Origin of the sequence: Snodgrassella sp. M0351 (assembly GCF_016100575.1) — a bacterium.
Taxonomy (GTDB): Bacteria; Pseudomonadota; Gammaproteobacteria; order Burkholderiales; family Neisseriaceae; genus Snodgrassella; species Snodgrassella alvi.
The window spans coordinates 1,597,489-1,655,159 of the sequence record NZ_JACFSG010000001.1 but is presented as its reverse complement, the minus strand read 5'-3'; the positions used below and the strand labels follow the sequence as shown (position 1 = coordinate 1,655,159).

Annotated in this window: 50 protein-coding genes, 2 tRNA genes and 1 pseudogene (2 of these 53 only partly in view); 31 read left to right on the top strand and 22 right to left on the bottom strand. The window is 41.9% G+C overall.

Annotated features, from left to right (window positions below; genetic code table 11):
* Nucleotides 1–336, top strand: the final stretch of a protein-coding gene (gene tet(B) / locus H3V01_RS07375; RefSeq protein ID WP_001089068.1) for a tetracycline efflux MFS transporter Tet(B). The gene continues 870 nt to the left of window position 1, outside the view; the window shows 336 of its 1,206 coding nt (coding positions 871–1,206); its start codon lies off the left edge, out of view; it ends in the stop codon at nucleotides 334–336.
* 112 nt (nucleotides 337–448) lie between these two features.
* Here the strand turns inward: tet(B) and tetC are convergent, their stop codons facing one another.
* Entirely contained in the window at nucleotides 449–1,042 is a 594-nt protein-coding gene (gene tetC / locus H3V01_RS07370; RefSeq protein ID WP_000428546.1) for a tetracyline resistance-associated transcriptional repressor TetC, read from the bottom strand.
* A gap of 87 nt (nucleotides 1,043–1,129) precedes the next feature.
* On the opposite strand from tetC, the gene H3V01_RS07365 reads away from it, so the two are divergent.
* Nucleotides 1,130–1,546, top strand: coding sequence for a helix-turn-helix domain-containing protein (locus tag H3V01_RS07365; RefSeq protein WP_000275180.1), 417 nt, complete (start codon nucleotides 1,130–1,132; stop codon nucleotides 1,544–1,546).
* 9 nt (nucleotides 1,547–1,555) lie between these two features.
* Here H3V01_RS07365 and H3V01_RS07360 read toward each other — a convergent pair.
* A pseudogene (locus H3V01_RS07360) lies at nucleotides 1,556–2,023 on the bottom strand (IS4 family transposase); the annotation flags it as partial.
* A gap of 197 nt (nucleotides 2,024–2,220) precedes the next feature.
* Nucleotides 2,221–2,724 carry a phenolic acid decarboxylase gene (locus tag H3V01_RS07355; protein ID WP_084548358.1) on the bottom strand — a complete coding sequence of 168 codons (504 nt, stop codon included), beginning with the start codon at nucleotides 2,722–2,724 and terminating at the stop codon, nucleotides 2,221–2,223.
* 121 nt (nucleotides 2,725–2,845) lie between these two features.
* Here H3V01_RS07355 and H3V01_RS07350 point away from each other — a divergent pair, with 121 nt between their 5' ends.
* Nucleotides 2,846–3,727: a LysR family transcriptional regulator gene (locus tag H3V01_RS07350; RefSeq protein WP_100117211.1), complete on the top strand. Its 882-nt coding sequence runs from the start codon at nucleotides 2,846–2,848 to the stop codon at nucleotides 3,725–3,727.
* A gap of 1,560 nt (nucleotides 3,728–5,287) precedes the next feature.
* Here the strand turns inward: H3V01_RS07350 and H3V01_RS07345 are convergent.
* Nucleotides 5,288–5,752: an Lrp/AsnC ligand binding domain-containing protein gene (locus H3V01_RS07345; RefSeq protein WP_025331357.1), complete on the bottom strand. Its 465-nt coding sequence runs from the start codon at nucleotides 5,750–5,752 to the stop codon at nucleotides 5,288–5,290.
* Between the two features lie 177 nt (nucleotides 5,753–5,929).
* On the opposite strand from H3V01_RS07345, the gene H3V01_RS07340 reads away from it, so the two are divergent.
* From H3V01_RS07340 to metG, 9 genes are all read left to right on the top strand, one after another.
* Entirely contained in the window at nucleotides 5,930–7,186 is a 1,257-nt protein-coding gene (locus H3V01_RS07340) for a D-amino acid dehydrogenase (RefSeq protein WP_198186379.1), read from the top strand.
* A gap of 256 nt (nucleotides 7,187–7,442) precedes the next feature.
* Nucleotides 7,443–8,501, top strand: coding sequence for an alanine racemase (gene alr / locus H3V01_RS07335; RefSeq protein ID WP_198186459.1), 1,059 nt, complete (start codon nucleotides 7,443–7,445; stop codon nucleotides 8,499–8,501).
* Between the two features lie 119 nt (nucleotides 8,502–8,620).
* Entirely contained in the window at nucleotides 8,621–9,778 is a 1,158-nt protein-coding gene (gene dapE, locus H3V01_RS07330; RefSeq protein ID WP_198186378.1) for a succinyl-diaminopimelate desuccinylase, read from the top strand.
* 10 nt (nucleotides 9,779–9,788) lie between these two features.
* On the top strand, nucleotides 9,789–10,787 hold the full coding sequence (argF, locus tag H3V01_RS07325; RefSeq protein ID WP_216353325.1) for an ornithine carbamoyltransferase: 999 nt from the start codon (nucleotides 9,789–9,791) through the stop codon (nucleotides 10,785–10,787).
* A 35-nt stretch (nucleotides 10,788–10,822) separates the two neighbouring features.
* Nucleotides 10,823–12,046: a multidrug effflux MFS transporter gene (locus H3V01_RS07320; protein ID WP_198186377.1), complete on the top strand. Its 1,224-nt coding sequence runs from the start codon at nucleotides 10,823–10,825 to the stop codon at nucleotides 12,044–12,046.
* 70 nt (nucleotides 12,047–12,116) lie between these two features.
* Nucleotides 12,117–13,193 (top strand): prephenate dehydratase, encoded by a 1,077-nt coding sequence (pheA, locus tag H3V01_RS07315; protein ID WP_198186376.1) that lies wholly within the window; start codon nucleotides 12,117–12,119, stop codon nucleotides 13,191–13,193.
* A 63-nt stretch (nucleotides 13,194–13,256) separates the two neighbouring features.
* The gene (locus H3V01_RS07310; RefSeq protein ID WP_025331350.1) at nucleotides 13,257–13,862 is read left to right on the top strand and encodes a TIGR00730 family Rossman fold protein; all 606 of its coding nucleotides are present in this window, start codon (nucleotides 13,257–13,259) and stop codon (nucleotides 13,860–13,862) included.
* Nucleotides 13,856–14,419 (top strand): ubiquinone biosynthesis accessory factor UbiJ, encoded by a 564-nt coding sequence (locus H3V01_RS07305; RefSeq protein WP_025331349.1) that lies wholly within the window; start codon nucleotides 13,856–13,858, stop codon nucleotides 14,417–14,419. The genes H3V01_RS07310 and H3V01_RS07305 overlap by 7 nt, the downstream gene beginning before the upstream one ends.
* A 100-nt stretch (nucleotides 14,420–14,519) precedes the next feature.
* Nucleotides 14,520–16,577, top strand: coding sequence for a methionine--tRNA ligase (metG, locus tag H3V01_RS07300; protein WP_198186375.1), 2,058 nt, complete (start codon nucleotides 14,520–14,522; stop codon nucleotides 16,575–16,577).
* Between the two features lie 145 nt (nucleotides 16,578–16,722).
* On the opposite strand, the gene H3V01_RS07295 is transcribed toward metG, so the two are convergent.
* The 4 genes from H3V01_RS07295 to H3V01_RS07280 form a co-directional block, all read right to left on the bottom strand.
* Nucleotides 16,723–18,009 carry a dicarboxylate/amino acid:cation symporter gene (locus tag H3V01_RS07295; RefSeq protein ID WP_198186374.1) on the bottom strand — a complete coding sequence of 429 codons (1,287 nt, stop codon included), beginning with the start codon at nucleotides 18,007–18,009 and terminating at the stop codon, nucleotides 16,723–16,725.
* A gap of 333 nt (nucleotides 18,010–18,342) precedes the next feature.
* Nucleotides 18,343–18,419: transfer RNA gene (locus H3V01_RS07290), tRNA-Pro, on the bottom strand.
* Between the two features lie 82 nt (nucleotides 18,420–18,501).
* The gene (locus H3V01_RS07285; protein ID WP_198186373.1) at nucleotides 18,502–19,215 is read right to left on the bottom strand and encodes an SAM-dependent methyltransferase; all 714 of its coding nucleotides are present in this window, start codon (nucleotides 19,213–19,215) and stop codon (nucleotides 18,502–18,504) included.
* Complete coding sequence (locus H3V01_RS07280) at nucleotides 19,212–19,802, bottom strand: Maf family protein (RefSeq protein ID WP_198186372.1); 591 nt, start codon at nucleotides 19,800–19,802, stop codon at nucleotides 19,212–19,214. The genes H3V01_RS07285 and H3V01_RS07280 overlap by 4 nt, the downstream gene beginning before the upstream one ends.
* A gap of 51 nt (nucleotides 19,803–19,853) precedes the next feature.
* Between H3V01_RS07280 and H3V01_RS07275 the strand changes: the two genes are divergently transcribed.
* The 8 genes from H3V01_RS07275 (at nucleotide 19,854) to fabG (ending at nucleotide 25,956) form a co-directional block, all read left to right on the top strand.
* A complete protein-coding gene (locus H3V01_RS07275; RefSeq protein ID WP_084553719.1) occupies nucleotides 19,854–20,357 on the top strand; it encodes a YceD family protein in 504 nt (167 codons plus the stop codon).
* A gap of 32 nt (nucleotides 20,358–20,389) precedes the next feature.
* Nucleotides 20,390–20,569 (top strand): 50S ribosomal protein L32, encoded by a 180-nt coding sequence (rpmF, locus tag H3V01_RS07270; RefSeq protein ID WP_025331343.1) that lies wholly within the window; start codon nucleotides 20,390–20,392, stop codon nucleotides 20,567–20,569.
* 163 nt (nucleotides 20,570–20,732) lie between these two features.
* Nucleotides 20,733–21,260, top strand: coding sequence for a phosphoribosyltransferase (locus H3V01_RS07265; protein WP_025331342.1), 528 nt, complete (start codon nucleotides 20,733–20,735; stop codon nucleotides 21,258–21,260).
* A 9-nt stretch (nucleotides 21,261–21,269) separates the two neighbouring features.
* Nucleotides 21,270–22,289 carry a phosphate acyltransferase PlsX gene (plsX, locus tag H3V01_RS07260; RefSeq protein ID WP_198186458.1) on the top strand — a complete coding sequence of 340 codons (1,020 nt, stop codon included), beginning with the start codon at nucleotides 21,270–21,272 and terminating at the stop codon, nucleotides 22,287–22,289.
* A 78-nt stretch (nucleotides 22,290–22,367) separates the two neighbouring features.
* Complete coding sequence (locus H3V01_RS07255) at nucleotides 22,368–23,330, top strand: beta-ketoacyl-ACP synthase III (protein ID WP_084563492.1); 963 nt, start codon at nucleotides 22,368–22,370, stop codon at nucleotides 23,328–23,330.
* 24 nt (nucleotides 23,331–23,354) lie between these two features.
* Nucleotides 23,355–24,218, top strand: a complete 864-nt coding sequence (locus H3V01_RS07250; protein WP_198186371.1) for a hypothetical protein — start codon at nucleotides 23,355–23,357, stop codon at nucleotides 24,216–24,218.
* 38 nt (nucleotides 24,219–24,256) lie between these two features.
* Nucleotides 24,257–25,201 carry an ACP S-malonyltransferase gene (gene fabD, locus H3V01_RS07245; RefSeq protein ID WP_198186370.1) on the top strand — a complete coding sequence of 315 codons (945 nt, stop codon included), beginning with the start codon at nucleotides 24,257–24,259 and terminating at the stop codon, nucleotides 25,199–25,201.
* A gap of 11 nt (nucleotides 25,202–25,212) precedes the next feature.
* On the top strand, nucleotides 25,213–25,956 hold the full coding sequence (fabG, locus tag H3V01_RS07240) for a 3-oxoacyl-ACP reductase FabG (RefSeq protein WP_041879020.1): 744 nt from the start codon (nucleotides 25,213–25,215) through the stop codon (nucleotides 25,954–25,956).
* Between the two features lie 77 nt (nucleotides 25,957–26,033).
* Here fabG and H3V01_RS07235 read toward each other — a convergent pair whose 3' ends face one another.
* Nucleotides 26,034–26,984 carry a CysB family HTH-type transcriptional regulator gene (locus H3V01_RS07235; RefSeq protein WP_198186369.1) on the bottom strand — a complete coding sequence of 317 codons (951 nt, stop codon included), beginning with the start codon at nucleotides 26,982–26,984 and terminating at the stop codon, nucleotides 26,034–26,036.
* A 466-nt stretch (nucleotides 26,985–27,450) separates the two neighbouring features.
* Here H3V01_RS07235 and H3V01_RS07230 point away from each other — a divergent pair, with 466 nt between their 5' ends.
* Entirely contained in the window at nucleotides 27,451–28,179 is a 729-nt protein-coding gene (locus H3V01_RS07230) for an OmpA family protein (protein WP_025331335.1), read from the top strand.
* Nucleotides 28,180–28,587: 408 nt separating this feature from the next.
* A complete protein-coding gene (locus tag H3V01_RS07225; RefSeq protein ID WP_037393062.1) occupies nucleotides 28,588–29,385 on the top strand; it encodes a hypothetical protein in 798 nt (265 codons plus the stop codon).
* Between the two features lie 217 nt (nucleotides 29,386–29,602).
* Here H3V01_RS07225 and H3V01_RS07220 read toward each other — a convergent pair whose 3' ends face one another.
* A complete protein-coding gene (locus H3V01_RS07220; protein ID WP_110414563.1) occupies nucleotides 29,603–30,280 on the bottom strand; it encodes a phytanoyl-CoA dioxygenase family protein in 678 nt (225 codons plus the stop codon).
* 572 nt (nucleotides 30,281–30,852) lie between these two features.
* On the opposite strand from H3V01_RS07220, the gene H3V01_RS07215 reads away from it, so the two are divergent.
* Both H3V01_RS07215 and H3V01_RS07210 read left to right on the top strand, forming a co-directional pair.
* Entirely contained in the window at nucleotides 30,853–31,101 is a 249-nt protein-coding gene (locus tag H3V01_RS07215) for a hypothetical protein (RefSeq protein ID WP_198186368.1), read from the top strand.
* 38 nt (nucleotides 31,102–31,139) lie between these two features.
* A complete protein-coding gene (locus H3V01_RS07210) occupies nucleotides 31,140–31,949 on the top strand; it encodes a hypothetical protein (protein WP_198186367.1) in 810 nt (269 codons plus the stop codon).
* Nucleotides 31,950–32,375: 426 nt separating this feature from the next.
* Here the strand turns inward: H3V01_RS07210 and argG are convergent, their stop codons facing one another.
* From argG to ychF, 3 genes are all read right to left on the bottom strand, one after another.
* Complete coding sequence (gene argG / locus H3V01_RS07205) at nucleotides 32,376–33,728, bottom strand: argininosuccinate synthase (protein ID WP_198186366.1); 1,353 nt, start codon at nucleotides 33,726–33,728, stop codon at nucleotides 32,376–32,378.
* 40 nt (nucleotides 33,729–33,768) lie between these two features.
* Nucleotides 33,769–35,034, bottom strand: a complete 1,266-nt coding sequence (gene tyrS, locus H3V01_RS07200) for a tyrosine--tRNA ligase (RefSeq protein ID WP_198186365.1) — start codon at nucleotides 35,032–35,034, stop codon at nucleotides 33,769–33,771.
* A gap of 438 nt (nucleotides 35,035–35,472) precedes the next feature.
* Nucleotides 35,473–36,564, bottom strand: a complete 1,092-nt coding sequence (gene ychF, locus H3V01_RS07195; protein WP_084551757.1) for a redox-regulated ATPase YchF — start codon at nucleotides 36,562–36,564, stop codon at nucleotides 35,473–35,475.
* 262 nt (nucleotides 36,565–36,826) lie between these two features.
* Between ychF and H3V01_RS07190 the strand changes: the two genes are divergently transcribed.
* A tRNA-Met gene (locus H3V01_RS07190) sits at nucleotides 36,827–36,903 on the top strand.
* Between the two features lie 230 nt (nucleotides 36,904–37,133).
* On the opposite strand, the gene cysE is transcribed toward H3V01_RS07190, so the two are convergent.
* The 4 genes from cysE to sppA form a co-directional block, all read right to left on the bottom strand.
* Nucleotides 37,134–37,928, bottom strand: coding sequence for a serine O-acetyltransferase (cysE, locus tag H3V01_RS07185; protein WP_025331328.1), 795 nt, complete (start codon nucleotides 37,926–37,928; stop codon nucleotides 37,134–37,136).
* A gap of 29 nt (nucleotides 37,929–37,957) precedes the next feature.
* Nucleotides 37,958–39,454 (bottom strand): ribonuclease G, encoded by a 1,497-nt coding sequence (rng, locus tag H3V01_RS07180; protein WP_198186364.1) that lies wholly within the window; start codon nucleotides 39,452–39,454, stop codon nucleotides 37,958–37,960.
* 217 nt (nucleotides 39,455–39,671) lie between these two features.
* Nucleotides 39,672–40,742 carry a quinone-dependent dihydroorotate dehydrogenase gene (locus tag H3V01_RS07175; protein ID WP_198186363.1) on the bottom strand — a complete coding sequence of 357 codons (1,071 nt, stop codon included), beginning with the start codon at nucleotides 40,740–40,742 and terminating at the stop codon, nucleotides 39,672–39,674.
* 259 nt (nucleotides 40,743–41,001) lie between these two features.
* Nucleotides 41,002–41,961 (bottom strand): signal peptide peptidase SppA, encoded by a 960-nt coding sequence (sppA, locus tag H3V01_RS07170; protein ID WP_174830607.1) that lies wholly within the window; start codon nucleotides 41,959–41,961, stop codon nucleotides 41,002–41,004.
* Nucleotides 41,962–42,405: 444 nt separating this feature from the next.
* Here sppA and H3V01_RS07165 point away from each other — a divergent pair, with 444 nt between their 5' ends.
* Both H3V01_RS07165 and galU read left to right on the top strand, forming a co-directional pair.
* The gene (locus tag H3V01_RS07165; protein WP_198186362.1) at nucleotides 42,406–44,055 is read left to right on the top strand and encodes a dihydroxyacetone kinase subunit DhaK; all 1,650 of its coding nucleotides are present in this window, start codon (nucleotides 42,406–42,408) and stop codon (nucleotides 44,053–44,055) included.
* A gap of 169 nt (nucleotides 44,056–44,224) precedes the next feature.
* Nucleotides 44,225–45,106 (top strand): UTP--glucose-1-phosphate uridylyltransferase GalU, encoded by an 882-nt coding sequence (gene galU, locus H3V01_RS07160; protein ID WP_198186361.1) that lies wholly within the window; start codon nucleotides 44,225–44,227, stop codon nucleotides 45,104–45,106.
* A gap of 32 nt (nucleotides 45,107–45,138) precedes the next feature.
* On the opposite strand, the gene H3V01_RS07155 is transcribed toward galU, so the two are convergent.
* A complete protein-coding gene (locus H3V01_RS07155; RefSeq protein WP_198186360.1) occupies nucleotides 45,139–46,134 on the bottom strand; it encodes an RluA family pseudouridine synthase in 996 nt (331 codons plus the stop codon).
* Nucleotides 46,135–46,699: 565 nt separating this feature from the next.
* Between H3V01_RS07155 and H3V01_RS07150 the strand changes: the two genes are divergently transcribed.
* The 3 genes from H3V01_RS07150 to H3V01_RS07140 all read left to right on the top strand — a co-directional run bounded on the left by H3V01_RS07150 (nucleotide 46,700) and on the right by H3V01_RS07140 (nucleotide 53,103).
* A complete protein-coding gene (locus tag H3V01_RS07150; RefSeq protein WP_198186359.1) occupies nucleotides 46,700–49,462 on the top strand; it encodes an Rne/Rng family ribonuclease in 2,763 nt (920 codons plus the stop codon).
* Between the two features lie 518 nt (nucleotides 49,463–49,980).
* Nucleotides 49,981–51,078: a porin gene (locus tag H3V01_RS07145; protein ID WP_198186358.1), complete on the top strand. Its 1,098-nt coding sequence runs from the start codon at nucleotides 49,981–49,983 to the stop codon at nucleotides 51,076–51,078.
* Nucleotides 51,079–51,954: 876 nt separating this feature from the next.
* Entirely contained in the window at nucleotides 51,955–53,103 is a 1,149-nt protein-coding gene (locus H3V01_RS07140; RefSeq protein ID WP_198186357.1) for a porin, read from the top strand.
* A gap of 178 nt (nucleotides 53,104–53,281) precedes the next feature.
* Here the strand turns inward: H3V01_RS07140 and H3V01_RS07135 are convergent, their stop codons facing one another.
* Together H3V01_RS07135 and pyrE are read right to left on the bottom strand one after the other, a co-directional pair.
* Complete coding sequence (locus tag H3V01_RS07135; RefSeq protein WP_198186356.1) at nucleotides 53,282–53,845, bottom strand: DedA family protein; 564 nt, start codon at nucleotides 53,843–53,845, stop codon at nucleotides 53,282–53,284.
* Nucleotides 53,846–53,943: 98 nt separating this feature from the next.
* Entirely contained in the window at nucleotides 53,944–54,582 is a 639-nt protein-coding gene (gene pyrE / locus H3V01_RS07130; protein WP_100116478.1) for an orotate phosphoribosyltransferase, read from the bottom strand.
* Between the two features lie 76 nt (nucleotides 54,583–54,658).
* On the opposite strand from pyrE, the gene H3V01_RS07125 reads away from it, so the two are divergent.
* Nucleotides 54,659–55,444, top strand: a complete 786-nt coding sequence (locus H3V01_RS07125; protein ID WP_198186355.1) for an exodeoxyribonuclease III — start codon at nucleotides 54,659–54,661, stop codon at nucleotides 55,442–55,444.
* A 225-nt stretch (nucleotides 55,445–55,669) separates the two neighbouring features.
* Here H3V01_RS07125 and H3V01_RS07120 read toward each other — a convergent pair whose 3' ends face one another.
* Together H3V01_RS07120 and atoS are read right to left on the bottom strand one after the other, a co-directional pair.
* Entirely contained in the window at nucleotides 55,670–57,064 is a 1,395-nt protein-coding gene (locus H3V01_RS07120) for a sigma 54-interacting transcriptional regulator (protein ID WP_198186354.1), read from the bottom strand.
* Between the two features lie 20 nt (nucleotides 57,065–57,084).
* Nucleotides 57,085–57,671, bottom strand: the final stretch of a protein-coding gene (gene atoS / locus H3V01_RS07115) for a two-component system sensor histidine kinase AtoS (RefSeq protein ID WP_198186353.1). The gene runs 1,234 nt beyond the window's last position; the window shows 587 of its 1,821 coding nt (coding positions 1,235–1,821); its start codon lies off the right edge, out of view; it ends in the stop codon at nucleotides 57,085–57,087.

Here is a 57,671-nt window from a genome sequence, read left to right as displayed (position 1 = left end):
TTTTTAGCGTTTATATCTGAAGGTTGGTTAGTTTTCCCTGTTTTAATTTTATTGGCTGGTGGTGGGATCGCTTTACCTGCATTACAGGGAGTGATGTCTATCCAAACAAAGAGTCATCAGCAAGGTGCTTTACAGGGATTATTGGTGAGCCTTACCAATGCAACCGGTGTTATTGGCCCATTACTGTTTGCTGTTATTTATAATCATTCACTACCAATTTGGGATGGCTGGATTTGGATTATTGGTTTAGCGTTTTACTGTATTATTATCCTGCTATCGATGACCTTCATGTTAACCCCTCAAGCTCAGGGGAGTAAACAGGAGACAAGTGCTTAGTTATTTCGTCACCAAATGATGTTATTCCGCGAAATATAATGACCCTCTTGATAACCCAAGAGGGCATTTTTTACGATAAAGAAGATTTAGCTTCAAATAAAACCTATCTATTTTATTTATCTTTCAAGCTCAATAAAAAGCCGCGGTAAATAGCAATAAATTGGCCTTTTTTATCGGCAAGCTCTTTTAGGTTTTTCGCATGTATTGCGATATGCATAAACCAGCCATTGAGTAAGTTTTTAAGCACATCATCATCATAAGCTTTAAGTTGGTTCTCTTGGATCAATTTGCTGACAATGGCGTTTACCTTACCAGTAATGTATTCAAGGCTAATTTTTTCAAGTTCATTCCAACCAATGATAGGCATCACTTCTTGGATAGGGATAAGGTTTTTATTATTATCAATAATATAATCAAGATAATGTTCAAATATACTTTCTAAGGCAGACCAACCATTTGTTAAATCAGTTTTTGTTGTGATGTAGGCATCAATCATAATTAATTGCTGCTTATAACAGGCACTGAGTAATTGTTTTTTATTTTTAAAGTGATGATAAAAGGCACCTTTGGTCACCAACGCTTTTCCCGAGATCTCATCTATTGAAACAGCTTGATAGCCTTTTTCAACAAACAATATTCGTGCTGAGTTAACCAGTGATTGATAGGTACTCTTAAAATTTTCTTGTTGATGATTTTTATTTTCCATGATAGATTTAAAATAACATACCGTCAGTATGTTTATGGTATCATGATGATGTGGTCGTGACAATCTTAAGAACATTTAGGTTATTTTATGTATATTGAACAGCATTCTCGCTATCAAAATAAAGCTAATAACATCCAATTAAGATATGATGATAAGCAGTTTCATACAACGGTTATCAAAGATGTTCTATTATGGATTGAACATAATTTAGATCAGTCTTTACTGCTTGATGATGTGGCGAATAAAGCGGGTTATACCAAGTGGTATTTTCAGCGGCTGTTCAAAAAAGTAACAGGGGTCACACTGGCTAGCTATATTCGTGCTCGTCGTTTGACGAAAGCGGCTGTTGAGTTGAGGTTGACGAAAAAAACTATCCTTGAGATCGCATTAAAATATCAATTTGATTCCCAACAATCTTTTACACGTCGATTTAAGTACATTTTTAAGGTTACACCAAGTTATTATCGGCGTAATAAATTATGGGAATTGGAGGCAATGCACTGAGAGATCCCCTCATAATTTCCCCAAAGCGTAACCATGTGTGAATAAATTTTGAGCTAGTAGGGTTGCAGCCACGAGTAAGTCTTCCCTTGTTATTGTGTAGCCAGAATGCCGCAAAACTTCCATGCCTAAGCGAACTGTTGAGAGTACGTTTCGATTTCTGACTGTGTTAGCCTGGAAGTGCTTGTCCCAACCTTGTTTCTGAGCATGAACGCCCGCAAGCCAACATGTTAGTTGAAGCATCAGGGCGATTAGCAGCATGATATCAAAACGCTCTGAGCTGCTCGTTCGGCTATGGCGTAGGCCTAGTCCGTAGGCAGGACTTTTCAAGTCTCGGAAGGTTTCTTCAATCTGCATTCGCTTCGAATAGATATTAACAAGTTGTTTGGGTGTTCGAATTTCAACAGGTAAGTTAGTTGCTAGAACCCATGGCTCCTTTGCCGACGCTGAGTAGATTTTAGGTGACGGGTGGTGACAATTTAAGTGTAATTCGGGGCAGAATTGGTAAAGAGAGTCGTGTAAAATATCGAGTTCGCACATCTTGTTGTCTGATTATTGATTTTTCGCGAAACCATTTGATCATATGACAAGATGTGTATCCACCTTAACTTAATGATTTTTACCAAAATCATTAGGGGATTCATCTTATTGTCTGCCCTGTGGTTCAGGATAAGTAATTAATGGTGATGCGGAAAATCTGCCGGTAATTCGCTGGCCGGACAGTTAATAACATTTTCATCATTTTCGCCGCAATCTTCAATAAAAGTAATGGTAGCAAATTCGTCAATAACTTCTGTCGGATAAACCGGGCCCGCTTCACGATAAGCTTCCATTTGTGCAATATGCTCGTTCTGGAAACAAACAGTATGTTCGGGATTATTCATTACCCAGCGCGGGAAGAAGATGGTGCCGTGAAATAATTTGTCTTCCAGATTGATAATCAGGCTGACATCTGTACCGGTAGGTTCTGTCCATGAAATTTTATATACGCCGGCTGCTACGCGTACCAGATAAACTTTCTGATCTTTTACCCAGCGGTTACCCACCAGACCGCTATGAATACGATAATCGATGGTAGTGGCATTTTTAACATAAACTTCGTAGTTCCAGCCATTGTCGTAGGTATAAACCAGATGTTTACCAAGAATGTTACTTAAATCGGCAGTATCAAATGCAGGCATTTTTTCACCTTTTGAATTGAAATTAATCTGAATAAAAACAAATAAAGTGTAAACCTGTATTTATCTGATGAATAACGCTAATATTGGTTTAAACCGTTCCAAAATTTCGATTGATTAAGTAATGAAAACAACGCTGGAGCAATGGCAGTTATTGCAGGCCGTAGTCAGTTACGGCAGTTTTGCCCGTGCTGCTGAAGCTTTTAATCGCAGCCAGTCTTCGCTAAGTTATCAGCTGACGCTGATGCAGGAGCGTCTGGGGGTAACGCTATTAACTATTGTCGGCCGGCGTGCAGAACTGACAGCATCCGGACAGCAGTTGCTGGCACAGGCATTACCACTGTTGCAGGGATTTGAAGCACTGGAAAATCGTTCACGGGCTCTGAAACGCGGAGAGCGGGCAAGGTTAGACTTGGTAGTAGACAGTATTTTTCCTAAAGATCGCCTGTTTTCAGCATTGCGCTGTTTTCAGCAGGCTTATCCGTCTACTCAGATACATCTCACAGAGGTATTGCGCAGTGAAAGTTGTACTGTTTTACAACAGCGGCAGGCGGATGTTTATATTATCACCCCAAGTGCTGAGATGATGAGGCAGGGTAAGTTATTGCTGGAGGTGAATTTTGTAGCAGTTGTGCGGCATTCGCACCCTTTACTGGATTTACCGGCACCATTGAGTCAGGATGTTCTGATGCGTTATCCGCTGATTGAAATTGTTAGTCGTGAACAACAGCAACTGCCTTACAGGCAGATTACTGCATCAGAAAACTGGACATTCACCACGATTGAAACAGCTATTGAGGCAGTCAGTCAGGGGGTGGGTTATGGCTGGCTGCCGGAAGAACGGATTAAAAATCAACTGGCCTGCGGAGAATTAAAATTATTGCCATTGCGCCAGGGTATGCGCCGTGCAACACCGGTTTATTTATTTCTCAATCAAGATGAAGAACAGCTGGATGATGAAACTGCATTGCTGGTAAAGTATATTCAGGATGCTGAATTAGTATAAGCATCAAATATTAATGAAATTATGATCTTCTTTGCAGTTTATTAGAATCGCTAAATTGCCAAAAAATGACTGAATTTGCTTTGTAGTGAAAGACATATATTTGGCTGAAATTGATTACAAATAATTTTTGTTACTATAAATCAAGTTTTTCTCAATTAGCCATAGGTAATAACGAAAGGTAGAGTTAGCAATGGATGAAACATTGCTTTTATTTTTCGACGTGATGAAGATTACAATTTGAAAAAAACTTATTGGCAAAATCCAAAAATTCGAAAATAAAGTTTAATGATGATGACTAATTAGCAAAAAGGTAACACTAAGTATTACCTTTCAAAGTTACAACATAAAATTATTAATGCTATTTTTTTAGTTAGTAGGATAAGGATCATTTAAATGAATCACCTCGACCACTAATCATATACCAACCATTCTTCCTATGCGGCTTGTTGTAACGATCAGGACAAGGGGGTAACAATTTTTTACTTTGGTCTGAATATACATAGCCACAATCAGCGCATTTATAAGTATAATCGCCTGCAGATATATTACTACCATATGAAGCAAATTTTTGTACCATCATTATAAATTCCTCCAGTAAAATGTTATAAATAATAAGCCGATTTGCTTGTTACCGTAATATATAAATGCTGATTGATGCAAAAATCAAGCCAAGATTGAATAAACTCTCAATATCTTTGCTAAAATAGCTTTAAAATATAAAAAATTTAGATTTTTAAGCTTAAATACTCGATAATAACAGCAACGTAATGCTATCTTTATTTTAACTTGATAATAATAGATTCTTATGAGCAATTTGCAAATGAAAATTGTAAAAAGAAGCGCAATCAATATGAAATAACTGGCTAATACTCAATAAAATTTAGCTGATTTTTTTAAAGATTGTCTTAATATATTTTACTTTACGGATAAAAATCATTGGCTTGTTTAACAAGGAGAAAACAACATAAACATCTTAAAATTTTAATTAAAACTAAAATAATGTAACCTAAAAAGCAACTGAGCGCAGGAATAAACATCGTAATAATAAATTCTAAATTATCAATACCATAACTAATATAACTAAAATAAAGATTTTAAATGCCAAACCAGCAAAAAAACTAATCCACAAAATAATCTTAAAAAAGAAGTTAATACATGTTTTTTAGGGATAATAAATAATTTATTAATTGTGTTAGAAAAAAATAATTTCAAATACCATTGTTATACAAAATATTATCAGAAGGATATGTGCAGCTATATGACTAATATAAAATTTGCTTTTTAATGAAAAAATATTAAAAGTAATTATAAATGCCAAATAAATAACCCCAAAAAGATAGATCTATAATTTATCCTTAGATAAATACTTAATAATTTTTGGCATAATCAATCCTGAAAAAATTTAAGTTAGTATCGCAGTTAACCTCATAAAAATCTCATCTAATTAAATATGGTTACACTCTGATTAAATTAATATTTAACTGCTTTATAATCAACTATTCATCTTCCTTAAGTATACAGCTGCGCTGTAATGGTACCGAACATAATACACCCGGAGATTTATTCCAGATGCAACATCTGCTCTTCTTTTACTTCTTCCATAACAACATAACTGCGGCTTTCGGCTGCTGCGGGCAACTGTAACAGAATGTTACCCAGCATATTGCGGTAAGCGTGCATATTCGGCAGGCGAACTTTTATCAGGTAGTCGTATTCACCGGAAATCAGATGACATTCGAGCACATGCGGAATAGTCAGAACTTCACGCCGGAAGTCTTCAAAAATATTGCCGGATTTAGAGCGCAGTTTGATTTCAACAAATACCAGCAGGCTCTGATTCAGGGCACGAGGATTGAGGCGGGCGTGATAGCCGGTAATAATATTTTCCCGCTCCAGCCGCCGTACCCGTTCGGTAACAGGTGTGGTGGAAAGACCAACCTTATCGGCCAGCTCGGTCATGGTCATCCGGGCATTTTTCTGAAGCAGGGACAAGATTTTCATGTCCACTTTATCTATAGGGTGCATGGTTTTTGATAGTATGAATGTGAGTATTTATTAAAATACTCCATTTTTTTGTTTAAATAAAGTGAAATTCACTATCAGGCTTTGTTTACACTAGGGAAAGTAACTGAATTAAGGTATTTGTGAAATTTGTGGTTAAACCAATAGGTTATTCCGGTTAATTACCAGAGAGAGGATATTATGAAAGTGCTGATTATGGGAGCCGGTATTGTGGGGGTAAGTACTGCATGGTATCTGGCTAAAGCAGGACATGAAGTCACTGTGCTGGAGCGCACTGATCAGGCAGCAATGGAAACCAGTTTTGCCAATGCCGGTCAATTATCATATGGTTATACCACCCCGTGGGCAGCACCCAATATTCCGGCCAAAGCATGGAAATGGCTGTTTAAAGAACATTCCCCTTTGCTGTTTCGTCCTGATGGCAGTCTGTTTCAGCTGCAATGGCTCTGGCAGATGTACCGTAATTGTAATGCCCGAAGCTATGCTACTAATAAAGAACGCATGGTGCGGATTTCTGAGTACAGCCGTGCGATGTTACAGCAATTGCAGGCAGAAGAAAATATTCAGTTTGAAGGCCGCAGCAAAGGTACCTTACAGATTTTCCGTACAGAAAAAGAGGTTATCGATTCCCGTTCCGATGTGGCTGTTTTACAGGAATTCGGTGTGCCTTTACAGGAGCTCAGCAGTGTTGCCGAATGTGTCCATTATGAGCCCGCGCTGGCACATATGACCGGAAAGCTGGCCGGCGCCCTGTATTTACCACAGGACGGCACGGGTGACTGCCATTTATTTACTACTGAGCTGGCCAGAAAATGTGAAGATCTCGGTGTAAAATTCCTCTACAGACATGCTATTACTGAAATACAGCAGGATAAATGCAGTATTAAGGGTGTTATGGCCAATGGTCAGTACTTTACTGCCGACCATTATGTTTGTGCTCTGGGCTGTTTTAGTCGCAGTATGCTGAGCGGGCTGGGTATTAATCTGCCGGTATATCCGGTTAAAGGTTACTCACTCACTATTCCGATTACCGATGAAGCAAAAGCACCGGTTTCTACTGTGATTGATGAAACTTATAAAGTGGCAGTAACGCGTTTTGATAAACGTATTCGTGCCGGTGGTATGGCTGAGTTGTCTGGTTATCGTATTCATCTGAACCCCAAACGTAAAGCAACACTGGATTTGGTGGTGAATGATTTATTTCCGGATAGCTGCCGGACTTCGGAAGCTTTTTTCTGGAGCGGTCTGCGCCCGATGACACCGGACAGTACGCCGATCATTGGCGCCAGCCGTTTTGTGAATCTGTCTATCAATACCGGACACGGTACGCTGGGCTGGACAATGGGGCTGGGTTCGGGAAGAATTCTGGCTGATTTGATTAGTGGTGTTAAACCGGAAATTGAAACCAGTGATTTATCGCTGGCTCGTTATGTTTAAGCAAGTTCAGAACGGTTCGGGTAAATTTTGCTCTTATCGGCGCTTATTTTGTCCCGTATGTCAGGGCAGACAGAAACGGTAAAATTTTTATCATAATATTAATATATTATTAATTTATCTGATACGGCAGGCAGTTATGGTGATATATGAAATTCAGATAGAGATAATGATAAAATTTTATTACTGAAAGCTGTTGCTGCATGGCGGCTTTGCTTAAATAATGAAATTTGATAATCAGGATAACAGGGGAGCAATGATGCGTCCGTTAGTTGCGCAGATTCGTTTGAATCACTTGCGTGATAATTTTCTGGCTTTAAAGCAGATGCATGGCGGCGGCAAAATGCTGGCCGTGGTTAAGGCCAATGCTTATGGACATGGCGCTGTGCGTTGCGCACAGGCACTGGCTGATATAGCTGATGGTTTTGCGGTGGCCTGTATCAGTGAGGCAGTGCAGTTGCGTGAAGCAGGTATACAATTACCGATCATCATGCTGGAAGGGGTTTTTGCTGCTGAAGAATATGAGCTGGCAGACCGTTACCAGTTGTGGCCTGTAGTAGGTAATTTATGGCAGCTGGAAAGCTTACTGGATTATGACTGGCAGAAACCGGTAACAGTATGGCTGAAAATGGATTCCGGTATGCACCGAACCGGCTTTTTCCCTCATGATTATGCACCTGCCTATCAGGCTCTGATTCAAAGCAGTAAGGTAGCTGATGTGGTGAAAATGACCCATTTTGCCTGTGCAGATGAGCCGATGAAAACCATGACTGCTGAACAGATTCGTACTTTTGAGCTGACCTGTGCCAATTTGCCCGGTGAGGTAAGTCTGGCTAATTCAGCTGGCATAATGGCTTATCCGCAAACACAGTGCGGCTGGGGACGGGCGGGTCTGGCACTTTATGGTATTTCGCCGATGGGTGGTGCTGATAGCCGTTTCAAGCCGGTAATGCGATTGGTAAGTAAAGTATTCGGAGAACGGGTTTTGCAGATGGGAGAACCGATTGGTTATGGTGCCAGTTATGTCACTACCCGTTCAACCCGTGTCGGGCTGGTGGCCTGCGGCTATGCAGACGGCTATCCGCGTCGTGCGGCAACAGGCACACCGGTGGTAATTGACGGGGTACGCAGTTGTGTTCTCGGTCGGGTTTCCATGGATATGATGACAGTTCAGCTGGATGACCACCGGCAGTCACTTGGTAGTGAAGTGGAATTATGGGGTGATGTTGTTAATGTAAATGAAGTAGCGGCTGCCGCCGGAACCATTTCCTATGAGCTGCTGTGTAATGTTAAACGTGCTGAAATGGTGTATGAATAAATGGTATGGATTGTCAATTATTGGGTAAATGTTTGGCAAGACAGAAAATTTGGTTTATAAAGATGTAATATGTTCTCAGGCAGCCTTTCAAGCTGCCTGAAGTTATTTTTTTTGAGTTTATGATAATGGAAATAGAAACACTGAAACTGGCCAAAGATTTGATAGCACAGCCATCTGTCACACCGGATGATCATGGTTGTCAGCCGCTGCTGATGAGCCGTCTGACAGCACTGGGATTCAATATTGAAACCTTCAGATTCGGGGAAACGGATAATTTTTATGCCGTTTACGGCCGGCAGGGGCCGCTGGTTTGTTTCGCCGGACATACTGATGTGGTACCGACCGGCGATGAAAGTCGCTGGACTTCGCCTCCGTTTACACCTGCAGAGCGTGATGGATACCTGTATGGGCGTGGTGCTGCCGATATGAAAAGCAGTATTGCAGCTTTTGTGACTGCTTGCGAACGCTTGCTGGCTCAGCAACCTGAATTGCCGTTGCGTCTGGCTTTGCTGATTACTTCTGATGAAGAGGGTGACGGACACGATGGTACCAAACGTGTGGTCGAAGTTTTAAAAGAGCGGGGAGAGCATATTGATTACTGCATTGTGGGTGAGCCTACGGCAGTTGATACACTGGGTGACATGATAAAAAACGGACGACGTGGTTCTTTGTCGGGTACGCTGCAGGTGCACGGCCGTCAGGGACACATCGCTTATCCTCATCTGGCTGCCAATCCGGTACATCTGGCTGCTGCGGCACTGGCTGAGCTAACTGCCACGCACTGGGATGACGGAAATGCTTATTTTCCGCCTACCGGATTTCAGATTTCCAATATTCATTCTGGTACAGGCGCTACTAATGTAATTCCCGGAGAGCTTACCGTACAGTTTAATTTCCGGTTCTCAACGGAATCGACAGCGGAAAGTCTGCGCCGGCAGGTACATGCCATACTGGATAAATATAATTTAAACTATGATTTGCAGTGGGCTTTGTCCGGAGAACCGTTTCTGACCGCTGCAGGACGTCTGACTACGGTAGCACAGGCCGCCATTGAGCGTGTCTGTGGTGTGAATGCTCAATTATCTACCACAGGCGGTACGTCAGACGGTCGCTTTATTAAGGCTATCGCCAGCGAATTAATAGAACTGGGTCCGGTTAATGCCACGATTCATCAGATAGATGAGTGTGTGGATATTGCCGCAATAGCTCAGTTATCGGCTATTTATGAGAATATGCTGCAACAGCTGGCACAAGCTGATTTTACTCATGCTGCATAAGGAGAAACTAATGGGGATGCTGAAACAGAAACATTTTTTAAAACTGCTGGATTATACGCCGGCAGAAATTCAGACGCTGCTTGATCTGGCTGCCAGCCTGAAAGCTGAAAAGAAAAATGCAGCGGAGCAGCCGCGTCTGACTGGTAAAAATATTGCTCTGATATTTGAAAAAACATCTACCCGTACCCGTTGTGCTTTTGAAGTGGCTGCGCATGATCAGGGTGCACATGTGACTTATCTGGACAGCAGTGGCAGCCAGATAGGGCATAAAGAAAGTATCCGTGATACTGCACGGGTTCTGGGGCGCATGTATGACGCGATTGAGTATCGTGGTTACGGACAGGAAATTGTTGAGCAGCTGGCTGAATATGCCGGAGTTCCGGTGATTAATGGTCTGACCAATGAATACCATCCGACGCAAATGCTTGCTGATTTGCTTACTATGAAAGAAAACAGCAAAAAGCCTTTGAATCAGATTGCCTATGCTTATGTGGGTGATGCCCGTTACAACATGGGTAATTCTTTGCTGGTTGCCGGTGCCAAAATGGGTATGGATGTACGTATTGGTGCACCGCGGGCTTTCTGGCCGAATGACGCTCTGGTAGAACAGTGCCGCTCAATTGCAAAGCAGACCGGTGCACGGATTACATTAACTGAAGATGCAGCCGCAGCTGTTGATCAGGCTGATTTTATTCATACCGATGTCTGGGTATCAATGGGAGAAGCGAAAGAAACCTGGAAAGAACGGATTGAGCAGCTCAGACCTTACCGCGTTGATGCACGTCTGATGGCTGCCAGCAATAATCCTGAAGTGAAATTCATGCATTGTCTGCCGGCAATTCATAACCGCGATACTCAGGTAGGACAGTGGCTTTTTAATGAGTTTTCTCTGGATGGTGCCGAAGTAAGTGAAGAAGTATTTGAAAGTGTTGCTTCTATTGTTTTTGAACAGGCAGAAAACCGGATGCATACCATTAAAGCAGTATTGGTAGCATTATTAACTACCTGACCGGGGCAGGCCTGTAGTAAATGGAAAGAATGGTTATGAAAACATCCCCCAATCAGTTACCTATTAATCCGCATTATCTGGCATTATTGTTGTCAGTGATGGTGGCTATTATGCCGTTTTCCACAGATATTTATTTATCTTCTGTACCGGAAATGGCGACTTCTTTACATGCACCGATTGATCAGATTGAACGCAGTCTGGCCAGTTTCATGTTTGGTGTTGCGCTCGGACAATTGCTTGGGGGGGCAATATCCGATATTAAGGGGCGCAAAATCATTGCTATGATTGGTCTGAGTGTCTATCTGGTGTCAGCTATTGCTATTGTCTTTATTCACTCAGCCGGAGAATTGCTGTTCTGGCGCTGGATTCAGGCACTGGGCGGCGGTATGGCCACTGTTACAGTTGGTGCAACTGTACGTGATTTCTTTCATGGCAATGAAGCCGCGAAAATGTTTGCCACCATTGGTATTATTACTCTGGCTGCACCACTGGCTGCGCCCATGCTGGGTACAGCACTGGCTGCTCTTGGCGGCTGGCGGGTTATCTTTATATTTCTGCTGGCATATGCTCTGGCCGTACTGATTTGTGTATGGCGGTTTATGCCACAGGTTAAAATGGATATTCAGCCATTGGATAGCAAAGTTTTTCGTAAGATAAAAGAAAATTTTTCAGTGGTTTTTCATGAACGCGAAGCGTTGGGATTCATGTTTTTCCAAACTGCTGCTTTTGCAGCTATGTTTGTATTTCTGACTGAATCTTCCTTTTTGTACATGAATATATATGGTCTTAGCCCGCATCAGTATTCATGGGCCTTTGGTGCCAATGTGATTACTATGATGCTGTTTAACCGGGTAACAGCTTATCGTCTGCGTACTACGCCGGCTCGCAACATTTTGCTTGGCGGTGTGCTGTTGCAGTTAAGCTGTAATTTATTATTAACCATTGTGGTATGGAGTATGGATCGTCCGCCTTTCTTCCTGTTACTGTTGCTGATTATGTTTTCAATTGGTTCACAGGGTTTGATTGGTTCCAATACTCAGGCGTGTTTCATGAGCTATTTTCGTAAAATCGGTGGCAGTGCCAATGCTGTACTGGGAACAATGCAGTTTCTGATTGCCGCTACTGTAGGCTGGCTGACTACACTGCTGCATAATGGTTCGACACATGTGATGCCGACAATGATGCTGATTTCCACCAGTTGTGGTGCCGTATTATTATGGGCTTTATCACATACCGCATGGCAAAAAAAACATAAATAATAACGGGCAGCCCGCAGTAGGCTGCCTTTTTCTTGTTTTTCTGAATAAACTATTAATAACACTACTAATTATGTCTGATAACGATAAACTCAAACCACACCGCGATGCTATAGACCGGATTGACAGTGAAATTCTGCGCTTATTAAACCAGCGAGCCACTCATGCTCAGGCCATTGGTACATTAAAGGGGGAAGGCATAGTGTACCGTCCTGAACGTGAAGCAGTTGTTTTACGCCGGATTCAGGAACAAAATCCGGGACCATTGTCCGGTCAGGCAGTTGCACGTTTACAGCGGGCGATTATGAGTGAATGTCTGGCACTGGAACGACCGTTAACTGTCGCTTATCTCGGACCTAAGGGTACATTTACCGAACAGGCTGCTATTAAACATTTCGGTCAGGCTGCACAGACACATCCGTGTACTTCAATTGATGAATGTTTCCGTCTGGTCGAAGCGCAGCAGGCCGATTATGTGGTTACACCTATCGAAAACTCTACTGAGGGGTCGGTGGGGCGCAGTCTCGACCTGTTATTAACCACGCCTTTGAAAGCTTGTGGTGAAGTCAATCTGCGCATTCATCATCAGCTACTGCGTGCTGTAGCATCGCAACAGGATATCACTAAGGTTTATGCACATGCTCAGGCACTGTCACAATGCCGGAACTGGCTGGATAAAAACCTGCCGGAGCAGGTAGCCCGGATAGCTGTTGCCAGTAATGCAGAAGCAGCACGACTGGCTGCCGCAGACAGTAGTGCAGCGGCCATTGCCTCAATGATGGCTGCCGATTACTATCAGTTGCAGATACTGGCTCAGAATATCGAAGACGAACCAAATAATACTACCCGTTTTCTGGTATTAGGGCGGAATATTACGACCAGCAGCGGTAAAGATAAAACATCACTGGTTGTGGCTGCGCCCAATAAAGCTGGTGCCATGCATGATTTACTTCAGCCTTTTGCAGATCATCAGGTATCTATGACAAAACTAGAAAGTCGTCCCAGTCGTGGTGGTTTGTGGGAATATGTGTTTTTTATCGATATCGAAGGTCATCAGCAGAATGAGGATGTGGCAGCTGCATTGGCTGTCTTGCAACAGCGTTCAGCTTTTCTGAAAATAATTGGTTCTTATCCGCAGGCTGTGATTTAAATGCAAAGTTAATATTTATCTGAAGCAGATACCATTGACTTCTGGCATGGAGATAAAACAAATATGAAAAATATTGTTGTATATTGTGGTTCTAATCTGGGGCAGAACAAAGCTTATTTCGACGCAGCTCAGCAGCTGGGACAGGAAATGGCTCAGCAGGGATACCGTCTGGTTTATGGTGGCGGCAATATTGGTCTGATGGGTACGATTGCTACTGCTGTACTGGAACATGGTGGTGAAGTTATTGGTGTTATTCCGAGTTTTCTGAAAAATCTGGAAGGTGCGCATCCGGGGTTAACCGAATTGTATGAAACCACCAATATGACCGAGCGCAAAAATAAAATGATTGAACTGGCTAACGGCTTTATTGCCATGCCCGGCGGACTGGGAACTTATGAAGAACTGTTTGAAGTTCTCTCACAAGCTCAGCTGAAACTGCATCCCCATCCGATAGGAATTCTGAATGTAGCCGGTTTCTTTGATCCCTTAATTCAAATGCTGCAAAATACAGTCACTGCCGGTTTTATGCCGCCGGAAAACATGGATTTACTTTGTCAGTCCGCCAAACCAGCGGAGCTGCTGGAACAAATGCGCCTCTGGCAGCCGCGTGATGCAGTTAAATGGGTTACTCCGCAATGGGCGCAGCAAACCAGAGAAACTTTATGCTGACCTTAGCTGTACTTAATCACCTTATCCAGCAGAATGTGGAACTTAAAGTGCGCTGGCAGCAATACCGGCAACGGGTTGTAGCGCTGGTGTTGCCTATGCTGACTCTTAAAGGGCGCATTGATGATCAAGGATTCTGGCAGGAAGATTCTGCCGAAGCTGAAACCACCATTATTATCGCTCCGACAGCTCTGACTAAAATGCTCAGTGGTGTACAGCCGGGAGTGGGTGACGTACAAATTACTGGTGACCGTACTTTTGGTATGGCGATTTTGCCGCTTATACAGGCATTGCGGTATGACTGGCGTGACGATCTGGCCAGACTGCTTGGTGATGCTGTGGGCGGAAAGGTGGCGCTGGAACTGGAGAGTCTCTATCAGCAAGGCTGCGCTATTGGTCAGAATATTGCAGCACAGGTTGCAGATTATGCACAGGAAAGTGATGCGATTGTGGTCGGGCAGAAGCAATTACAACGTTTTTCTGCTCAGGTCGAAACATTACGTGATGATACAGCCCGACTGGCCGCCCGAATTTCCCGCTTGCAGCAGAAAACTGACTAATATTCCAGCACGTGAGTGGTTTATGAGCCGTTACTGTAGCAGAGAAACGGCTCTGGTATAATTTCAACGATTTTTACTAGATTCTAACGATACATCAATCATGACAAAACAACGCAAAATACTGGTTACTTCAGCCTTGCCCTATGCAAACGGTAATATTCATCTGGGACATATGGTTGAACATATTCAGACTGATATCTGGGTGCGTTTCCAGAAAGCACGCGGACATGAATGCTATTACGTCTGTGCAGACGATACGCATGGTACGCCGGTCATGCTGGCGGCACAGAAACAGGGAATAACACCGGAAGAAATGATTACTCAGGTACGTCAGAATCATCTGGCCGATTTTACCGGCTTTGGTATTGGCTATGATAATTATTACAGTACGCACTCACCTGAAAATGAAGCTTTATCACGCAGCATTTATCTGGCTTTAAAAGCCAATGGAAAAATTGAAAGCCGTACTATTGAGCAATTATTTGATCCGGAAAAAAATCTGTTTCTGCCCGATCGTTTTGTTAAAGGTGAATGTCCGAAATGTCATGCACAGGATCAGTATGGTGATAATTGTGAAGTATGTGGCACTACTTATAGTCCTACCGAACTGATTAAACCGTATTCTGCTATTTCCGGCGCCACTCCTGTATTGAAAGAATCTGAGCATTTCTTCTTTAAACTCGGAGAATGTGCGGATTATCTGAAACAGTGGACTGCCGGCAGTACCCAGCTGAAAAATGGTCGCGAGCAGCCGCATTTGCAGGCAGAAGCCCTGAATAAAATGAATGAATGGTTGCAGAACGATAGCCTGAGTGATTGGGATATCAGTCGTGATGCGCCTTATTTCGGCTTTGAAATTCCGGATGCTCCCGGTAAATATTTTTATGTGTGGCTGGATGCACCTATCGGCTACATGGCATCATTTAAAAACCTTTGTGAACGTCTGGGCATTGATTTTGATCAGTGGTTCTGTGCTGATACTGATACCGAAATGTATCATTTCATCGGTAAGGATATTTTATATTTTCATGCATTATTCTGGCCGGCTACTTTGCAATACGCCAATCTGCGGGCACCAACAGGCATATTTGCACACGGTTTTCTCACGGTAGACGGACAGAAAATGTCCAAATCACGCGGTACTTTTATCACAGCCCATTCCTATCTTGAGCAGCGACTGAATCCCGAATGGCTGCGTTATTATTTTGCAGCCAAACTCAATAGCAGAATTGAAGATCTGGATTTAAATCTGAATGATTTTATCGCCCGGGTTAATAGTGATTTGGTTGGTAAATACATAAATATCGCCGCACGTGCTGCCGGATTCATCAGCAAACGCTTTCAGGGAACACTGGCTGATGTTAGCAACAGCGAGCTGTTACCACAGCTACAGGCGCAAAGTGAAAATATTGCTGCCAGCTTTGAAGCACGTGAGTATGCGCGTGCCTTACGTGAAATCATGGCATTAGCTGATGTGGTCAATGAGTATGTCGATGCCAACAAACCATGGGAGCTGGCGCGACAGGAAGGACAGGAGGCACGTTTACAGCAAGTATGCAGTGAGCTGATTAATGCTTTCCGTATTCTGACCGTATATATGTCACCAGTATTGCCGAAGCTTGCTGCAGAAGTAGCCGCTTTTCTGAATGTGGCGCCATTAAGCTGGGCTGATAGTACAACCTTATTACCTGAAGGTCATCACATCAATGCATATCAGCATCTGATGCACCGGGTGGAACAGAAACAGATTGATGACCTGATTGCCGCGAATCAGCAGAATATTCAGACAGTTGAGGCTGCTGCTGAAACAAAATACGAGCCTGTGGCAGATACGGCTTCATTTGATGACTTTATGAAAATCGATATGCGTGTTGCCAAAGTGTTGACATGCGAAAAAGTCGAAGGCAGTAGCAAACTGCTTAAATTTCAGCTTGATCTTGGTTTTGAGCAGCGCACAATATTTTCTGGTATTGCCGCCAGCTATCCTGAACCGGAAAAACTGGCCGGAAGAATGGTCATTGTGGTAGCCAATTTTGCGCCACGTAAAATGGCAAAATTTGGCATGTCTGAAGGAATGATTACTTCAGCTGCCGGTAATGGCAAACTGTTTTTACTGGATGTGGATAGTGGGGCTGAACCGGGTATGAAAGTCGGCTGATTATCTTGCTGAAAAACCAGACCAGCTAATATTGCCGGTCTGGTTTTTTATTTATGAATCAAAAAAGTGATGAGATGGTTAATCTCATCACCTGGTATAAGGAAATCAGATTTCTGTAAGCAGAATTTGAAGCTGTATGAAGTGCTTATTTCAGTACTTCATGTAAACGTTCTTCATCAAGGCTTTTTTCCCAGCGCGCAACCACAATAGTGGCACAGGCATTACCTACCAGATTAGTCAGAGCACGACACTCAGACATGAATCGGTCAATACCCAGAATCAGTGCCATTCCTTCCACCGGTACAGAAGGTACTACCGATAAGGTTGCAGCCAGAGTGATAAATCCTGCTCCTGTTACACCTGCGGCACCTTTTGAACTTAGCATGGCAACCAGTAACAGCAGTATTTGCTGTTCCAGTGTCAGATCAATATTACATGCTTGTGCAATAAATAATGCCGCCATGGTCATGTAAATATTGGTACCGTCCAGATTGAACGAATAACCGGTTGGTACCACCAGTCCGACAATTGGTTTCTTGCAGCCGGCTTTTTCCATTTTCTGCATCAGTGTGGGCAGGGCGGCTTCAGATGAGCTTGTACCCAGTACCAGTAACAGCTCTTCCTTAATGTATTTGACCAGCTTGATAATCGAAAAACCGTTATAACGGGCTACAGCACCCAGAACAATCAGAATAAACAGAACGGAAGAAATATAAAAAGTCAGAATCAGATAGAGCAGATTACCAATAGAACTAATACCGTATTTACCTATGGTAAAAGCCATGGCGCCAAATGCACCTATCGGGGCTGCACGCATCAGAATAGATACCATTTTGAAAACGGGCGCCGATAAATCCTGAAAAATATTAATCAGCGGGCGGGCTTTTTCACCAATCAGTGCCAGTGAAATACCGAACAGAATAGCAATAAACAGAGTTTGCAGAATATTGCCATTAGTTAGCGGGCTCATGGCAGTAGTCGGAATAATATCCATCAGAAAGCCGGTCAGGCTGGATTCATGGGACTTCTGCACATATTCGTGTACCTTGGCACTTTGCAGTGAGCTCGGGTCAATATTCAGACCATGTCCCGGCTGGGCAATATTGGCCACAACCAGCCCGATAGCCAGTGCCAGAGTAGAGAAAGTAAGAAAGTAAACCATAGCCTTGCCGGCGACCCGCCCCATGGTTTTCATATTGGTCATCTCGGCGATGCCGGTTACCACTGTAAGAAAAATAACTGGGGAGATGATCATTTTCACTAATTTGATGAATGCATCACCTAAAGGTTTCATGCTTTCGCCAACAGTAGGGAAAAAGTTGCCAAGTAAGATGCCAATAATAATGGCAATAATTACCTGTACATATAGGATCTGATACCAGCGCTGTTTTTTCGGTGGCGGATTCATTTCCTCAATTTCGAGTGGTAACATGTTTACCTTTCAATGGGTTGTGTTTAAAGGCTACAGTTTTTTAACGTTATTATGTAGTAGGATGTAACATAATTGGCTGATTATAAAGCCTACATAACTTAACAGAAAAGCATTATTAATTACTAAATGACAGTTATAAGCCGGATTAAATTGCGAAATAATTTTTTTCTTTATAAAAATATATGGTTAAATTGAATATAATTATAGTTTACAATCATATTTTTACAGAAAAAAATAATCACTATTTCCTGGTTTAAAGTAATTTCATTTAATATAATTTATTTTTTTATAAAAAACCGTTTGCCTGAAATTAAGCAAACGGTTTTTAAAATATGGTCGGAGTGAAAGGATTCGAACCTTCGACCCCCTCGTCCCGAACGAGGTGCGCTACCGGGCTGCGCTACACTCCGAAAGAAGTTGTGCATTATAGGCAGCGACGAGGACATTGACAAGAGTGAAGCGCAAATTAATTTCAAAAAACATCAGTTACAATTATCCGGCATAAACAACGAACAGACATGGTCTTTTTTTGAGCGGTGGCAATGCCGGCATTTTTCGCCATGCTGCAATATTCTGACTAATAATAGTTTGGGTCGACATAGTTAAATCTGCGGCAATACACAAACGGGTTTCAGGATGTAAAGTCGCAATAGCGTCAGCCAGTAAAGCATCATTACGGTAAGGAGTTTCAATAAAAAGCTGGGTTTCATTTTCCTGACGTGAGCGCTTTTCTAGAGTATGCAAACATTCAATACGTGCGTTTTTTTCAGCAGGCAGATAACCTTTGAAAGCAAAACACTGTCCGTTGGCTCCAGAAGCCATCAGCGCTAACATGATACTGGACGGTCCCACGAGCGGCATTACAGTGAACCCGGCCTGATGTGCCAGCGCCACCAGTTGAGCTCCCGGGTCTGCGACAGCCGGACAACCGGCTTCACTAAGTAATCCCATGTTGCGACCGGCCTGCAAAGGTTGCAATAATTTAGCGATATCCTGTTCAGGAGTGTGTTCATTCAAAGTGCGCAGATTCAGCTCACGAATCGGTGTTTGCACACCGAAGGCTTTTAAATGAGCCCGTGCTGTTTTTTCTGCTTCAACAACAAAGTCGGTCAGGTTAACAATGCAATTTTGTTCATGCGCAAGCAGACAGGGTGTATCTGCATTTCCCAGTGGTGTCGGGATAAGATAGAGTATAGGACTGCTCATAAAATATTCATTCCTTCTGCCAGCAAAAAATCCACCAGACGAAAAACCGGTAAACCAATCAGTGCATTCGGATCGGTGCTTTCGATGCGTTTAATTAGTAAAGCGCCCAATCCTTCACTTTTTGCCGCGCCGGCACAATGTACAGCATCCGGTTCACGACTCAGATAATGCTTAATCTGCGCATCAGTCAGCGAGCGCATCATGACGCGTGTTTCATCAATATGCTGATGCAGGCGGTTTTCAGCAGCGTTCAGTACCGTAAGTGCACTGTAAAATATCACTTGCTGACCACTCAGATAGTGTAACATCTGTTGTGCTTTTGTTACGGTTAGTGGTTTGCCCAGTTGCTGCCCCCGACATAGCGCAACCTGATCGCAACCGATAATCAGAGCATCCGGATAAAGACCGGTTAGAGAGTATGCTTTGCCGCTGGCCAGACGCAACGCTGTTTGTGGTGCGGTTTCAGCAGAAAGTGGCGTTTCATCAAAATCAGGTTTAACCGCGTCAAAAGGGATGTTTAACTGCTGAAGTTGTTGCTGGCGAAAACGGGAGCTGGAAGCCAGAATCAACTTTTTCTCTCTTGGCATAAGTGCGAACTCATTGACATTATAAAGTTTAAATTATATCATCCGCCGTTTATGTTAGACCCTATTTTGATTGATACGGCCACGTTCACACGTGAACAGCAGCAACGCAGCGGTCAATTGCAGCTTCAAGCACTTGACCGGCGGGTTTGGTCGCATGAACTTTTAGCGCAACGCGAAGGCATTATCCGGTATCAGGTTTGCGGTGGTATTGACCGCTGGCAGCGTCCTTTTCTCGATATCAGTGTGGAAGGTCAGCTGGAACTGGTGTGTCAGCGCTGTTTACAGGCTGTTTCCTGGGCGCTGAATGACCAGTCGCATGTGGTGCTGTTTACCAGCGAACAGTTGCTGGACGAGGCCATGGCCGCTGATGAAACACTTGAAGGCGCGGTATGGAGTGCAGAATATAATCTTGCTGCACTGCTGGAAGACCAGATTTTAATGGCCATTCCGGTTGCACCGCGACATGAAGACTGTGATCACACTCTGGCAACCCAAACCAATCAAGACTCAGGTAATCCTTTTGCCAGACTGGCAGGACTGAAAAGCGGCCACTAACGAATTAACTTACATTACCCAGGAGCTTTAACATGGCAGTTCAACAAAACAAAAAATCACCTTCAAAACGTGGTATGCACCGTTCACACGATGGTCTGACCGCTGTACAGGTTTCTACTGATACCACTACTGGTGAAGTACATTTGCGTCACCACATCTCTCCAAACGGTATGTACCGCGGACGTAAAGTAGTCAAAGCCAAAGGTGAATAATTCACACCTTTGATTATTCAATACGTATGAAAGCCAGACATTGCATCTGCAATCACTGGCTTTTTTGTATCCAATATTAGCAGGGTAATTATCCTGCTAAAATAAACTGCTTCCACTTTCCCGGCAGCCTCAATGGCCTGCTTTACACTGACTCGGGTTTCCCATGAAAAAAATCTGGTATAACTACGAAGACATACATCGTGCCATTAAACAGCTGGCAGAAAAAATTCAGAAATCAGAGCATTCATTTGATGCAATGATCGCTATCGGTGGTGGTGGATTTATTCCGGCACGTATATTGCGTAGTTTTTTGAATATTCCTGTATATACCGTTACTTTGTCTTATTATGACGTTAACGACTGCCCGACTGACCAGCCGCAGAAAATACAGTGGACTAATGGTTTTGACGAAAAATTAAAAAACAAAAAACTACTGATTGTTGATGAAGTGGATGACAGCCGGGCTACGCTCGAATACTGTATTCGCGAATTACAGCATGAAGGATTCCAGCATCTTGGGGTAGCAGTACTGCATGAAAAGCGCAAACCCAAAAAAGGGGTATTGCCGGCAGATTTACCTTTTTATAGTGCAATACAGGTTGATGACTGGTGGATTAACTATCCTTGGGATGCGCTTGATATTGATGAGCACTACGAGCATGTTGCAGCCCAAGCTACATCAGAGGCATGATCTATGACCCTGAAAACCATTGCTGTAGATGCCATGGGCGGCGATTTCGGTCTGGATATAACCATTCCGGGGGCGCTGACATTTTTACAGCAGCAAACTGACGCAGCACTGATTCTGGTTGGTGATGAAGCCAAAATCAGAAATGCATTAAATAAAGTTAATGCTTCCATGGAACGGATTACCATTTGTCCGGCCAGTGAAGTGGTAGGCATGGATGAAGAACCGACTTCTGCGCTCAAGAATAAAAAAGATTCTTCGATGCGTGTAGCCATCAACCAGATTAAAGAAGGTCTGGCACAGGCAGCTGTATCAGCCGGCAATACCGGAGCACTGATGGCAACTGCCCGCTTTGTATTGAAAACCATTGACGGTGTTGATCGTCCGGCAATTGCTAAATTCCTGCCCGGCCGCAATAATCATATGACACTGGTGCTGGATCTGGGTGCCAATGTCGATTGCAGCAGCACCCAGCTTTTGCAGTTTGCTATTGTTGGTAGTCAGCAGGTGGCAGCATTGTTTCCTGAAAATATGCAACCAAGAGTAGGCTTACTCAATGTCGGTACTGAAGACATCAAGGGTAACGCAGCTGCTAAAGAAACTCATCAGCTTTTACGACGCAGTGATCTGAATTTTGTCGGCAATGTTGAAGGTAATTCTATTTTTACAGCTGAAGTTGATGTGCTGGTAGTTGATGGTTTTACCGGTAATGCAATGCTCAAAAGTATCGAAGGAGCGGTGAAATTTGCCGGTTCAGTTGTTAAAGAAGAGTTTACCCGCAGCTGGTTTAATAAGTTGGCCGCATTAATTGCGTTACCAACATTAAAGGGATTTAAGCGGCGTCTTGATCCGCGGCGTTTTAATGGTGCCATTTTTCTGGGATTACGTGGTGTCGTAATTAAAAGCCATGGCGGTACGGATGCTACAGGTTTCTGTTTTGCCCTGCAGGAAGCTTATAAAGCCATCAAAGCAGATTCAATTACAAAAATTCAGGCCGGTGTTGCACGTCAGCTGGCTGTTATGGAAGAATAAATCATCTTGTTGTAAAGGCAGACAAGTCAAATGACTTTGTTTAAAATATGCCCTTTGCCGTAAATTAAAGACAATGCCATGCTGAATGCCCATATTCTGGGTACAGGCAGTTACCTGCCTGCACGCCGCCTGACTAATGATGACCTGAGCAAATTTGTTGATACCTCGGATGAGTGGATTGCAACGCGTACCGGTATCAAAGCGCGTCATATTGCCGCAGAAAATGAACAGACCAGTGATATGGCTGTTTCTGCAGCACAGATTGCGCTGGCCGATGCAGGTATTGATGCAAACGAAATTGATCTCATTATTGTGGCTACCTCAACTGCGGATATGACATTTCCTGCTACTGCCTGTATTGTGCAGAATAAGCTGGGTATTTCCGGCTGTCCGGCATTTGATGTTCAGGCAGTCTGTGCCGGTTTTATGTATGCAATGGCTACTGCCAATGCTTATATTAAAAGTGGCATGGCCAGTAAGGCACTGGTTATTGGCGCGGAAACGTTCAGTCGTCTGCTTGACTGGAATGATCGGCGTACCTGTGTGTTGTTTGGTGATGGTGCCGGTGCAGTTATTCTGGGTGCTTCTGAACAGGAAGGCGGTATCATCCATACCAAATTACAGGCTGATGGTAATTACAGTCATATTCTGCAAACACCGGGAAAAATTGCAGCAGGCAAGATTGAAGGTTCGCCCTATCTATATATGGATGGGCAGGCTGTCTATAAGTTTGCAGTAAAAGCACTGGCTAATATTGCAAAAGAAGTCATTGATCAATCCGGTTTACAGCCGTCTGATATAGACTGGATTATTCCGCATCAGGCCAATCTGCGCATTATCGAATCTACTGCACGCCATCTTGGTGTATCAATGGATAAAGTTATTGTTACCCTTGCTGAGCAGGGCAATACTTCTGCTGCCTCTATTCCGCTGGCACTGGATGAAGGAATTAAATCCGGTCGGATTAAACGCGGCCAGACCTTGTTGCTTGAAGGTATCGGAGGTGGCTTTGCCTGGGGTGCGGTTACCTTAAAATATTAATATTGTTCTTATCAGGATCGGATTATGCTATCTCAATCTGCGTTAGCCAATATGTATCCGGTTATTATGTCGCCCAGTCATGACGGGCGGTATTTTGGTAATTATGTACAGTCATTGCTGGCTTTAGTTGCTGCGCATACCAGTGCAGGTTTTCCAATACAGGTATTTATGCATCAGGGTGAAAGTCTGATTACCCGTGCACGGAATAACTGTGTTGCAGAATTTCTGTCGCATCCGGAATGGACGCACTTATGCTGGATTGATACTGATATCGGTTTTTCACCGGAAGCTTTTCAGCGTCTGCTGCTGGCAGATCGCGATATTGTTGCAGGTGTTTATCCGCTTAAGCGTGAGTCATGGCCGGACGAAGGTATTCCTGAGCATATGACCCAGCAGCAGTTTAATGCCACTTATACTCGCTATACCATCAATATCAGTAAGGCAGATACTAATCATGAGGTGCATGTACAGGTAGATGATGAAGGCTTTATTGAGCTGCCAGAGGCGCCGACCGGATTTATGATTATCAAGCGGGAAGTATTTATCCGTCTGATGGAAGCTTATCCTGAGTTGCAATATCAGCCTGATTCTATCGGTGTTACTGATAGGGGATATCACTATCGCTTTTACGATTGTCTTGTTGATCCGGTGACGAAGCGTTATTTATCTGAAGATTTTAGTTTTTGCCGCTTATGGAATCAGTTAGGCGGTAAGATTTATGTTGATGCACGCTCTAACCTGACCCATATGGGTAACAAAATCTATCAGGGGCCTTTTGCCCAGTCACTGGAAGCTAATCTTGCTTACGCAATAGGTGCCCCGGCAGGTGCCAAAATGTTTCTGCACCACGAACAGCCATTACAGACCAATCAGCCTCCGGCACAATAAATGTCCGGACATTAGTTTTATTCAATTCAAGGAAGATCATGAGTATTGCTTTTTTCTTTCCCGGACAGGGGTCACAAAGTCTCAATATGATGTCCGGCTTTAATGATATGCCAGTTGTTAAAGAAATATTTGAACAGGCATCAGAAGCACTTAATCAGGATTTATGGACATTGATGAACGGGGAAGACAGCACAGCCCTGAACGAAACCGTTAATACTCAGCCCCTGATGCTGACTGCCGGTATTGCTACATGGCGTGTATATCAGCAATTGCATGGTCAGTTACCTGTGATGCTGGCCGGGCACAGTTTAGGAGAATACACTGCGCTGGTCGCTGCCGGCAGCCTAGCATTTCATGATGCTGTGAAACTGGTTCGTCTGCGTGCACAATTAATGCAGGAAGCTGTACCAGCCGGAGAGGGTGCCATGGCCGCAATACTGGGACTGGATGATAATATCGTGCGTCAGGTATGTTTACAGGCACAAAATGAATTATCCGGTACAGTTGCCGAAGCCGTAAATTACAACTCACCCGGTCAGGTGGTGATTGCCGGGACTGCTGTTGCCATTAATCGTGCCTGTGAGCTTGCTAAAACTGCCGGAGCCAAGCGTGCACTGCCGTTACCTGTATCAGTGCCTTCACACTGCTGTCTGATGAAACCAGCTGCGACCAAACTGGCTGCGGCCATGGAGCAGATCAATATTTCAAAACCACAAATTCCGGTATTGCATAATGTTGATGTTGCGGTGCATTCAGAACCGGAAACAATTAAACAGGCTCTGGTACAGCAGTTATATTCACCTGTGCGCTGGACTGAAACAGTAAGCAAACTGGTAGCTGACGGAATAACAGAATTTGCTGAATGCGGTCCGGGTAAAGTGCTGGCCGGACTGGCTAAACGGATTGATAAGAGCGCCAGTTGCGTTGCATTAACCAGTGTGCAAAGCATAGAAAGTTTTATTGCTGCACATGTTGAGAGCTAAAGGAATAAGTTATGAATCAGGATTTAACAGGTAAAATTGCGCTGGTAACTGGTGCTACCCGTGGAATTGGCGCTGCTATTGCCCGTTTTCTGGCAGAAAAAGGTGCTAAAGTAATTGGTACAGCCACTTCTGCTGCAGGTGTGACTAGTATCAATGAAGCACTGGCTGATTTTGGCGGAGAAGGGCGAGAATTACGTATCGCTGAAGAAAACAGTATTGAAAATCTGATTGCCGACATTGAAAGTAATATCGGTAATATTGCCATACTGGTTAATAATGCCGGTATTACCCGTGATAATTTGCTGATGCGCATGAAAGAATCAGAATGGGATGAAATCATGCAAATTAATCTGAAATCCGCTTTCCGTGCCAGCAAAGCAGTCACCCGCAGTATGATGAAAGCACGCTGGGGCAGAATTATCAATATAACCTCTGTAGTCGGTTTTATCGGTAATGCCGGTCAGGCTAATTATGCTGCAGCCAAAGCCGGGTTAGTCGGATTCAGTAAATCAATGGCGCGTGAAGTAGGCTCGCGCGGGATTACCGTAAATTGTGTAGCTCCTGGTTTTATCGAAACCGATATGACAAAAGTTTTACCGCAAGAGCAGCGTGATTTTTTTGCTGGGCAAACGGCATTGAATCATTTTGGAACTGTAGAAGATGTGGCCGCCGCAGTTTTGTTTCTGGCCAGTGAAGAAGCTCGTTACATTACCGGACAAACGCTGCATGTGAACGGCGGAATGCTGATGCCCTGATATCAGTTAAAGTATTTACAAAGCCATTTTTATCATCTGATAAAAATGGCTTTGTTTTGTATCGGGGATAAATACTATTAAATTGAAAAATCTTCTTCGTAAGAAGAATACAGGGCTGATTCAATCCGCGACCGTGTTAACCCAGGAGCGAATAAGGCCAGAAACTCATAGCCAAAACCACGCAGATAAACATCCTGTCTGAGTATTATCTGGATAAAGGAAGGTTCAAACAGATGTTCTGCACTAATCTGCTGTAAACCTTCATCTTGTTTACTATCAAAAGCCATAGTGGCCAGCAATCCGATACCCAGTCCCTGAGCAACATAAGTTTTAATGACATCCGTATCGGCTGAAGCCAGTTTAACTCTGGGTAACTGATAGCCTTCCTGAGTAAAAGCACGGGCGATTTTAGATTGTTCAGCGAAAGCAATATCATAAGTGATGAGCGGATAAGCTGCTATGTCTTCGAGCCGTAATGGCCGCTTTAAATCAAGCAGAGGATGATTATCAGGAACTACGATACTGCGATTCCAGGCTTTACAGCTCAATTTGCGTAATTCAGGATGCTCACTTTCCATTTCCATACCAATGGCAAAATCAACTTCTCCCTCCAGTACCATATGACTAATGGCTTTAGGGCTGGCTGTATGGATGCTCAGCTGTACCTGCGGATAACATTCAACAAACGCTGAGATAATTTTTGGCAGAGCATATCGGGCCAGTGTATGTGTGGTGGCAATGGTCAAGGATCCAATATTCTGGTCGGCAAATTCTGTACCAATACTTTTAATATTCTGTACTTCACGTAAAATCCGCTCGGCAGTTTCCAGAACAATTTTGCCCGGAGCTGTCACCGCAACCATGCGTTTTCCATGACGAATAAATAACCGTACGCCCAGTTCTTCTTCCAGCATGCGTATTTGCTTGGAAATACCAGGCTGAGAAGTAAACAGTACCTCCGCTGCTTCTGAAACATTCAGATTCTGACGATAAACTTCAACTGCATAACGTAACTGTTGCAGCTTCATAGTATTTCAGCCCCTTTTAGGTTTGAAGTTTTTAATTGTCGCTCAAATACAACAAAAAAGCTTCTTTATCTGCATCATAACTCAATTTACCCATTCTGACATGGAACACTTTCACTCTAAGCTTAACATTTTTACACGTTAATCCACCTGTAGCAGACCCTTAAGATAATAGAAGCTTGCTTGTTGTTTTCATGCAACTTAATTAGGGTAAACGCGTGAATTTAGTTGTAAATAAGTGACACAAAGCTATTTTTTAGGCATGATGCACAGTTAGGAAGCGGGTCGTCTAGCAGCTTCGCCTTGGTAGTTTGCATATTGACAGTTTATGCTGCGGTTTTTTATAGTATAGACTTGATTTACCAAGCTACCCGCCCGGTTTGAGCGGCCTGTAAATGGTATTTGTGTATTGATCAGACGAATTTCAGGCTGAATCAACACATAACAAATTTTTTGATGAGGGAATAACATGACCAAACAGCTAAAATTGAGCGCATTGATCGTTGCTATGGCTGCTTCAACTGCCGCTTTTGCCAATGGTGTTGTACCGGGTGCCGACTGGACCGGTGAACCTGCTGGTGCTTACAATGGCTATACTACCAGTTCTGCTCCTGAAAAAGGAACTGGCGAAATTATCGTCACCCGCGAAAATGGTGCCGATGGTACACCTGAATGTGTGAAAAACCGTTTCAACAACGATCAAGAACCAACTCTGGGTAACAATTGTGGTCACCCAATTGCACAGGCTGCTCCAGAAGCACCTAAATTTGTTGATGAAACAGTATCTTTGTCTGCTAACTTCCTGTTTGGCTTTGATAAATTTACCCTGCGTCCTGAAGCGATCGATACTCTGGATCAGTTGGCTACCCGTCTGGCAGACAGCAGCGTACAGGTTGTACGTGTTGAAGGTCATACCGACTTTAAAGGTTCAGATGCTTATAATCAGACTTTGTCTGATCGTCGTGCTAATACTGTTGCTCAGTATCTGGTTTCTAAAGGTGTTCCTGCTGGGAAAATTTCAGCAGTCGGCTTGGGTAAATCTGAAGCCCGCATGACTGAAACTTGTCAGCGTGAAGTTGCTAAATTAGGTAAGAAAGTTTCAGCTGCTAAGAAACGTACTGCTTTAATCGAATGTATTGCACCTGATCGCCGTGTAGATGTGAAAATCCGCACTCAGGTAGCTAAAAAAGTTAGATAATTTTTCTAATTTTATATTGATGAAAAACCCTGCTTAAAGCAGGGTTTTTTTATGCCAATAAAAATTTTAAAGAAATCAGAATATCTGTATTATCCTTTGTATAGAAAATTGATAGTTTTATTTGACAATAATAGGTTGGATGAGCTGGTATCAATTTAAAATCATCAGAATTGTATTACTTTAAAAAAATTTTCAGATAAGTGAATAATTATTAATAAAGTGTTAATATGCATGTTGGTAAAAATAAAATATGATTAATATGAATTATTTGTTCATTATTTTTAATAGTAACGGTTTTTCGAATATGCAAATAATATATAAATAAAAATGGCATATTTATTTATAACTAAGTAAACATTAAATCTATTTAATGATAAGTATTCAGTAAAATATAAAATCATTTCATCTATGAAATTTTTTAAATTCCTGTTTTTAATTTTATGCTGTAATTTACTTTTTGCCTGTACCGCACAGTTTCAGCGAGTTCCTAATGTTTCGGGTGAAAAAAAACATGTATCAGTAAAATTTCAGCGACAAAATACTGCGCCACAGACAGGAGTAGTATTGGTTCAGCCGATGGATTTACAAAGCGGTGATATTTTATTTTCTGCCGACTCAAGTCTCAATTCCCGTGTTTTGCGCTTGTTTGGTAATACTTCGGTTAGCCATGCATTTCTGTATTTAGGAGATGGAGAAATAGCAGAAGCCGTGGGTGGTGGTGTGCATATTATGTCTCTGGCTGAAAGCGTTGATGAAAGTCCGTTACTGGCCGTTTATCGCCATCCGCAGCTAAATGATTTACAGGCTGAAAAAATCCGTGAATTTGCCAGAGCAGAGGCTGGCGGGAAATATAATTATATGGGGATTATCAAGCAGACACCTTATACAGTTACCCGTAAAGTGTGTGAATTGCCAGTTATTCCGCGAGCTTTTCGCCATTTGTGCCTGAATACCATGGCTGTAGTACAGGTAACGCCTTTTTCTTCAGACCGTTACTTTTGTTCGCAACTGGTTGTCGCTGCCTATAATTATGCAGGATTGCCTTTAACCAAAACGCCGGCTGAATGGGTTGCTCCCGGGGATTTATTGCATATGCGTGCCGGTGATATCCCTTCAGTTGTACCAGTATATCCATTACAGTATATTGGTCATTTACGTTGTAAAACCTCTTTATGGCAGCGCAATTGTTCCCTGGCAGATATCTGATATTGATAAACTTCAGATATCTGCCTAATGTATCAAACAGCAGGATATGATTAAATTATTGATTAAATAAATTAGGTAAATTAAAACATGTTTGAATTAATTTATTAATAATAAATATGTATTTTTTGCTTTCAATAGATTAAATTTATTATAAAAATTAATAGTATTCGTTTTGAAATGAGTTATATCTGAATCCTGAGTAGTTGTGTTGAGAGAATCAAATACAGAATTGAAAAGGAATAATTTCAGCCAAATCTCCGGGCGCATATAAAAAGTGTAGTACACGTCTGCCATTAGTCTGAATAGCTTTTGACGAAGAATGCACAATAAGTGGTCGCATGATAACAGCTCCTCCTTTAGACAGGGTGCATTCTTGCTCGCCTTTTTGGTCTCGAAGCTGTGGTAGCGTTGATTCATTGATTCTTCCATACTGATGAGTACCGGCAACTACTTTAAGCGGACCATGCTCGTGCTGGCAATCATCTATGTGTAGCCTCACAGCTACCAGTTGCTGCATATATTGTGCCGGTGGTTGTACAAATAACATATTTTGTTTATGTGACCAGCCGGTAAACTGAGTATCAGAAAACTGATGTCTGACTGCTATGCTTAAATCCTGATGTAAAGGTACCAGCCAGTTTTTATCGGCTGATTTTTTGAATAATGTGCATTGGATTGCCACCGGGTTTATTGGGAGCAAGGAAGTAAGCTGAGTATTATTTTTCAAATTGTTAGCAAGTATCTGACACCATGGTTGTGTCAGAAGCTCACGACTGCCGGCAGTAGTTAAATTAATCTGTTCTAATTGTTGTTCTATATCTGTTAGTTGCTGAGGAGTAATTAAATCATTAATAACAGCATAACCATTCTGTTCAAAACAATCATATATCTTCATTATATTTTCCGTTTGTATCTGTTTATCTGAATTAATATTAATATCTTCTAATTTTATTAGGATTAGGTAGATCCTATTTATAGGATAATATATTGATATTTTCCATTATTTATTTAAAATGATTTATTTGTAATATTTATCTATACTATAGTTTTTCAAGGTAAGCAGAATATATACTCCTTACATTAGTCAATTTTTTTCTTAATAAAATTAAATTGATTAATTTCTGTATCTCATAAAATAGCCCTAGACACTATATCAAGTTTTTATGCTGTCATGTCAAAGATTGGTAGTGCTAAGCCTGTCAAAATATGTGTTTATGTCTTCATATGGCTACAAAACTTGAATTTATCTGTATTTTTTGCTCGTTTGTGAATTGAATTCAGTTAAGTATATGATTTATAGATGTTATAAACTATCATTCATCATTAAGATATTGTATAAATGAAAATTTATTTATAACCTGATGTATATCATAAAAATTATGATAAAAGAAAAATATGACCAATTTTTAACTTATACTCAGGAACTTATTTGGTATGGTTTTTATCAATCAATTAAGGGGAAGCTTTATGTTTTTTAAAAAATTCTGGAGAAAAAAATCAAATTCTGATATTCAATCAGTACAAGATAAACCAATCGCTCAAGATAAGATATCTCTCGCTATTCAAACATTCTGGACACAGGTAAAAGCATCTGAGCAGACATTTAATACGCTAGAGCCAATCTCTATCATGGAAAATCTCAATAATCTTTTAATAGATAATCAATTAAATGTTATTGCTGAGCTTACACGAGGAGATAAAAAAATCATAAAATAATTTTTACGGCTGAAGGCCGAATTGAGCAGTTTGAGCTGGTGATACGAATCGTTAAACATGCACCGGATCTGAATTTTTTTGAAATAGAAGCATTTAGGACGCGGGTTAAAAATCTGGATGCATTCTCTATAACGCATCATGATCATTCTCTTTCATTGGGTCCTGCTGATTTATTGATTTATCATCATGAAGAATATCGTAAAATCTCTTTGGAAATTGTGTTTGGTAAAACTATTCCTGAAGAGAAGAAGCAAATCGCACAGTCGACTGCATTTATCTTGCTTGATCATGCATTAGGAGAATATGATTTTTCTATTAAAATCGGGTGTGTCAACTTTTTAGAAATTCCCAAAGAGGCAACCGCAGTACCTCTTAATGAATTTGTAACGGTGTTTGATCAGTTATGGCAAGATAAATTAAAGCATACAGGTATTTTTCCTCTTTCTGATAAAGAGGATAGATGGAATGTATTTGAAATAATTGATCAAAATGATCCTGATCACAAAAGACTTGTGCAAAGAAATGAGACAGCTGATGTATTGGTAGGTGATTTGAATTATTGCTATGCTCTAACTATAACAGCCGATGTGGATAGTAAGGAAAATTTATCTCTGGTTTATGAACTAGAAGATACTATTAATCCAGCTCTACGATTTAATAAACAGGGCATTCATTGTCAAAATACATTTTATCAGGGCGTAAGAACCATTTTATGGCATGTGCAGGATAAACAATCAGCTATCGCATTGGCACAACGTCTGGCAGACCAGTATAAAACCCTTTCAGTTAAAATTGAGTGCGAATTTGATCCGGGCTGGTCACAATATTTAAGTTGGGTAGAAAAATAAAGATATCAATAGTTTTATTTTTCTATTAGTTATCTTTGAAAAATTCTATATTTCTTCTCATTCCAATAAAAGGATAAATTAACAAATATTCTTTCTTATAACAATATAAAAAGCCTGACGGCTTGGTTGAAGCTGTTTCACGACGAGTAGGAGTTAGCGGAACAAGCTATAGTAAAAAAGAAATTAACTGTGAGGAGCACAGTTCGCGTTATCTAGGAGAAGGAGATAGTATTGAAGAGGCATTGATTTTACGACCTGATGATCATTTAACATATGCTGACTCAGGTTCAGCCGGGGCTACTATAGATACGGTTTGTTCTTTGATAAATAATTAAATCGTATTATTTATTGTTGCAATTTATTATGTGAGTAAATAAAAAACCGGATAATAAATTAGTATTATCCGGTTCTAGAAATGATAGATTTTTATAAGATATCTTTTTTATCAGTTAACTGAGGTAGCAGTGCATCCTGACTTACTGATAATAGCCCGCTCTGAGTATATATACCCAATTTGTTGCGGGTATCGATAATATCCAGATTACGCATGGTAAGCTGACCGATACGGTCGGCAGGGGAAAAGGCAGCATTATCTACTTTTTCCATGCTTAACCGCTCCGGCTGATAAGTAAGATTGGATGATTCGGTATTGAGAATAGAGTAATCATTACCGCGGCGTAATTCCAGCGTAACTTCACCGGTAATGGCTTTGGCTACCCAGCGTTGCGCAGTTTCACGCAGCATAAGCGCCTGTGAATCAAACCAGCGTCCCTGATACAGCAGTCTGCCCAGACGCAGACCATTAATGCGGTACTGTTCAATCGTATCCTCGTTATGGATGCCGGTAAGCAGGCGTTCATAAGCAATATGCAGCAATGCCATTGCCGGTGCTTCATAAATACCGCGTGATTTAGCCTCAATAATACGATTTTCAATCTGGTCTGTCATGCCAAGACCATGTCGGCCGCCAATACGGTTGGCTTCCAGAATCAGCTCTACCGGATCATGGTATTCAACACCATTTAAAGCCACCGGTACACCTTCTGCAAACCGCACACTTACTTCTTCAGCCGGAATGTTTACCTGTTCATCCCAGAAAGCCACGCCCATAATCGGCTGTACGATTTTCATGCTGCTATTGAGCATTTCCAGATCTTTAGCTTCATGGGTAGCACCGAGCATATTGGAGTCGGTTGAGTAGGCTTTTTCAACAGACATTTTATAGTCAAAACCCTGAGCAATCAGAAATTCAGACATTTCATGCCGCCCGCCCAGCTCATCAATAAATTGTTGATCCAGCCATGGCTTGTAGATGCGTAAAGCCGGATTGGTTAACAGTCCGTAGCGATAGAAGCGTTCAATATCATTGCCTTTATAGGTGGAACCATCACCCCATATATGTACATCGTCTTCTTTCATTGCGGCTACCAGCATTGTGCCGGTAACAGCCCGTCCCAGCGGGGTAGTATTAAAATAAGGCATACCACCCGTATGTACATGGAATGCTCCGCTTTGTATTGCAGCAATACCTTCATGCGCCAGCTGTGTGCGACAATCAATCAGACGGGCTTTTTGAGCACCGTATTCGAGTGCTTTTTGCGGAATAGCATCATAATCATCTTCATCAGGCTGTCCCAGATTAGCTGTATAGGCATAAGGTAAAGCGCCTTTCAGTTTCATCCAGAGTAATGCTGTAGAGGTATCCAGCCCGCCGGAAAAAGCAATGCCGACTTTTTCGCCAACGGGCAGGTGTTGCAGAATAGTGCAGTGGTTACTCATATTAACTCCCTTGAGTGATGTATTTGCAAAATATGAAAATTTATTGCCATACCAGTAGTGCATGGTTGCGTTTACCACGCCGCAAAATTGTGTAGTGCCCGAAACGTTTATCATTGCTGCTGAATACGTAATCAGCACTGTCAATTTTTTGCCCGTTAACCATGACTGCTCCCTGACTGATAAAGCCGCGTGCTTCATTATTGGATTTGGCCAGTGACGCAGTAGTTAAGGCCTGCACGATATTGATGGATTCAGTAACCGGAAATGCAGGTAAGCCATCCAGAGATAATTGCTGAAAATCGTTTTCAGTAAGTGCACTCTGATCTTCGGCAAACAGGCTGGCAGAAATACGCTGTGCTGCAGCCAGAGCTTCTTCACCATGAATCAGTCGGGTCATTTCCTCTGCCAGAATGCGCTGTGCTTGTGGCTTACTGCCACTGGCCTGATCGCTGGCTTCAATAGCCTCTATCTCTGCCACACTGAGGAAAGTAAAATATTTGAGGAATTTATATACATCCGCATCAGCAACTTTTAACCAGAACTGATAGAACTGGTAAGGAGAGGTTTTTTCTGCACTCAGCCAGACTGCACCACCTTCGGTTTTACCAAATTTAGTTCCGTCAGCTTTAGTCACCAGTGGTAGTGTCAAACCATAAACGGTAGCCTGATGTAGCCGACGGGAGAGGTCAATCCCTCCGGTGATATTACCCCACTGATCCGAACCGCCGATTTGCAATACGGCACCGTAGCGGCGATACAATTCAGCAAAATCGTAACCTTGAAGCAGAGCATAGGCAAATTCGGTAAATGAAATACCTACATCATCACGGCTTAGACGCTGTTTTACTGATTCTTTGTTCAGCATGGCATTTACAGAAAAATGTTTGCCGATATCGCGCAGAAAATCCAGACAATTCATGCTGCCGAACCAGTCAAAATTATTTGCCATAATGGCAGCATTGTCACCACTGAAGCTAAGGAAAGGTTGTAGCTGCGCGCGTATTTTGGCTACCCAGTCCTGTACGGTTTCTAAAGTGTTGAGTGAACGTTCCTGTGCTTTGAAGCTTGGGTCACCAATCATACCAGTGGCACCTCCTACCAGCGCAATTGGTGTATGCCCGGCCAGTTGAAAGCGGCGTAAAACCAGAATAGGTAACAGGTGACCGATATGCAGACTGTCGGCTGTCGGGTCGAAACCGCAGTACAGAGTAATTTTCTTTTCGTTTAATAACGTATCAAGAGCCTGAGCATCAGTGGTTTGAGCTATCAGGCCTCGTTGCTGTAAGTCGTGAACAACGCTGGTCATGGTTGGATTTTGTTCTTTCAAATTAAATAAATTGGCTAAAATAAAGTTTGTCTGGCTCAGACTGCTCATAAAAACAAAATAGCAATATCATATTTTTGCTGGTTTTGGGTGGTTAGTCTGTTTTACCGCCTAATAATAATGATGCATTATTTTACACGATTTGTTTATTGCTGCATTTGTGGTTGTAATAAATTGATAATTCATTAGTTTGGTAATGGCCGGAAATACTTTATCAGTTTCTGTTTATCAATAGACACGGTAATATCCATAGGATAACCAATATCAAAGCTGATATTTATTGGTTGCCGGCAGATGGTTTAGATAACCGAACCGAGAGGATTCGATATGTCAGGCTAAAAAATAAATTTATTATTAACCGGAATGCATAAACCAGCTACATTCTGGATAAGAATATAGCTGGTTTAAAGAGATTAATGGTTATACGTTAAACAGGAAATGAATTACATCACCATCATTTACGATGTATTCCTTGCCTTCAGCACGCATTTTACCGGCCTCTTTAGCTTTGGCTTCACCTCCGCAGGCAATGAAATCTTCGTAAGCAATAACCTGAGCACGGATAAAACCACGTTCAAAATCGGTATGAATAACACCGGCAGCCTGAGGGGCTGTATCGCCTTTATGGATGGTCCATGCTCTGACTTCCTGAACACCGGCAGTAAAATAAGTTTGCAAACCGAGTAAGTCGTAGCCGGCGCGAATCAGGCGATTCAGCCCTGGTTCTTTTAAACCCATTTCTTGCAGAAATTCGGCTTTATCAGCCTCATCCAGATCGGCAATTTCGCTTTCCATTGCTGCACATAGTGCAACAACAGGTGCATTTTCCTGTGCCGCCAGTTGTTGTAGGCGTTCCAGATGCGGGTTGTTATCAAATCCGTCTTCAGCTACGTTGGCTACGTACATTGCCGGTTTTACAGTAAGCAGACATAAAGGTTTAATCAGTGTTAGCTCATCCTGATCGAGTCCCGCTGAACGTACGGGTTTACCTTCAAGCAAATGTTGTTGTAAGCGTTCCAGAATAGCCACCAGTTTTTGTGCTTCTTTATCACCGGATTTGGCTTTCTTGTTTTCGCGTATGATGGTTTTTTCTACACTGGCCAAATCTGCAAGTGCCAGCTCAGTACCAATGACTTCAATATCCGAAATCGGATCTACCTTTCCGGAAACATGCACAATGTTATCATCATCAAAGCAGCGCACAACGTTTACGATGGCATCAGTTTCACGGATATTAGCGAGAAACTGATTACCCAGACCTTCGCCTTTACTGGCTCCGGCTACCAGCCCGGCAATATCGACAAATTCAACGATAGCCGGCTGGGTTCGTTTGGGATTAACGATTTTAGCCAGTTCTTCCATGCGATCATCCGGCACTTCAACAATACCGACATTAGGCTCAATAGTACAGAAAGGATAATTGGCAGCTTCAATACCAGACTGGGTAAGGGCGTTAAACAGGGTAGATTTGCCTACATTGGGCAAACCCACAATGCCACATTTCAAACTCATGATATTCCTTGAAAACAGGCGATATTTAAAAATGGCTGAATTGTATCATAAAGCATGCAGATACCTGTGCCAAACCGGTAAAACACTGTGTTATTCTCCTTTAAATGCACATTTATCGCTCTTTAAACGCCAGATAAATACTATATGAATTGAAGTCATATAAAATGATTTATAAAAACAATAAAATAAAAATTTTTTCTTTTTGAGTGCTTGCATAATCAGAAAAATATCGTATAATTGCGTCTCTCTTGAAATGAGATACGGCGAATTAGCTCAGTCGGTTAGAGCAGAGGAATCATAATCCTTGTGTCCGGGGTTCGAATCCCTGATTCGCCACCAAATAAATCGCAAGCTCTGGTTGAGTTTGCTTTTTTTATTATCTATGTTATTTTATTCATATAGCATATAATTTGATTGCCCTGACTGTTTCCTGCGCAGATGTTTTCCGGATTTATTGGTAAACTGTAAAATACAGGCAGCTGCTTATTTTGCTGCCTGTGATCTTAAATACAGATTTATGTTGAATTTTCTGGTTAACATTAACTATTGTGTACTTCTGCTTATTCAAATTAAATTCTTTGATCCATTTCCTGAGCAGGACTTTCATGATTATCTGTTTTGCTGATAACGCGCGCAGGTACACCTACTACTGTTGAATATTCCGGAACATCATTAACTACGACACTGCCGGCACCTACTTTGGCGCAGGTATGTACACGAATATTGCCTAATACAGAGGCATTGGCTCCAATCATAACACCGTCACTGATTTTCGGATGCCTGTCACCGCTCTGTTTACCAGAGCCACCCAGAGTAACACCGTGTAACAGCGAAATATTATTGCCCAGTACCGCTGTTTCACCAATAACCACACCCGTACCATGGTCAATCATAATTCCATAGCCCATTGAAGCAGCTGGATGAATATCAACTCCTAATACTTCTGAAGCACGATTTTGTAAAAAATAGGCCAGAGTATGACGATTCTGTTGCCAGAGCCAGTGGTTAATGCGATGGGTCTGTATGGCGTGAAAACCTTTGTAATACAATAATGGTAAACTATAGGTTTCACAGGCAGGATCGCGTTCATAATAGGCAACAATATCTGCCAGAGCTGCATGAATAATAGAAGTATCCTGATGTAAGGCCTCCAGATAAATCTCGAATAACGCCCGCGCATCCATTACAGCACTGGACATTTTGGTAGACAGATGAAAGGCCAGCATACGAGCAAAATTTTTATGGCGTAATACACTCAAGTGCAGAAAGCTGGCCAGTATAGGTTCATTGCTGACTGCTATTTCGGTTTCATGACGAATGGTTTGCCACAGGTTTTCAGCCTGAGCAGCATCAGGTAAATTCATATGTTTAATTTCTCGTTTGCAGATTAAATTTATTGAATCACAATATCATATTGTTCCTGAGTGTAAGTGGTTTCTACTGCCAGAGCAATCGGCTTGTCAATAAAATCACTTAGCATTTTCAAAGAATCGGCTTCCTCATCCAGAAATAAATCTATGACGCTGGGAGAGGCCAGTATGCGCAATTGCTTAATATCAGGACGACGTGATTCGCACACTATTTCGCGCAAAATCTCATAGCACATAGTTTGTGCTGTTTTGATGCGACCACGCCCATGACAGACAGGGCAGGGTTCACACAATATCTGGGTCAGATTTTCCCGGGTACGTTTGCGTGTTAGCTCTACCAGACCTAAACTGGTAAAACCGTTAAGTGTAACGCGGGTACGGTCGTAGGCCAGCGCTTGTGCCAGCTCGGTCAGAATTTCCTGCTGGTGTGTTTCGTTGGTCATATCGATAAAATCAATAATGATAATCCCCCCCAGATTGCGTAAACGCAGTTCACGTGCAATCACATGGCAGGCTTCCAGATTGGTTTTAAAGATAGTTTCTTCAAAATTACGTGCACCGACAAAACCACCGGTATTTACATCAATAGTGGTCATAGCTTCTGTCGGCTCAATAATAATATAGCCGCCAAAATCCAGATTCACCCGTGGTTGCAGGGAACGGTTAATTTTGGCTTCGATATTGTATTTTTCAAATAACGGACAATCATCCTGAAATAATTGCAATTTATCCAGCGCACCCTGAGAATAATTCGTGGCAAATTCGTGCATGCGTTGATAATGGCTGGTTGAATCCACAATAATGTGATTGATATTGTCACTGTACATATCACGCAATACACGTAAACTCAGGGGTAAATCCTGATACAGTAATGTTTCAGGCGGGCAGGTTTTGGATAGTTGCTGAATATGCTGCCATCGCTTGGTCAGATAATTGATATCAGCCTGCAATTCTGCATCAGTCGCATTTTCGGCACTGGTACGGATAATATAGCCATGGGCAGCATCCTTTGGTAACAGATTTTCCAGCCGTTCACGTAACTGGTTGCGTTCCTCTTCGTCTTCAATACGCTGTGAGATGCCGATATGCTCATCCTGGGGCAGATATACGAGAAAACGCCCTGCCAGTGATATCTGCGTAGACAGACGTGCGCCTTTAGTATTAATCGGGTCTTTGATGACCTGTACAACAATTGATTGTCCTTCATGCAGCGTATGTTCAATACGCTGAATCTGTTCTGGTTGCTGACGCTGCTCGAGTACATCAACAATATGCAGAAAAGCGGCACGTTCCAGTCCGATATCAATAAAGGCGCTTTGCATACCGGGTAATACACGACGCACCACACCCAGATAAATATTGCCTACCAGACCATGGCCGCAATTACGTTCAATATGAATTTCACACAACGTATTTTCTTCCATTACGGCTACTCTGGTTTCTTGCGGAGTAATATTTACCAGTACCGTTTCAGCCGGCCGCTGAATATCCTTCGGCAGCGATATGTCGCTGTTATGCATGATGGAGCTTTCAATTTAATCAAATCACTTTGTGCAGTCTCCATCTGTACAGATAAAAACTGTACAAAGTAATCTGGTCTGTTTGTATAGTGCGATTGACATCATAGCGCAGGCAAGAGTTTCCTGCCAAACGCAGTTGCATACAGTTGTCTGGCAAAGTAGTCTGCAAATAAATATAAAACTTAAATTTGTAGTATTTACTGTAATAGCGGATACATTATTTTAACTGTGAGCAGCTCTTGATACATTCGGCAACTAACCGGGGACCTCGAAAAATCAGACCTGAATACAACTGGATGGCGGAGGCACCAAGACGGATTTTTTCTGTGGCATCCGCACCGGTTGTAATCCCCCCTACACCGATAAGTGGAATTTGCGAATTAATGTGTGCAGATAACTGATTCAGAACGTAATTGCTCTGTGTCTGTACGGGATGACCAGACAACCCGCCAGTTTCCTGAGTAAATTTATGCGTACCCAAAGGAGTTTTGTCTATAGTAGTATTGGTGGCAATAATTCCGTCTATTTGAGTATTCAATGCAACCTCTGCAATGGCTTCAATTTGCTCTTCATCCAGATCAGGAGCAATTTTGATGGCAATAGGCACATAGCGGCTTTGCTGAGTAGCCAGCTGGGCCTGACGGTTTTTGAGGTGGTTTAATAATCTGTCCAGCTCTCCGGCACTTTGCAGGCTGCGTAAATCACGTGTGTTGGGTGAAGAAATATTAACAGTGACATAACTGGCATGCGGGTAGGCTTTTTCCAGACAAATCAGATAATCATCCACTGCTTTTTCAATCGGTGTGGCAGCATTTTTGCCAATATTAATCCCCAATATGCCGCGATACCTGCTATTTGCAATATTATTGATTAAAGTATCAATACCATAATTGTTAAAGCCCATACGATTAATAATTGCCTGTTGCTTTGGTAATCTGAATAACCGCGGCTTAGGATTGCCTGCCTGAGGTAGAGGTGTCACAGTGCCTACTTCTATAAAACCAAATCCCAGCATAGCAAGTGCATCAATATATTCACCATTTTTATCCAGACCGGCAGCCAGTCCTACAGGATTGGGGAGCGTTAGTCCCATCAGAGTTGTAGTATTGTTAATATTGTTGTCAGGAAAAATACTATTGGTATTTTTCTGCATGATTGAGAAGCTTGGTTTGCATCCCAGTAAAAAACCACAATGATAACGATGTAACCATTGCAGCGATTTTAATGTCAGGTAATGGGCTTTTTCAGGATCCAGTCTGAATAGCAATGGTTTAATAATAGGATACATGATATTGATGATTGAAAAAGGAAGAAATATTATAACCAACAACACTATCAATTCGGGTGGAAAATAATCAAATTCGGTATGCGTAGGTGAATAAATTATTTAATTGCTGCCGATAAATATTTTATGTTTTATAACAATAACCTTTTCATCTGATGATATATAACAATATACCCGTTTATGGTTCTGTAATTTAGAGCAGAAAGCATAAACGGGCATAATAATCAGAATATCTGTTCATTATTGCGGTTATAGCCGGATATCACCATGGTTTGTCAGCCATACCCTGAAAATTCTGCTGTAATGTGCTGCCTATGCTTCGTCCGAAGCGTTTCCAGCTGGTTTCAGCAGTGTAATCTACCAGTTCCGGAGCTTCAATAACATCGCGGGCAACTGTGTAAATATTGCCAAAATCATCTACTAGTCCGACTGCTTTAGCTTCTTCACCGGTATAAGCACGACCGCTGAATATGTCCGGATTATCAGCAACTTTTAACCGGTCACCACGCCCCTGCTGCACCGCCTGAATGAATTGCTTATGAATACTGCTTAGCATTTGTTGCCAGATTTCCGCCTGTTCCGGGGTTTCCGGCACAAATGGATCGCCCATATCTTTATTGTTGCCGGCTATTTTTACCCGGCGTTTAATTCCAAGTTTGTCAATCAGACCTGTAAAGTCAAAACTGCTGCCAATAACACCGATACTGCCGACAAGGCTGGACGGATCTGCATAAATTTTATCTGCAGCACTGGCAATATAATAACAACCGGAGGCGCACATATCCTCAGTTACAACATATAAAGGTATCTTCGGATGTTTTGCTTTCAGATGTCGGATTTCTTCATAGGCAATACTGGAAATGACCGGTGAACCGCCCGGGCTGTTGGCACGAATGATAATGCCTTTAACATTTTTATTTTTATAGGCTGTTTTAAGGCTTTTACGTAATAATTCTGCCTGATTATTCTCGCTGCTGATCACACCACTCAGATCAATGACCGCTGTGTGTGGGCTATTGGGTATTGAACTTCCCATCGCTGCTGTAATGATAAAAATAATAATGCACAGCCAGAGTAATCGCCAGACCCAGCGCCAAATTCGATTGCGCCGTTGTTCGCGGTATACTTCAAGTAACAGCTTCTCCAGCATATTGCGTTCCCAGCTGCTATTTTTTTCAGGATTGCCATTTGTCGACCCTGATCCATTAATTTTGATTGTCATTTGCTTTATTCTCTGCTGTTAGTCTGTGTCAGTCTATTCTGTTTCTGTCAGCTCTGTTGATTGTGTAAAGTGGTTTATATCTGAAATTAAACCAGAATCTAATTATATCTGAATTAATATTTGTCTATGTTCTTATTGTTTAAGAATTCGGGTCAAGCTTTATCTGTATGAGTGTCTAAATTATAATAGCGCAGCTATTAACCGGAGCAAGTTAAATCAGACGATAGTTAGTAAGCTGAAACAATAGAATAAAGGAAGTTGTTGTACTACATCCGGTACTGTATTTTATAGATAAATTTAAACATTGTATCGAAACTGAAGCTGAGTCTGTTGGTACTGATACCTGTATATTCGAAGGATGAAATCGATTAATCCGTTTAATGTGCTTAGTCTGTATTCAGCATCATTCATGTTTGTCATTTTGTAATTAAAACTTGGAAAATCATGTCCAGATTCTTTTTTAACGACCGTAAACAACTGGTTAATGAAGCGATTGAGGGTTTAATTATTTCCGCACCTGAAGGTAACCTTGTCAGGCTGGATACGGACCCGGCAATTCGGGTAGTGATGCGTAATGACTGGGATAAAAGCAAAGTAGCAGTTATTTCCGGCGGTGGTTCCGGTCATGAGCCCGCACATGCCGGTTTTGTTGGCAAAGGTATGTTAACTGCAGCAGTGTGCGGAGATTTATTTGCTTCGCCCAGCGTCGATGCGGTATTTAGCGCAATTATGGCGGTAACGGGTGAACAAGGTTGTTTGTTGATCGTCAAAAATTATACCGGAGACCGGCTGAATTTCGGACTTGCGGCAGAAAAGGCTAAAAGTCATGGGATAAATGTGGAGATGATTATTGTTGCCGATGATATTTCACTGCCAGAAAACAGACAACCCCGCGGTATTGCCGGTACAGTACTGGTGCACAAGATAGCAGGTTATGCAGCAGAGGAAGGTAAATCTTTATGTCAGGTACGCGAGATAGCACAGCAAACCTGTGACAATCTGTATAGCTTAGGTGTAGCCATGCAGACCTGTAATTTACCAGACTATACGGAAGAAAGACGAATTAAAGCCGGACAGGTCGAACTTGGTCTGGGTATTCATGGCGAACCGGGTGCTTCAATAGAGGATACGCACAATAGCAAAATACTGATCGATACACTGGTTCAGACATTATCAAAATCAGCCGGAGCGGGCCGTTTTGCTGTTTTAATTAATAATCTGGGTGGTGTGTCTGCGTTAGAAATGGCCGTACTGACACGCGAGCTAGCGCATTCAGCTATTAGTAAACAGACAGATTTACTGATTGGTCCTGCGTCACTGGTAACCTCCTTGGATATGAAAGGTTTTTCACTTTCCTTGCTGAAGCTGAACGATTACTTTAATAAGGCACTTAATGCGCCCGTAGAAACACAGGGATGGCAGAAACCCATAGTTTTACAGCCACTAAAAACCGTAGTATGTGAAACTGAATATAAACAGTCAGTTTATATTCCATCCGAAAATACCCGGATAGCAGAATATATTACTGTCATAACTGATACTTTGATCCGGCTGGAAAATCAGCTTAATGCTCTGGATGCAAAAGTAGGAGATGGCGATACTGGAAGTACATTTGCTCATGCTGCTCATGCTATTGCCTCGCAGCTGGTACAAAAACACTTACCGCTAAATGATTTGCCTCAACTGTTGCTGTGCATTGGCGAGCGACTGTCTGTTGTTATGGGAGGTTCAAGCGGGGTATTAATGTCGATTTTTTTCACCGCAGCCGGTCAGAAATTACAGACAGGCGGTACGCTCGTAGATGCATTATTAAACGGGCTGGCACAAATGAAACATTATGGTGGTGCAGATATAGGTGACCGAACTCTGATTGACGCATTACAACCGGCGTTAGATGTATGGCAGAACCGGAATTTTTCTGCCGCCATACAGGCAGCCAGAGAGGGAGCAGAAAAAACTGCTGGGATGCATAAAGCCGGAGCAGGGCGTTCATCTTACGTTAATCAGCAAAATCTCGCCGGAGTGCCTGATCCGGGGGCAGTGGCAGTAGCTGAGGTGTTTACTGCACTGGGTAAGTTACAGATTAAGCTGTAAGATGAAAGTTAAAGTGTTTAGATATTACTCATAAATTAATTTTGATTCTGAATAATAAACGGGTAATATCTATGACATATTTTATGTTAAATTAAGCTAGTAATTTTTTGTTTTAAAATAATATTATTTTAAATAATATATTTATACTATTTTAATAGGATAGAATTAGATGAAAGCAGTAATTCCTGTAGCAGGATTAGGTACACGTATGTTACCAGCCACAAAAGCTATTCCAAAAGAAATGCTGACTGTGGCCGATAAGCCATTAATTCAATATATCGTTCAGGAATGTGCTGCTGCAGGAATTAATGAAATTGTTCTGGTTAACCATGCATTTAAAGCGGCAATTGAAAACCACTTTGATACAGCATTTGAGTTGGAAACACAGTTGCAGAACAAGGGTAAAATGACATTATTGGATGAAATCCGAAATGTATTACCTCGTGGAATGCAAATAATACAAGTCCGTCAAAGTGAAGCTAAAGGTTTGGGTCATGCAATGCTGTGTGCTCGTTCAGTTATTGGTGATGAACCATTTGCTGTTTTACTGCCAGATGTGCTGATAGATGAAAAAGCCTGTAATCTGGCTACAGATAATCTGGCTGCAATGCTAAAACAGTTCCAGACTACACAGCGCAGCCAGATTATGGTTGAACGTGTACCGATGAGTGAAGTTAATAAATACGGTATTGTTAATTGTAATGGTCAGCAGGCTGACTCCGGAAACAGCATCAGGATGAGTGCCATTGTCGAAAAACCTTCAACAGAACAGGCTCCGTCTGATCTGGCTGTGGTTGGCCGTTATGTACTTTCAGCCGGTATCTGGTCTAAGCTGGAAAAAACACTGCCCGGTGCAGGAGGCGAGATTCAGCTTACTGATGCCATCGCCGCCCTGATGCAGCAGGAAGCTGTGGATGCTTTTGTGATTCAGGGTTATTCACATGATTGCGGTAACAAACTTGGCTATATGAAAACTTTCATTGAATATAGCCTGCGTCATAATCAATGTGGTACCGCACTCAGACAATGGCTGCAGCAGCAAGCATTTTGATACAGGCAGATACAGACAGATATAAACATCGTTTACATTTTGCCGGATGTTTTGGGCAAATGATTCAGGAATAGTTGCAGATCATCTGGTAAAGGAGCGGTAAGCTGTAAAATATTGCCACTAACCGGATGAGTCAGCGTTAATTCAGCAGCATGTAAAAACATTCTTTTCAGCCCGGCTTTTTGCAGGCGCTTATTTATCTGATAATCACCATAACGCTCATCTCCGGCAATAGGGCATAACTGTGATTGCATATGGACACGTATCTGGTGGGTGCGGCCTGTTTTAAGTGTTGCTTCCATTAATGTTAATGCTCTGATGCCCATATGGTGTAATTGTTCGCCTGCATAACGTTGCAGTATCCGGAACTGTGTATGTGCCCGTTGTCCTTCCTGAGTATTACCGGCGATACGTACCATTTTTTCCCCTTGTGCACCGGTATATTTCAGCAGTGGAAGTTTAACTTGCCGTATATTTTCCGGCCAGTTGCCAATGGCCAGAGCTAGATACACTTTATGCGGATGATTCTGGCGGATTGATTCATGCAGTTTGACCAAAGCACTGCGTTTTTTGGCTATCATCAGCAAGCCGCTGGTATCTTTATCCAGCCGGTGAACCAGCTCCAGATAACGGGACTCAGGGCGGGCGCGGCGCAGCTGCTCAATGACGCCAAAACTGATACCACTGCCGCCATGTACAGCAATACCGGCTGGTTTGTTAATCACAAGTAATACATCATCTTCATACACAACCGTAAATTCCTGAGCCGGAATAGCCAGAGTTGTTGCAGATGCGTGTCTGGCTGCAATGCGAATAGGAGGTAAACGGATCTCATCATTGACCTGAATCCGGTCTGTTCCTTTACAGCGTTTTTTGTTCAGCCGGACTTCTCCGCTACGAATAATGCGCTGAATATGACTTTTCGGTACTCCTTTTAATTCCCGTATTAAATAATTATCCAGTCTCTGACCGGCACTTTCTGCACAGACAGATAAAAACTGCACTGAATCTTTGCTTAAAACCGTCATATTGCTTATAATCCGTAAGCTTTTATAAATAAATAAAAGTCATCAGTGGTCATGACCAAATATCGTGTTGGCAGACTGAACTGAACCAAAAATGGCCGCATTTTGCCCGAAGCTGAAAAAGTGCCTGAAAGCGCAATTTGGCTGTAAATAATGAAATGTTAACGTATTTACCGGAAAAACGCACTGTTGCAGGCGTATTTCCCCGTGTTGCTGACCAGCCGTCAGCAGCAAGGGTTAGTGATTAAGTTTGACTCCATCAGGTGGCAAGCCACGGCTTCAGACGTGATCAGGCAGGACAAAACCTGAAAACGCAGCCGCTAATGTGCCCGAGCACCTGACAGAATAACAGAAGAATGGCTACCCCAGTTAAGTGTCCAATCCATACTGATCGGATACCGGACACACCCTGTTTAGCAGGAATTATGATGCTGAATGGCGGATATGATCTTTACACCTTCTTTATGATGAAAGCCTGTTTAGTTTGCCGCGAATGACTTAATCGGGCAAGGCTATGGGTGTCAAATACTAATTACAACGCCTCGTCAGTGCACACAACGAGGTTTTCATGAAACGAATGTTATTCAATGCTACACAGGCGGAAGAGCTGCGTGTGGCTATTGTGGATGGGCAAAGTCTGCTTGACCTTGACATCGAAACGCTGGGGAAAGAACAGCGTAAAGGCAATATCTATAAAGGTGTCATCACCCGTATCGAACCTTCTCTGGAAGCATGTTTTGTAGACTATGGCACAGACCGTCATGGTTTCTTACCATTTAAAGAAATCTCACGCAGCTATTTTCAGAATTATGAAGGTGGGCGTGTCCGGATTCAGGATGTACTTTCAGAAGGTATAGAAGTCATTGTACAAGTGGAAAAAGATGAGCGCGGTAATAAAGGCGCAGCTCTGACCACTTTTATCAGTCTGGCCGGACGCTATCTGGTATTGATGCCGAACAATCCGCGTGGCGGCGGTGTTTCCCGTCGTATTGAAGGAGAAGACCGGCAGGAGCTCAAGCAGGCAATGAGTGAGCTTGATACACCGCGCGGAATGAGCCTGATTGCACGTACAGCCGGTATTGGACGCAGTACCGAAGAATTACAGTGGGATCTTAATTATCTGATTCAGTTGTGGCGGGCAATTGAGCAGGCGGCACAGCAGCATAGTGAGCCTTACCTGCTGTTTATGGAAAGTTCCTTACTTATTCGTGCCATTCGCGATTATTTCCAGCCGGATATCGGGGAAATTCTGATTGACTCTCAGGAAGTGTATGATCAAATTCGTGAGTTTATGTCTTATGTGATGCCAGCCTATATTAACCGGTTGCGGCATTATACCGACCATATTCCGCTGTTTTCCCGTTTTCAGATAGAGCAGCAGATTGAGTCTGCGTTTTCGCGTGAAGTTGCTTTGCCATCCGGTGGTGCTATAGTTATCGACCACACCGAAGCATTGGTATCCATAGATGTTAACTCTGCCAGAGCAACCCGTGGTGCGGATATTGAAGATACTGCTTTCAAAACCAATATGGAGGCTGCTGAAGAGGTTGCACGGCAGATGCGTTTGCGTGACCTGGGCGGACTGGTGGTTATTGACTTCATTGACATGGAGAACAGTAAAAATCAGCGTGATGTAGAAATTACCCTGCGTGAAGCGCTGAAAAAAGACCGTGCCCGGGTACAAATGGCTAAATTGTCTCGCTTTGGTTTAATGGAATTATCCAGACAACGCCTGAAACCATCATTGGGAGAAAGTAGTCATACCATTTGTCCGCGCTGTGCCGGCACTGGTTTTATCCGCAGTATTGAATCAACTGCATTACACATCCTGCGCATCATTCAGGAAGAGTCAATGAAAGATAACACCGCTGAAGTACGGGTACAGGTACCGGTAGATGTGGCTACTTTTCTGCTGAATGAAAAACGTGCTGAACTGTTTGGTCTGGAAGAACGCCTTGATGTATGTGTATTGCTGATTCCGAATATTCATCTGGAAAATCCGCATTACAGCGTGACCCGTGTACGTACTGATAATGTCGAAGAAAATACCGTTCCCAGCTACCATCAGGTACAGGAACCGGAAAATACAGGCGAACTGCCTTTTTCTATTGGTCAGAATAAACCGGTTAAGCCAGAGGCGGCTGTTAAAGGAATTCATCATACTCAACCTGCTCCGCTTATTGAGAAGACCGCTGCAGGTAAAACTGAATCAGCAGGTATGTGGAAAAAACTGACTGGCTGGCTGGGTAATCTGCTGGGTGGAAAAGCGGTTGAATCTGCTGCATCAGATCGTACGGTAGCAGAAAAAACTGTCAAAACCACGCATCAGAAAAAAAATCAGAAATCCCAGACACAAGAACGCCGTCAGGCACGTGCCGGCCGGCTGGCTAAAAATACTGATTCAGCCTCCAAAGGTAATAGTACCAATGACAATAAAGTATCAACTGATCCGGCAATAACTAACCGGTCAGCCAATGAGAATCGTAACCGGCGTGAAGAAAAGCGTGCTGACAGATATGCAACGGTACAGGCTGATACAGTAGCTGATTCAGTTCAGGAACAAAATACTTTTAAACAGGAGCAGAATACCTCGCGCAGACGTCGTCAGCGGACATCAGGCAAAAATGAAATGCCTGTGCAACAGGCTAATATAATTAATCCGGTAAATGAAGCTCAGGCCGGAGATCCTCTGATTATTACTCTGACAGATACCGGATCGAAAAGTGAACGGCATAAAGCACGGCATGATAAAAATAGTCGTCGACAGAATGGTAAGAAAAAACGCAATTACATTGTTTCTGCCAGAAAAATAAGTCGAAATATTGATATTGCCGCTATTACTGCACAAATACAGCTAACTACTGAGCATGTACTCAATCCTGAAAAAGATATTAATCGTATTAGTATTTATTCAGCGCAAACGAATACGTTGAGTGAAACTCATGATGTAATCGTGCAAAATGCAGTCGCACAGGCAAAGCTGGCTATTACACATGTGCTGGCGCAGTTAGAAACTGAGCGGCAATTATCTGTTGTTGATAAAGCAGATATTGCTGGTACTGAAACTATTATTCAGACTCAAGAGGCAATTACAACTGAGCCTGAAATAATGATTACCAGCACAGATGCAGATATCAGTTTGTGCCGTATTGCAGAACAAGGCGGGCTGATACTGGTTGAGACCAGTGCGGATAAGGCAGTTTTAACCGGTAATGATGCAGAGCCGGTTCCGGTGCAGCCTAAACTGCGGCGTAAAGATATTATGCTTAGCAAGGCAGATGCTGCTGCTGTGACACAGGCAGTCTTGGAGCAGGTTGAAACCAGAGCATAGACAGATGTGCGCGCTTTTGGTAGCTAAATGATTAGTATTTCGTTTGTATGAATACCATCAGCGCTTCTGAGAAAATATCATGCTGAATAAAGAATGATATTTATAAATTACTTATTAATTTGTACAATACTGTTAACCAATTAAGCAGTTATTGGAATGTATTTTGTACAGGTGACAATAAGTTACCTCTGATACAATAGCTGCTCAGACTGATTATTTAATTCAGTTACTGTGTTGAAAAAGTGCAACACTTTTAAAAACTGAAAATATTTTATTTTAATGGATTATTTTGTATATAATTCATTGAATATAATTGAAAATATTGTTATTTACCTATTATTTGCCGCAGTAGGATTGGTCAAAAGTGTTGTGTGTTTGCAAATGAATTTGTTTTTTTGCAACTAAAGCATTATATTGACAGCCATGAAATCGCTAATGCGGCGATTAATGCAAAACTTTAAAAGCTCTTCATTAGGTTTTTGAAGTTTGTTTTTTCGACATAGAAAAGGAATACAGCAATGAAAAAAACCCTGATTGCTTTGGCTTTGACCACTTTGCCGGTTGCCGCTATGGCTGAGGTTGTTTTGTATGGCCAAATGAAAGCAGGCTATGAAGTATCTTCTAAAAAACCAGGTCATGACAGTCGTGGTCCGTACCAGAATGGTATTGGTGACTACGGTTCACGTATCGGTTTCAAAGGTTCTGAAGATCTGGGTAACGGTCTGAAAGCTATCTGGCAGGTTGAATCTGCTATCCATCTGGGTAATAGCAATGACCAATCTGATGGCTGGGCTAATCGTGATTCTTTCTTAGGTTTGGAAACTAAATACGGTACTGTTCGCGCTGGTCGTATTAGCAATCAGATGAATGCTAATATGGACATCGTTGATGCATGGGAATACAACAATCAAGCATTGGGTCTGGGTAAATTCACCCGTACTGATGCACGTTATGTAGGTATCGCTTACGATTCTCCGGAATGGGCTGGCTTTAACTTCAACTTATTGTACTCTCCGCGTGATAATGTAAACGGTTATAATCGTAATGCTGAATACTTGGCCGGTGTCGGTACTGGTGAGAAATACAGCCTTGGTTTGAACTACCAAAACTCTGGCTGGTTTGCTAAATACGGTTTTGACTACCTGAAAAATTCTGCTGTTAAAACTGATGATGATGGCACAACAGATCTGAAAGATGGTCAGGTACACCGTGTTGAAGGTGGTTATGATGCCAATAATTGGTTTGTGGGTGTTGGATATCAGTACACTAAAAATACTACTTCATACTACAGAGGTTTAAGTGAAAAGGGTCTGGGTAGTATTGGTGACCATAATTTAACTGATGACAACCAGGGACAGGAAGCAGCTCTGACTGTTGGTTATCATTTTGGTAATATTTTCCCGAAAATTTCCTATGCTCATGGCTGGGATGTAAAAATTAACGGTGACAAAGAGAAAAATACCAAATACGATCAGGTTGTGTTAGGTGCTGATTATGACTTCTCTAAACGTACCACTGCTAACGTACAGGCAGGCTGGTTGCGTGAAGGTAACGGCGAAGGTCTTGGTAAAGACAAAACTACTGCTTTCGGTGTTGGCCTGAAACACACATTCTAATTAGTGTTTAATTCTTACTGATTAGTATTTGAGTCTAATCCCTGATTGTAGAACAATTTAGTTTGTTTTTCAGTCAGGGATTAGTTTTTTAATAATATAAATAAAATGCTATTCCAAATTATTTAACAGCTGGTTCTTCTACATTTCATTCTCGGTTTTCCTTTCAGAATTTCAATACGAATACATCGAAACCTAATGATTAATGTTATATTCGAATAAATCATTTTTAGGCAAATATGTATGGAAAAACTCTGATAAATTATTGATATAGAAAAACTAAATAGAAATTATTATTTTTATAAAAAATATAGATATTGATATTACTGAATTATTATATTGTGATGAATATATACTGGTATAAGTTATTATTTGAATTCAATAATTATTTGTAATTAAGTTCAGAAATCAATGAGAATTCAAAAATAAACCATATAAGAATATTGATATTTATCTTAACAGTACTGGTTTAACTGAATACAAGTAAAAAATGGTTTATCAGTATTGTGGTTCCGGTCAAGGATATTTATAAATTAATTCTCCGGTTGTTGTAAATGACTTTTCTATACAATTTTTTTCTGAAAAATAAAAAATGTATTTTTAATATTTATTAAAGTGAATTGTTGTTTTTTTTAGTCAATATTATTTTAGTATCTAAAAATATAATCAGCATTTAAATACATTTCTAATATTTATTTTACCTATTCTTTAATGAGGAAAATTACCTGAATCAATAATTAGAATCAGTGGTTTGCTTTTTTATTACCCGACCAGTATATTCCGCACACTCGTCGTAATGGCGATTGATGTAAAACTTCAAAAGCTCTTCATTTGGTTTTTGAAGTTTGTATTTTTGACGTTGAGACTAGGAATACAGTAATGAAAAAAAACCTGATTGCTTTGGCTTTGACCACTTTGCCGGTTGTTGCTATGGCAGATGTTGTTTTATACGGCCAAATGAAAGCAGGCTATGAAGTATCTTCTACTAAAACCAGTGGTGACAGCCGTGGTCCGTACCAGAATGGTATAGCTGATTATGGTTCACGCATCGGTTTCAAGGGTTCTGAAGATTTAGGTAATGGTCTGAAAGCTATCTGGCAGGTTGAGTCTGCTATCCATCTGGGTAATAGTAATGGTAAAGCTGATGGCTGGGCTAATCGTGATTCTTTCATTGGTTTTCAGTCTGAATTCGGTACTGTTCGTGCCGGTCGCATTAGTAATCAGATGAAGGCCAATATGGATACAGTTGATCCATGGGAATACAACAATGAAGTGCTGGGTTTAGGTAAATTTACCCGTACCGGTCAGCGTTATGTAGGTATTGCTTACGATTCTCCGGAATGGGCTGGTTTCAAATTTAATGCATTATACTCTCCGCGTGATAATGTAAATGGCGGTGATCGGAACAGTGAGTATGATTATGGTATGGGTGCCGGCGATAAATACAGTATCGGTCTGAATTATCGCAATGCCGGATATTTTGCAAAATATGGCTTCGATTATCTGAAAAATTCAGCAGCTATAATTACTGAATCCGGTAACACTAAATTAAAAGACGGTCAGGTACATCGCGTTGAAGGCGGCTATGATGCTAATAATCTGTTTGTAGGTGTAGGTTACCAATATACCAAAAATACCAGCTCTTATTTCAATGGTTTAAAAGGTGCTTCTATTCCTGTAGGCGTAAATGAGCAGGGTAACTTAATCAGCATGAATGTTGGTGATCATAATGTAACCTGGGATAATCAGGGACAGGAAGCAGCTCTGACTATTGGTTACCACTTTGGTAATATTTTTCCGAAATTCACTTATGCCCATGGCTGGGACATTAAGTTGGATGGCGATAAAATGAAAAATACCAAATACGATCAGATCGTATTAGGTGCTGATTATGATTTCTCTAAACATACTACTGCTAATGTACAGGCTGGCTGGTTGCGTGAGGGTAATGGCTACAATGAACTGAACGAAAGCAGAGGTAAAAATAAAACTACTGCATTTGGTGTTGGTCTGAAACATACTTTCTAATCAGGCTTTGTTAGCTGATTTTAGAATAAACTCCGCAGCAGCGGGGTTTATTTTTTATATCCGGTAAATCTAACCAGTTAATTATTGAAATAAAATACATCTGTACTTTGTATCTGCAATCAGATTTGCATAATTATTTAATTAATAATTTTACTTAAAAACCGTTTTTGTTTCTGTTTTATTTATTACGATGTCGTTTGATATACCAGTATATCAGCAAAGCAAATACAGCTACTATCAGAATAACAGCAAAGAGCAGTTTCGTGTATTGTTGAAACTCTGCAAACAGCCATTGAGCAGATTGTCCGAACAGATAACCAAAACTAACGATAATGGTTGCCCAGAGTAAAGCACCCAATGCATTAAGTACCAAAAAACGATGGAATGTTACTTTACTCATACCGATGGCAATTGGACCGGCAATACGCAAACCATACATGAAGCGTACCCCGATAATAATGACAGAGCTGTGCTTACACAGCAAACGATCGGTTTTGGCTACCATCGGATCCAGTTTAGGGAAATGCTGCAATAGGTGTTTACCGTAATAACGGCCGAGCAAAAAGCATATCTGGTCACCCAGCATCCCGCCGCCTGCCGCACACAGAACTGAAGGCAAAAATAACAAATAGCCTTTGTGTACGAAAAAGCCGGCTAGCGTCAGTATGGTTTCACCTTCAAGAATGCTGCCGATAAATATGGCCAGATAGCCATAGTGATTCAGTAATTGCTCAACATTCATCTATTCATCTATTTAATAGGGTTAGAAAGAAATCATTTGTTAAACATAAGGTTGTTTGAACTGTTCTGGCAATCTGTTTTGCCAGAACCAGACAAAATTTACACGCCATATTGACGGCGGTAATCTGCTACCGGCTGGCGATAATCAGCCAGTGTTGAGTCATTTTCTAATAACAGTAGTAAATCTTCCAATGTGGCAATGGCCGTTACCGGTATTTGATACTGTTGTTCGACTTCCTGAACGGCGGATTGATTTCCCTGACCTTTTTCCATGCGGTCAAGTGCAATGGCTACACCTGCGGTAACCGCGCCTTCACGCTGAATGATGGCAACCGATTCACGTACGGAAGTACCGGCTGAAATAACATCATCTATAATCAGTACACGACCTTTAAGCGGTGCACCAACCAGTACGCCACCTTCGCCATGGTCTTTTGCTTCTTTACGGTTATAGGCATATGGTACATTACGCCCTTCTTCCGCCAGCATCATGGCTGTTGCTGCGGCCAGAATAATGCCTTTATAGGCCGGTCCGAACAGCATATCAAATTCAATACCGCTGGCAAGAATCGAGCGTGCATAAAAACGTGCCAGTTGCAGAATACTATAGCCATCGTTAAACAGTCCGGCATTGAAAAAATAAGGTGATTGTCTGCCGGCTTTGGTTGTGAATTGTCCAAATTTTAAAACATGCTGTTGCAGAGCGAAGTGCAGAAAATCCTGACGGAAATCAGACATAATGATCCTTAATGGTAAAATGGCAGATTAAAAATTTTAAGATGTAAATTTTATCATTAATCGAAAGGACATGCGGATGCGCATTATTTCAGCCAATGTAAACGGAATACGTTCAGCTACCAGTAAGGGTTTTATTGATTATCTGGCGCAAGCACAGGCTGATATTGTGTGTGTTCAGGAATTAAAAGCCCAGGAAGCGGATATGACTGAGCAGATGAAGCATCCGCTAGGTATGTATGGTGCGTGGCACACCGCAGTGAAACGCGGCTATAGTGGTGTGGCAATTTACAGTAAACAGCAGCCTGATGATGTACAAATCGGCTTAGGATGGGAAGATTTTGATCATGAAGGCCGCTATGTACGTGCTGATTTTGGCAAGCTCAGTGTTATCTCTGTGTATTTGCCGTCCGGAAGCAGTTCGGAAGAGCGGCAGCAGGCTAAATTCTGTTTTCTGGATAAATTTTTACCGGTTCTGCGTGAATTGCAGGCCTTACAGCGCGATATCGTAATCTGTGGCGACTGGAATATAGCGCACCAGAATATTGATTTAAAAAACTGGCGCGGCAATCTGAAAAATTCCGGTTTTTTGCCGGAAGAGCGTGAATGGCTGAGTCAGATTATCAATGAGCTTGGCTGGGTAGATATTTGGCGTACACTGTATCCTGAGATTCCCGGTTATACCTGGTGGAGCAATCGCGGGCAGGCTTATGCCAAAGATGTAGGCTGGCGTATTGATTATCAGATGACTACACCTGCACTGGCTGCCTGTGCACAAACTGCTACGATCTATAAAGAAGAAAAATTTTCTGATCATGCGCCTTTGATTGTTGATTATGACTATCAAATAAAGTGCACGAAGTAATGCAATTGGTTTTCGGCAGTCATATAACAATCTGATCAGCGGGTAGGGCAGCATGCTTTATCCGTTTATGATAAATTCTATTTCCCATTGCTACATTAATTGCATTCGCGTAAAGTGTTCAGTAAACGCCTGTATATTGATTGTCTGATGGCAGACTGATATTTGCCGTGGTAATAAATATGGGAATATCAGGAACCGGTATTCATGGAACTGAGTTAATGTGATTTAATTAATGGTTTCTACAATATCGTATTCCTGCATTTTATATAATAATGTTCTTTTGCTGACGCCTAGTGAGCGGGCGGTATTTTCCCGGTGTCCGTTATTTAGTCTCAATTCATTAATGATTAATTCTTTTTCATAAATTTTGACTTTTTCTTTTAAGGTAGTACCCAACTGTTCATCTTCACTAAAATCAGGATGAAAATCAGGTGTTTTTTTATGAGCAATAATTTGTGCGGGCAAATCTTGCGGATAGATAAACAGTCCGTTGGACATGACCACTGCATGTTCGATGGCATTAGACAATTCACGTACATTGCCCGGCCATGGGTATTGATTAAGTACTTCTACCGCACTAATCGAAAAATCCAGTAACTCCTTATTATTTTCATGGCAAAATTGATTGGCAAAATAGCGCGCCAGCAGCATGACATCATTTTTTCGGTCGCGTAAGGGTGGTAAGCTTAATTCCATTACGTTCAGTCTGTAGAATAAATCTTCTCGGAATTCACCAGTGCTGATCATATCCTGAAGGCTGCGATTGGTAGCGGCAATCAGCCTGAAATCAGTTTTAATTAATCTGCTGCCACCGATTGGTTCGAATTCTCTTTCCTGGATTACCCGCAGAAGCTTAACCTGTAGATTGGTTGACATTTCAGCTACTTCATCCAGAAAAAGTGTCCCTTGGTGTGCACGCTCAAATAAACCAATCTGGCGTTGATAAGCGCCGGTAAATGATCCTTTTTCATGTCCGAACAAAGTACTTTCCAGCAAGGTTTCCGGTAATGCACCGCAGTTTACTTTGATAAACGGCCCGGTTGAGCGGGTACTGTAATAATGAATGGTTTTGGCGACTAATTCTTTACCCGTACCGCTTTCACCAGTAATCAATACGGTGGTTTTGGTTTGTGAAATTTTGGCAATATTGCGGCACAGTTCCATCATATTCGGGCTGTTAGTCAGAATATGACCCTTATTATCCGAGCTGAATAATTCTATTTTTGGCGATAAATCCATTCCCTCTTTTTTAGCTTTGCTCAACTCCAGGGTACGTTTTATCAGTGCTTTGAGTTCATTCAGGTCAAAGGGTTTAACAATATAATCAATTGCACCGAGTTTTAATGCTTCTACCGCCGTATCCACACCGGCATAGGCGGTCATAAGAATGATGGATATATCCGTATTGTTCTGTTTAATTATTTTCAGTGCTTCCAGCCCGCTCATCTGAGGCAGGCGATTATCCATTAAAATTAAATCAACCGGCTGCTGTTCTAAGGTTTCAATAGCGTCTTCTGCATTATCAACAGCAATAACCTGATAATGTTCCTGTGATAAAAAAATAGATAACAGTTTGCGCAGATTTAATTCATCTTCGACAATTAAGATTTTTTCTGACATAAATTCCGGATTATAGTGTATCAGTTAACGGGAAGTGCTACTTCAACCGTAACACCATTGCTGTGCTCATTATTTTTAATGCTAATTTGCCCTTTATGTGAGGAAACTATTTTCTCTACCATGGCCAGACCCAGTCCGGTACCAGAAATTTTAGTGGTAAAAAACGGCGTGAAGATTTTATCCATTATTTCGCTTTTAATGCCTTCACCATCATCCTTTATCCGGATTAATTGATACTTTTGGTTAGCAGACAATAATGTAGAGATTTCAATGTTGCCCTGATCACTGACTGCCTGAATGGCATTGATTAATAAATTCAGTATTGCCTGTTTGATTAATTCTTTATCCAGATACAATGGCGGTAACTGGCTGGCTAATGAAAGAGTCAGGACGATGTTATTTGAGCGGTGAGATGAATTAACCAGTACCAGCACTTCATTAATCAGGTCGTTTAATTGCACCGAAACATAATAATTTTTTGAGGGTACTGAGAAATCAAGTAGCTGCTGAATTACCTGATTAATCGAATCTACTTCTTTCAGAATAATATCAAGATATTCATTTTGCTCAGCACGAGGTAAATCATTTTGCAGATATTGCACGAAAC

Excerpts from the sequence above, each read along its gene's own strand:
- tetC (WP_000428546.1), bottom strand. The coding sequence starts at position 1,042 with ATGGAAAATAAAAATCATCAACAAGAAAATTTTAAGAGTACCTATCAA.
- H3V01_RS07365 (WP_000275180.1), top strand. The coding sequence starts at position 1,130 with ATGTATATTGAACAGCATTCTCGCTATCAAAATAAAGCTAATAACATC.
- H3V01_RS07355 (WP_084548358.1), bottom strand. The coding sequence starts at position 2,724 with ATGCCTGCATTTGATACTGCCGATTTAAGTAACATTCTTGGTAAACAT.
- H3V01_RS07350 (WP_100117211.1), top strand. The coding sequence starts at position 2,846 with ATGAAAACAACGCTGGAGCAATGGCAGTTATTGCAGGCCGTAGTCAGT.
- H3V01_RS07345 (WP_025331357.1), bottom strand. The coding sequence starts at position 5,752 with ATGCACCCTATAGATAAAGTGGACATGAAAATCTTGTCCCTGCTTCAG.
- H3V01_RS07340 (WP_198186379.1), top strand. The coding sequence starts at position 5,930 with ATGAAAGTGCTGATTATGGGAGCCGGTATTGTGGGGGTAAGTACTGCA.
- alr (WP_198186459.1), top strand. The coding sequence starts at position 7,443 with ATGCGTCCGTTAGTTGCGCAGATTCGTTTGAATCACTTGCGTGATAAT.
- dapE (WP_198186378.1), top strand. The coding sequence starts at position 8,621 with ATGATAATGGAAATAGAAACACTGAAACTGGCCAAAGATTTGATAGCA.
- argF (WP_216353325.1), top strand. The coding sequence starts at position 9,789 with ATGGGGATGCTGAAACAGAAACATTTTTTAAAACTGCTGGATTATACG.
- H3V01_RS07320 (WP_198186377.1), top strand. The coding sequence starts at position 10,823 with ATGAAAACATCCCCCAATCAGTTACCTATTAATCCGCATTATCTGGCA.
- pheA (WP_198186376.1), top strand. The coding sequence starts at position 12,117 with ATGTCTGATAACGATAAACTCAAACCACACCGCGATGCTATAGACCGG.
- H3V01_RS07310 (WP_025331350.1), top strand. The coding sequence starts at position 13,257 with ATGAAAAATATTGTTGTATATTGTGGTTCTAATCTGGGGCAGAACAAA.
- H3V01_RS07305 (WP_025331349.1), top strand. The coding sequence starts at position 13,856 with ATGCTGACCTTAGCTGTACTTAATCACCTTATCCAGCAGAATGTGGAA.
- metG (WP_198186375.1), top strand. The coding sequence starts at position 14,520 with ATGACAAAACAACGCAAAATACTGGTTACTTCAGCCTTGCCCTATGCA.
- H3V01_RS07295 (WP_198186374.1), bottom strand. The coding sequence starts at position 18,009 with ATGTTACCACTCGAAATTGAGGAAATGAATCCGCCACCGAAAAAACAG.
- H3V01_RS07285 (WP_198186373.1), bottom strand. The coding sequence starts at position 19,215 with ATGAGCAGTCCTATACTCTATCTTATCCCGACACCACTGGGAAATGCA.
- H3V01_RS07280 (WP_198186372.1), bottom strand. The coding sequence starts at position 19,802 with ATGCCAAGAGAGAAAAAGTTGATTCTGGCTTCCAGCTCCCGTTTTCGC.
- H3V01_RS07275 (WP_084553719.1), top strand. The coding sequence starts at position 19,854 with ATGTTAGACCCTATTTTGATTGATACGGCCACGTTCACACGTGAACAG.
- rpmF (WP_025331343.1), top strand. The coding sequence starts at position 20,390 with ATGGCAGTTCAACAAAACAAAAAATCACCTTCAAAACGTGGTATGCAC.
- H3V01_RS07265 (WP_025331342.1), top strand. The coding sequence starts at position 20,733 with ATGAAAAAAATCTGGTATAACTACGAAGACATACATCGTGCCATTAAA.
- H3V01_RS07255 (WP_084563492.1), top strand. The coding sequence starts at position 22,368 with ATGCTGAATGCCCATATTCTGGGTACAGGCAGTTACCTGCCTGCACGC.
- H3V01_RS07250 (WP_198186371.1), top strand. The coding sequence starts at position 23,355 with ATGCTATCTCAATCTGCGTTAGCCAATATGTATCCGGTTATTATGTCG.
- fabD (WP_198186370.1), top strand. The coding sequence starts at position 24,257 with ATGAGTATTGCTTTTTTCTTTCCCGGACAGGGGTCACAAAGTCTCAAT.
- fabG (WP_041879020.1), top strand. The coding sequence starts at position 25,213 with ATGAATCAGGATTTAACAGGTAAAATTGCGCTGGTAACTGGTGCTACC.
- H3V01_RS07235 (WP_198186369.1), bottom strand. The coding sequence starts at position 26,984 with ATGAAGCTGCAACAGTTACGTTATGCAGTTGAAGTTTATCGTCAGAAT.
- H3V01_RS07230 (WP_025331335.1), top strand. The coding sequence starts at position 27,451 with ATGACCAAACAGCTAAAATTGAGCGCATTGATCGTTGCTATGGCTGCT.
- H3V01_RS07225 (WP_037393062.1), top strand. The coding sequence starts at position 28,588 with ATGAAATTTTTTAAATTCCTGTTTTTAATTTTATGCTGTAATTTACTT.
- H3V01_RS07220 (WP_110414563.1), bottom strand. The coding sequence starts at position 30,280 with ATGAAGATATATGATTGTTTTGAACAGAATGGTTATGCTGTTATTAAT.
- H3V01_RS07215 (WP_198186368.1), top strand. The coding sequence starts at position 30,853 with ATGTTTTTTAAAAAATTCTGGAGAAAAAAATCAAATTCTGATATTCAA.
- argG (WP_198186366.1), bottom strand. The coding sequence starts at position 33,728 with ATGAGTAACCACTGCACTATTCTGCAACACCTGCCCGTTGGCGAAAAA.
- tyrS (WP_198186365.1), bottom strand. The coding sequence starts at position 35,034 with ATGACCAGCGTTGTTCACGACTTACAGCAACGAGGCCTGATAGCTCAA.
- ychF (WP_084551757.1), bottom strand. The coding sequence starts at position 36,564 with ATGAGTTTGAAATGTGGCATTGTGGGTTTGCCCAATGTAGGCAAATCT.
- cysE (WP_025331328.1), bottom strand. The coding sequence starts at position 37,928 with ATGAATTTACCTGATGCTGCTCAGGCTGAAAACCTGTGGCAAACCATT.
- rng (WP_198186364.1), bottom strand. The coding sequence starts at position 39,454 with ATGCATAACAGCGACATATCGCTGCCGAAGGATATTCAGCGGCCGGCT.
- H3V01_RS07175 (WP_198186363.1), bottom strand. The coding sequence starts at position 40,742 with ATGTATCCTATTATTAAACCATTGCTATTCAGACTGGATCCTGAAAAA.
- sppA (WP_174830607.1), bottom strand. The coding sequence starts at position 41,961 with ATGACAATCAAAATTAATGGATCAGGGTCGACAAATGGCAATCCTGAA.
- H3V01_RS07165 (WP_198186362.1), top strand. The coding sequence starts at position 42,406 with ATGTCCAGATTCTTTTTTAACGACCGTAAACAACTGGTTAATGAAGCG.
- galU (WP_198186361.1), top strand. The coding sequence starts at position 44,225 with ATGAAAGCAGTAATTCCTGTAGCAGGATTAGGTACACGTATGTTACCA.
- H3V01_RS07155 (WP_198186360.1), bottom strand. The coding sequence starts at position 46,134 with ATGACGGTTTTAAGCAAAGATTCAGTGCAGTTTTTATCTGTCTGTGCA.
- H3V01_RS07150 (WP_198186359.1), top strand. The coding sequence starts at position 46,700 with ATGAAACGAATGTTATTCAATGCTACACAGGCGGAAGAGCTGCGTGTG.
- H3V01_RS07145 (WP_198186358.1), top strand. The coding sequence starts at position 49,981 with ATGAAAAAAACCCTGATTGCTTTGGCTTTGACCACTTTGCCGGTTGCC.
- H3V01_RS07140 (WP_198186357.1), top strand. The coding sequence starts at position 51,955 with ATGAAAAAAAACCTGATTGCTTTGGCTTTGACCACTTTGCCGGTTGTT.
- H3V01_RS07135 (WP_198186356.1), bottom strand. The coding sequence starts at position 53,845 with ATGAATGTTGAGCAATTACTGAATCACTATGGCTATCTGGCCATATTT.
- pyrE (WP_100116478.1), bottom strand. The coding sequence starts at position 54,582 with ATGTCTGATTTCCGTCAGGATTTTCTGCACTTCGCTCTGCAACAGCAT.
- H3V01_RS07125 (WP_198186355.1), top strand. The coding sequence starts at position 54,659 with ATGCGCATTATTTCAGCCAATGTAAACGGAATACGTTCAGCTACCAGT.
- H3V01_RS07120 (WP_198186354.1), bottom strand. The coding sequence starts at position 57,064 with ATGTCAGAAAAAATCTTAATTGTCGAAGATGAATTAAATCTGCGCAAA.